The sequence below is a fragment of the Bacillus cereus group sp. N24 genome (assembly GCF_016483345.1).
GTDB classification, from domain to species: domain Bacteria; phylum Bacillota; class Bacilli; order Bacillales; family Bacillaceae_G; genus Bacillus_A; species Bacillus_A toyonensis.
The window spans coordinates 1-57,671 of record NZ_JAEHCA010000001.1 but is presented as its reverse complement, the minus strand read 5'-3'; the positions used below and the strand labels follow the sequence as shown (position 1 = coordinate 57,671).

Here is a 57,671-nt window from a genome sequence, read left to right as displayed (position 1 = left end):
TAATTTGTCGTCTATTTTTTTCTCAGTATGTTTAAAGTCATTGATTTTAATATCTAAGTCTTGTTTTTTCTTTGTTAAATCGTCTGAAACAGTTTGTTTCGCTTGTTTAATTTCGTTAATTTTATTTAGTAAGTCTTGTCTAGCCTTTTGTAATTCAGCTAGCTTATTTTTCACATCTTGTTTAGCTAGTTCTAAGTTAGCGGAAAGACTATCTAAATTGCCTTTAATTTTCTTAAGTTCCTCTAACGTATTCCCAGTATTCGGCTTGTTTTCTTTTAACTCAGCAAGTTTGTCCTCAGCAGTTTGTTTCGCTTTCTTTAACTCAGCTAATTTTTCATCTACTTGTTTTTTAACTTCCTTAAGTTCATTAACCTTTTGATCAATGTTCTCTTTATGTTGCTTAATTTCATTCACTTTTTCATCGACAGTTTGTTTATGTTCTTGAATCTCATTAACCTTGTTATCGATATTTTGCTTATGTTCTTTTACTTCAGCAACTTTATCATCTACTTGTTTCTTATGCTCTTTAATCTCATTGATTTTCTCATCGACGATTTGTTTGTCTTGTTGAAGTTTTGCATCTAACTCTTGTTTATGTTGTTTAATTTCGTTAATTTTTTCATCAGCAACTTGCTTACGTTCATGTAGTTCATTCACCTTAGTATCAACATTTTCCTTAACTTGGTTAAGTTCATTTAATGTTTGATCCACATTTTCTTTGTGCTGCTGTAATTTCGCATCTAACTCTTGTCTATGTTGCTTAATTTCAGCTAATCGATCTCCTGTATTTTGCTGTGGAGTAGTATCATTTACTTCCGCATGGGCCGAGTTTGTGCCTGCAATCATAGCTAAAGCTAGTGTAGACGCAGCGATTGTTTGTTTTGTTTTCATATTTTTGTACCTCTTTTCTTTCATATGCATGAGCTGTTTTGTGTAGAATTGAGCATATAGAAGTAGATTATTTTATTATTATATACCATGTTAGGCGCTCAGAGGAAGGATTTGCATAATAATCTATGATTATGTAATTTTTATAATCTCTTATTTTGGGATAGGGGACAAATCTTTAGCTAGATGAACAATTTCTTCTATAGTAGTGTTCACATCTTTACTATCGTGAATAACAAACAAGTAATCAGCCTCATTTTCTATAGGATCCACCACATCTTCATGTAGCGATTCAGCCTGTTGTCGATTGAGTACTTCTTTGAAATTAGAATAACCACCTCTAAAAATATTGGTACTTCGCGTGCTTCGAGCTACTCTTTCATAAAGTACATCATCTGGAATGTCAAAGTGAACGAGTATGCGTACATATTCATTTTGTGGAAATAATTCGTTTAATAAATATAACCTTCCGTTTTTACTGCGATTAGAGTTACAAATAATAAGGTGTAAACTTGTATGTTCTCTCGCATAATCAACAATGAATTTCGAAAGACCGTGCTTAAATGTATTAGGGCCTTCAGTTGGTTGTAATTTCTCATAATGTGTGTTAATAAATTCTGCTTGGTTATCTTGATCCATAACGAAAGAGGGGGGGAACTCTTTTTCTAATACTTTTGCAAATGTAGTTTTTCCGCTGTGGGTTTTTCCTACTGTAATGATAACTAATCTTTTCATAACGGCCTCCGTTGGTGTTGTTATAAACTGGAATATTCTATGCAAGAAGGAGTATTCCTGCTAGAAAATACACAAATTGCTAGAGAGAAGGTGAGCTAAAAACTTGACAAAAAAACTTATTTATGCTATAATTTACCAATATGAAAATAAAGTGTATAATAGGGTTCTCCTGGCCAGGGGGACCCTATTTTTGTTGTGAAAATGAAGGAGAGTGTATGTACGTGAAACAAGGTGAAGCAAGTGTAACGTCGTTAGTATCAGCTTTCAGCAGGGCATATCATAGTGAATTTGATAGTCCTAAAATCTTTGATGATTATGTAGCTAAAGATTTCATTTCACAAAAAGAACGTAACAATATTGAAACGAATATGGTTCAAGGGATACATTTTTTCAATAAAGATATTGCAGAGCAGTTTCAAGATAATCCGAAAGAAATATTAAAATGGATTACACAAGTTCAGTTATCACCAACACCTTTAGCACGTGCAGCATATTGTGAAAAGGTATTACTACATGAAATTACACTAGGAGCAAAACAATATGTCATACTCGGTGCAGGTTTGGACACGTTTAGCTTTAGGCACCGAGAATTAGAAAATAAAATAGAAATATTTGAAGTGGATCACCCTTCTACGCAAGCGTTTAAGAAAATAAGAGTGAAAGAGGCAGAATTTGAAATTCCAAATAACCTTCATTTTGTTTCCATGGATTTTACGAAAGGATTTTCCTATGAACAGTTACGCAATGAAGGATTTGAAAATAAAAAGACTTTCTTTAGCCTTTTAGGTGTTACGTACTATTTAACGAAAGAGGAACTTTCCAGTTTAATAGAATGTTTATTCGAGTTGGTTCCAGCAGGGAGTTCCATCGTTTTCGATTATCCTGATGAAAACTTATTTATAGAAAAAGGGTTGTCCAATCGAGTTGAAAACATGGTGAAAATGGCTGCGGTAGGCGGAGAACCGATGAAATCATGTTTTTCTTATACCGAAATGGAAGCACTGTTAGAGAAGGCGGGCTTACTCATTTATGAGCATTTATCGCCAGAAGACATAAATAAATTATATTTTGAAGGACGAAACGATTGTTTAGAAGCTTTTGAGACGGTACATTATGTGCATGCAGTGAAGAAGTAGAGAATTGGTGGGCATGGGGAGAGATCTCTATGTCTTTTTTGTATTAAATTTCCTGCCCTCGAATAAAGAACAGTAAAACCCCTAAGTATGTAGAACTTTGATTTTTATTACAATTTTGTAAGGTTAAGTAATAAAAATCGATAGAATAGGATATTAGAATGGGATATTCTAATCGATGGGTAGAATATTCTGAAAAAAAGGGGTGTAGCAAATGAAGAATAGACAAAAAGCATCGATAATATGCAAAAGTATTTTATGTTTAATGATTTGTATATTCATTATGAATGAAGCATGGTTTACAAATGTGGTGAGGGCAGAATCGGGCACGTTGACTGATAGGAGTATAGAGAATTTCAAAAAAAAGATGGATGAACAGGTACCAAAATGGCAGGAGAATTATGAGGTGCCAGGGGTTGCAATAGGTATCGTACACGAGGGGCGTATTGCTTATACACTTAACTACGGTTATGTAGACAAAAAGACAAAAAAAGCGGTGAATGATGATACATTGTTTCAAGCTGGTTCCATATCTAAAAACCTTACAGCGTGGGGAATCTTGCATCTTGTAGATGAAGGACGTTTATTACTAGATGATCCCGTTGGAAAATATCTGACCAAATGGAAATTACCTAATTCAGAGTTTAATAATAATGAAGTCACAATAAGAAGATTGTTAAGTCATACAGCAGGGCTGTCTGCACATAAAGGATACCTCGGGGTTGCACCAGGGAAACATCTTGACTCTATTGAGGAATCTCTGTCTGGAAAAGGATGGCTTAATGAACTAGTGGAGGTTACCAATAAACCAGGTTCAGAAACAATTTACTCTGGTGGCGGATATACAATTTTACAACTTGTAATTGAAGAGGTTACCGGAATACCGTTTGATCGTTATATGGAAGAACAAATTATGAAACCTTTAGGAATAAAATCTAGTTCATTCTTACAACGTCCTGAAAACCATAACCTTTCGAAAGCTTATGGATATTTTGGAGAGGAGCTCCCTAGTTACCAATTTACCGAACAGGCTGCTGCAGGTCTTAAGACAAATGTTACGGATATGATGACATTGATACTTGCAAGCATGGATGCAAATAATAAAGGGAATGGTGTCATCAAAAGTGAACATGTTGAAGAAATGCAAAAGCTAGTATTAGGGGAGAATGGTTTAGGTATATTTGAAAAAAAACTATCTAATCAATGGAAATTACTTTATCATTCTGGTGACAATCGAGGCTGGCATTCTTTTTATGGTTTCATTCCTAATACAAAGGATGGATTGGTAATCCTTACAAATGGTGAAGGTGGTATAGACTTACGACAGGATATTTACCACGCATGGATTGAATATGAAACGGGAAAATTACCTGAAAGTTACTTCTCTCTAGCTGAGCAGAGAAAAAACAACTCTATTACATCAATTGTTATTGGAGCCACACTTGGTTTATATTTGCTGCTATTTGTGATTAGATTGTACAAAGGTAGAAGAACTTTCATTTTTAAGCAAGAGAAGAGATCCTACATCGGATTAGTAGTTAGGACATTTTTACTTATTATTACTGCTATCCTCGTATTTTGTGCTGCCTATTTGTGGAGAGTTTTCAGCTTGAATTCCGGTAATACAATAAATTTTATTCTAATAATGGTATGGATTATAACATTATTAATTAGTGGATTTTTCCCGAAAATTAAAAGTAATAAAAAACAACGTATGAAACGAAAAGATTTAACATCAAAATTTACATGTATGTAATGTTAAAGGCTAGAAAGCTAGATTGGCGCGAATCTCGAATTGTGGAGTGCAATGAAAAGACAAAACCTCTTAAAAAACAATTAATTTTTCACTCCATTAGCCTTTACAATCTCGCCCTATAATATGAATTGGACAAGCACCTAAGAGAAAGCAGAATATGTCAGTTTGTACATTCTATTAGTAGGGGGAGAATTTGTATGAAAAAGACAGTTGCTTCGTTAGCAGTTATGGCAGCATTATTACCGACGTTTTCAGTGCATGCGGAAGGGAAAGAGCAAGTCCGAAAATCAGCTACAACTTTTAACGTTATTAGTGATATTCAAGGGGATTTAGGGGACTTTGATCACGTGTTAAAAGATATGAGCAAAGTGACGCCACTTTCTAGAGCGCTTATTATGAATGGGGATATAACGCCAACTGGACAGCAGTCACAATATGATGATGTGAAGCGTGTGTTAAACAAAAATAAACATCCGGAAAATGTATGGTCAACTGTTGGGAATCATGAGTTTTATGCTGGGAAATGGACAGCTGATGGGAAACTTTCTCAAAATACATGGCCAAATGGTGTAACTGAGGAAACGCTATTTAACCGTTATCTGAAGTTCAGTGGGCAAGAAAAGGTATATCATAAAAAAGAATTAGACGGTTATCCGCTTTTATTTTTAGGAACTGAAAAATATATGAAATACCACGATTCAAAAATGTGGGACGAAGTATATATGAGTGATGAGCAATTAGGTTGGCTTAAACAAAATTTAGAAGAGTATAGTCAAAAAGATAAAAATAAACCAATTTTCATTTTCTCTCATCACGTTTTACCTGATACGGTATCCGGATCGAAACAATCACCATATTTACAAGATTATTTAAACGTGGATAAATTGTACGATATATTAAAAGACTATCCGCAAGTTGTTTTCTTCACGAGTCATACGCATTGGGATTTAAACTTACCTGACTGGGCTGGTAAAAAGAAAATTAAAGGCGGAGATGAAAAAGGTTTCACTGTTGTAAATACGGGCGGGATTGAAACAGGCTGGATGTCAGCAGGACCAAATGGTGGAGAGAAAACTGCTCCTGATGGATATTCATTTAAACAAGGACTGCAAGTGAAAGCATACGGTAACGATGTTGTCGTAACGGCTTACGATTATAAACGTGATAAGGATATTAAGAAATTATTAGTTAGTGATTCAAAAGTTGCGCAAATGGCACCAAATGTAACAGCTGATGATAGTAAAAACGTAATTGTCGGTGCAACTGAATACATGGAGTACTCTATAGAAGGAACGAATGAGTGGTATACGTATAATAAAGCAAATCCTCAGAAATTTGATGGAGATAAAACTGTATACGTACGTCATAAAGGTGAAATGAATTTAGAGCCGGGATTAACGCATTTACTTCGTTTTTCGGTAAATAAGTGATTGGAGGGAGTCCACATTTGAATGTGTGGGCTCTTTTTTTGTTGATGAGAAATGGGTGCTTGTCTGTCGTTTTTTGTCGATAGATCGATATATTAAGAAAATCGTTGATATATTGCAAGTTACGATCGATATATTTGAAAAACCGTTGATATATTGTAAGTAATGAACGATATATTTAAAAAATCGTTGATATAAATTTCATGTACCGTAATTAAGTTAAAATCATTAATACGGTTTTACTTATCAAAATGAAATTCTAATACATTTTTAACCCAGAAAGGTGACTTCATCATTTTTACATGTAATAATAGTATCGTTACATATATTGTGAAAGAAGTACAAAAGGAGCGTTACAATGAATTTAGCTAAATTCCCGAGAAAAAAATATACAGAATCATATACACCAATTGAAAAGTTAAACAATTTTTCTGAAGTACTTGGTGGGCCGACTATTTATTTTAAACGAGATGATTTACTTGGTTTAACAGCTGGCGGTAATAAGACGAGAAAGTTAGAATTTCTAGTTGCGGATGCACAGGAAAAGGGTGCAGATACGTTAATTACAGCAGGTGGTATTCAGTCTAATCATTGCCGCCTGACACTGGCAGCTGCGGTAAAAGAGAAAATGAAATGTATCCTTGTATTAGAGGAAGGGCTTGAGCCAGAAGAGAAGCCAGACTTTAACGGAAACTATTTCTTATATCACTTATTAGGTGCTGAAAACGTAATTGTTGTACCAAACGGAGCAGATCTTATGGAAGAGATGCAGAAGGTGGCAAAAGAAGTAGGTGAAAAAGGTAGTACACCATATGTAATACCAGTTGGTGGATCAAACCCTACTGGCGCAATGGGATACGTTGCTTGTGCGCAAGAAATTATGGCGCAATCATTCGAGCAAGGAATTGATTTCAGTACAGTTGTTTGTGTAAGTGGTAGCGCGGGTATGCATGCTGGTTTAATTACTGGTTTTTCTGGAACGCAAAGCCAGATTCCTGTAATCGGAATTAACGTAAGTAGAGGAAAAGCTGAGCAAGAAGAGAAAGTTGCAAAACTTGTAGATGAAACTTCAGCTCACGTTGGTATCCCAAACTTTATTTCACGCGAAGCCGTTACATGCTTTGATGAATATGTAGGACCAGGATACGCTTTACCAACACCAGAAATGGTTGAAGCAGTACAGTTACTTGCGAAAACTGAAGGTATTTTACTTGATCCAGTGTATACAGGTAAAGCAGTAGCGGGACTAATTGACTTAATTAGAAAAGGTACATTTAATAAAGAAGATAACATTTTATTCGTACATTCAGGTGGCTCGCCAGCTTTATATGCGAACACATCTCTATTTGCGTAAGTGTAAAAAGCATTGGGTATCCAATGCTTTTTTTGTTATATAGCGGAATTGTTAGAAGGTGAGAAGTGGATTACATGGGTTCAAATGTAAAGTGATTCGGATATCGTTATAATCGATTGTTTAAAAAAATTATGAGATGGGCCTTAGTATGTATAAAGTTCGTTCTGTTTGCTACTGTTTTGTTTGATGTTCAGTATTTTATTACTAGATTAGCAAGGGATAAATTCAATAAATTTTAAAAAGTTATAGGTGTTAGTTTGATTAAAGTATTGCTACAAATATTGACCTTATAAATAGAAGAAACCCAAACATTTTAATCAAAATGTTTGGGTTTTAATTTTAGATTCTTTACATTTTTATAAAAAAGATTGATCGTTTTATGTGGCCTACTTAAATATTTTGTCATTTTCAAAAACAAGTTCATTTATATATTCATTCAAAAGCTTATTTACATGTATATAAAGGATTTAGTCAATAAAAAAGATTTTAAAATGTTATGTTGAGCAAAGGGAATTGTTAAAAAGAGAATATCTATTCGAAGAGTTTGGCAAAATACTGCAAGGATAAAGTATTCTTGTGCAGATATGCAAGCGATTTAAACGAATCAATGAAATTTATAATGAGGGAGCAAACAAATATATGAGTGAAACATTACATAAAAGAAAACCACCATATTTAATGCTTGTAATTCTTTTTATTGGGGCCTTTGTTTCATTTCTAAATAACTCGCTTTTAAATGTAGCTTTGCCATCAATAATGAAAGATTTAGATATTAAAGATTATTCAACAATCCAGTGGCTTTCTACAGGATATATGCTTGTTAGTGGTATATTAATTCCGGCATCAGCATTTTTAATAACCCGTTTCTCAAATAGGAGCTTATTTATTACATCCATGGTGATTTTTATTTTTGGTACTGCCCTAGCGGCTTTAGCGCCGAACTTTGGTTTGTTACTGACTGGCCGAATGGTTCAAGCAGCAGGTTCTTCAGTCATGGGGCCTTTGTTAATGAATATTATGCTAGTAAGCTTCCCAAGGGAAAAACGGGGAACAGCAATGGGGATTTTTGGATTAGTTATGATTACAGCTCCAGCAATAGGACCGACACTATCAGGTTATATTGTAGAGTATTATGACTGGCGTTTGCTTTTTGAAATGATTTTACCGTTAGCAATCATTAGCTTACTATTAGGGGTTTGGAAATCTGAAAATGTCATGAAACAAAACAAAAATGCAAAACTTGATTATCTCTCATTACTATTATCTTCTATCGGTTTTGGCGGTTTGTTATATGGATTCAGTTCTGCAAGCTCAGATGGTTGGACGGATACAGTTGTCGTAACAACTTTAATCATAGGCGCTATTGCCCTAATTGCTTTCATTATCCGTCAATTAAAAATGAATGAACCGTTATTGGATTTACGTGTTTACAAGTACCCAATGTTTGCACTTGCATCTGTAATTGCAATTGTCAACGCGGTGGCCATGTTTTCAGGTATGATTTTAACACCAGCTTATGTACAAAACGTCCGTGGTATTTCGCCGCTGAACTCTGGGCTGATGATGCTTCCGGGTGCGGTAATAATGGGGGTTATGTCACCAATTACAGGTAAACTATTTGATAAATATGGCCCTCGGATTCTTGGCATAGTAGGACTTTCCATTACAGCTGTTTCAACTTATATGTTGGCAAACCTGCAAATTGACTCTAGTCACACACATATTATTCTTATTTACACACTGCGGATGTTTGGGATGGCAATGGTGATGATGCCACTTATGACAAATGGTCTTAATCAATTGCCGACTCGCTTAAATCCGCACGGTACGGCTGTTAATAATACAGCTCAACAAGTGTCCGGTTCGATTGGTACTGCTATTCTTGTTACGATTATGAATTCTGTAACAACAACAAAAGCTGAAAGTCTAATGTCTGATGTCGATCCAACAACCTTCACAGAAGCTACGAAGGCAATAGTAACTCAGAAGGCTTTATTGTCAGGAATTCAATATTCATTCTATGTAGCGCTTGGCATGAATGTTGTTGCACTGCTATTAGTTTTTTTCGTTAAACGTGTAGATACAAGTGCGGAAGCTGTCGAGAGGTTAAATCGTTAGAGCAAAACAAAACTCTTGCTAATGATTCCTACAAGTTTTTTTGCTTATTAGTTCGAATATAAAGAAATATAAATTTCCGCTGCTAAGGCGCCGGTATTTAAAGCTGGAAAAGAACCAGTGAAATAATTACATATAGTAAAAAAGATCTGATATTCATATCAGATCTTTTCAGATTGAAGACAAACACATTGTTCAATTAAATAATGTGTTTGCTTTTTATCTATTTCTCTATCCTTCTCAAGCTTTTTATGCGGTGTTTTTTTATTTTCACTCAATATTTTCTACATGTAAACACTTAGTTTCACAGTAATAGCCTTTGCCGCCAACATAAACTTTTTCTATTTCATTCTTGCTATTGGTTGCTAATTTAACTAATATTTCGGAAGGCGAGTGTAAAGAATAACCTTGTTCAAATACATAGACTTCTTTTTGCAAGTAGTGCTGTTCATAAAGGTAGCAAGCTAATGCACCGTTTGAAGTTCCAGTCGCTGCTTCTTCATTGATATCGTATAGTGGAGCAAAGTTTCTGCATATAATTCGATTGTCATTAAAAGTATATAGATGCATCCCGACAACATTATAATACTTGCTGATTTCTTTAATTTTTTCAAAATTAGGTTGCATTGTATGTAATTGTGTTTCGCTTTTTATAGGAATTAAAATATCTTTTAAGCCCGTGGAGACAATTTGAATTGGGTATTTATTGTCTATATCTTTAATGTCAAAGCAGTCGATAAACTCATTTGGAGATATAACATCATAGAATATCGGTTCGTTTTGTTCCATGAATATGATGTCCTCTTTTATGGTAATAGTAAGAACACCGCTGTTCGTTTCAATCGTATAGCGATTCTTGAAAAGTTTATTTAAATGCATCAGTATCGTGAAAGAGCCAATTGTGGCATGCCCACATAAATCAACTTCTTCTTTTGGTGTAAAATACTCAATTTTATAATCAGCAATTTCAGATTCTGATATAAATGCGGTTTCCGCATAGCCCAGTTGTTTGGCTATTGCCATTTTTTGAGTAGTGGTCAATGTATTCTCCATAAATACCACTCCTGCTTTATTTCCGCCTTTATGATCCTTGCTAAATGCACTTGCAACATAAACGGATATTTTCATAAGACACCTTCTTTCCTCACTTATAGTAAATTGTAGCATGGAAAGCACTACGTATAAATATTGTTGGATAAATTTACCGTAAAGCAAGAGACAAACTATTTTTTAGCATCTGAACTCTCTGGAAATAGTTTCACTAGTCAAACATTACTTATCGTATTTGTTTGACTGGACATTAAAAACTATGGGCTTTCCAAATACTACAATCTTAAGCTCATCAACTTCTTTGTTTTGGGTATTCGCTTTTCTTAGCTTGACGGATATGTAGTGCAACTGTAGCTGTAAAATAAAGTGTGATCAAAATATGTGGGGAGTTTTTAGATTATCTTTTAACACCAACATTATAATGCTCCAATTATAATAATTCGCTTCATTGTAAGTTAGTATTTTTTTCTGCAAGTTATAAATCTAATGTCAACAAACAACTTAGATTACCAACCTTATAAGCAATATCATAATCATGAATAGTTAGGGAAAAGATAAAATAAGGTAATCAATTACATATCTTTATCCCAGGCGATTACTTGCTATCTTCTCTTTATTGAATGGGATATTTTATCCCGCTATTTGCCGGGCAGTAAGACCCCCACCTCAAAATTCAGCGGAAGCAAAGAAGTTAGGTGGGGGTCGGGCTGCCCGTAAAAGCCCGATTGGTGAGGGCTGATTAAAGTTTCACTTTATTTCATGCTTTTTGAAAGGGTGTTTTTAATGGATAAAAAAGTATCTGCCATTCCTCAGCCGAAAACATATGGACCGCTGGGGAATCTCCCATTAATCGACAAAGATAAACCGACCTTATCTTTTATCAAGATAGCGGAAGAGTATGGTCCTATTTTTCAAATTCAAACTTTAAGTGATACCATCATTGTCGTTTCTGGACATGAACTGGTAGCAGAAGTCTGTGACGAAACACGGTTCGATAAAAGTATAGATGGTGCTTTAGCAAAAGTTCGCGCCTTTGCTGGGGACGGGTTATTTACAAGTGAGACTGACGAGCCTAACTGGAAAAAAGCTCATAATATTTTGATGCCTACATTCAGCCAACGGGCAATGAAAGATTATCATGGCATGATGGTTGATATTGCTGTACAACTCGTTCAAAAATGGGCAAGACTGAATCCGAATGAAAACGTAGATGTTCCGGAGGATATGACCCGCCTTACATTGGATACAATTGGTCTATGTGGTTTTAATTACCGATTTAATAGCTTTTATCGTGAGACCTCTCATCCTTTTATCACTAGCATGAGCCGTGCTCTAGATGAAGCGATGCACCAATTACAGCGACTGGATATAGAAGACAAACTCATGTGGAGAACGAAACGTCAATTTCAGCATGATATCCAATCCATGTTTTCTTTAGTAGATAATATTATTGCTGAACGTAAAAGTAATGGAAATCAAGAAGAAAATGATTTACTTGCCCGTATGTTAAATGTGCAGGATCCGGAAACTGGTGAAAAATTAGATGATGAAAATATTCGTTTTCAAATTATCACTTTTTTAATAGCTGGGCATGAGACAACAAGTGGATTGTTATCTTTTGCAATCTATTTTTTATTAAAGAATCCGGATAAGTTGAAAAAAGCCTATGAAGAAGTAGATCGGGTATTGACAGATCCTACTCCAACATATCAACAAGTTATGAAACTTAAGTACATACGGATGATTTTAAATGAATCGCTACGTCTATGGCCTACTGCTCCAGCATTCAGTCTCTATGCAAAAGAAGATACAGTAATTGGTGGGAAATATCCAATTAAGAAAGGAGAAGATCGTATTTCTGTTCTTATTCCACAGCTACATAGGGATAAAGACGCATGGGGAGACAATGTGGAAGAATTCCAACCTGAACGATTTGAAGAGCCGGATAAGGTTCCTCATCATGCTTATAAGCCATTTGGAAATGGTCAACGAGCATGTATCGGTATGCAGTTTGCACTTCATGAAGCCACTCTCGTAATGGGAATGCTTCTTCAACATTTTGAATTAATCGATTATCAAAACTATCAGCTGGACGTAAAACAAACATTAACGCTAAAGCCCGGTGATTTTAAGATTAGGATCCTTGCCCGAAATCAAACGATCAGCCATCCTACTGTCCTTGCACCTATAGAAGAGAAGCAGAAAGACCATGAAATCAAGCAGCAAGTTCAGAAGACTCCTTCTATTATTGGAGCTGATAATCTTTCGCTGCTTGTTCTGTATGGCTCGGATACAGGGGTAGCAGAAGGTATTGCAAGAGAACTAGCAGATACAGCTAGTTTAGAAGGTGTTCAAACGGAAGTGGTAGCTCTTAACGAGCGAATTGGAAGTCTGCCAAAAGAAGGAGCAGTTCTTATTGTGACTTCTTCTTATAATGGAAAGCCGCCAAGTAATGCAGGGCAGTTTGTGCAGTGGTTGGAGGAATTAAAACCGGATGAGCTAAAAGGTGTTCAATACGCAGTTTTTGGTTGTGGAGATCACAATTGGGCTAGTACTTATCAGCGGATTCCAAGATACATTGATGAGCAAATGGCTCAAAAAGGAGCAACAAGATTTTCTAAACGCGGAGAAGCAGATGCAAGTGGTGATTTTGAGGAACAACTCGAGCAATGGAAACAAAGCATGTGGTCTGATGCGATGAGGGCATTTGGACTAGAACTTAACAAAAATATGGAAAAAGAGCGCAGTACTTTGAGTCTGCAATTTGTTAGTCGTCTTGGAGGATCTCCTCTTGCCCGAACATATGAAGCAGTTTATGCATCTATACTAGAAAATCGTGAACTCCAATCATCCAGCAGTGATAGAAGTACGCGGCATATCGAGGTATTCTTGCCAGAAGGGGCTACGTATCAAGAAGGAGACCACCTTGGAGTGCTGCCAATTAATAGCGAGAAAAATGTTAACCGAATTTTAAAACGCTTTGGATTAAATGGGAAGGATCAAGTCATACTGAGCGCAAGTGGGCGCAGTGTAAATCACATACCTTTAGACAGTCCTGTTAGTTTGTTTGACCTTATTAGTTATAGTGTCGAAGTGCAAGAAGCAGCCACTCGAGCACAAATACGAGAAATGGTGACATTCACAGCATGCCCTCCTCATAAAAAGGAATTGGAATCATTATTGGAAGAAGGAGTTTATCATGAAAGAATATTAAAGAAACGTATTTCAATGTTGGATCTTCTTGAAAAGTATGAGGCTTGTGAAATCCGATTTGAACGATTTTTAGAACTTCTTCCTGCACTCAAACCGCGTTACTATTCTATTTCAAGCTCGCCACTCGTTGCACAGGATCGTCTGAGCATTACGGTTGGTGTTGTTAGTGCACCTGCATGGAGTGGGGAAGGGACATATGAAGGAGTCGCTTCTAATTATTTAGCTCAGCGTCATAATAAAGATGAAATTATTTGTTTCATTCGAACGCCACAATCAAACTTTCAATTGCCTGAAAATCCAGAAACACCAATTATCATGGTGGGGCCAGGTACTGGAATTGCACCATTCCGTGGATTCTTACAAGCGCGTCGTGTTCAAAAGCAAAAAGGTATTAACTTAGGACAAGCGCATCTATATTTTGGTTGTCGTCATCCTGAAAAAGATTATCTTTATCGTACAGAACTAGAAAATGATGAAAGAGATGGATTAATCTCTTTACACACAGCTTTTTCTCGTCTAGAGGGACATCCAAAAACATATGTACAGCATTTAATAAAACAAGATAGAATCAATTTAATTTCGTTATTAGATAATGGAGCTCATCTTTATATATGTGGTGATGGAAGTAAAATGGCTCCGGATGTAGAAGATACCCTTTGTCAAGCATATGAAGAAATTCATGAAGTTAGTGAACAAGAAGCAAGGAATTGGTTGGATCATTTGCAACATGAAGGACGATACGGGAAAGATGTTTGGACTGGAATATAAATTATCCTTAATTAGATAAGTAATATGTAACGAATGAACTTCTTTCGACTAAGTGTTACTTTACAAAATAAACGTATTGATAAAAATCCCTTATTTTTTATGGAATACGGGATTTTTCTATTTTTTAATAAGCTGGACTGATATTGTAGAAAAAAGAAAACATCTCATATGAAACTAAATTAGAGTGTTACACATAGAGTAGGGCCGTTCTATTAAAAAACTAAGTTTGATTAAATAAATGCGATAAAATCTTGTCAAAAATAATGAAATTTCAGGAAAAATAAGGTACACTAGTCAATGGTTTTGGTTTAAAATCGATTGACGTTAATGTCTATGGGGGAAAAATTGATGAACAACAATACAGTAAATGAATCAGTTGAAGAAGTTCATAAAAAACGAGTAAGATCAAGAAAACGTTCTCCGAATTGGAAATTTATCGCAGCGGGTGTTGGTATAATTGCGCTTCTCGTTGGGGGAGTGAGTTATTATCAGGCAACTCACTTCAATTCGAATGTTACGATTAATGACACCAAAGTTGGTGGTATGAGTGCTGATCAGGCAATACAGAAATTAAAAACATCTGGACTAGCAAATAAAGTCTATGTCGATCAACAACAAATTTTAGATGAAAAAGAGACAAAAACAGAACTTACGGAAAAAGATTTGCCTCAAGTTAAGAAACTATTAAAAAGCCAGTGGACATTTTTCCCTTCCTCAAAGGAAAAAAATTATTCAGTGCTACCGGAAAAGGCGGATCAGTATCGTAGTGAAACGATGAAAAAACTTGTAGAAGAAAAGCTCGTTTCTATGAATAAAGAATTAAAAGCACCTGAAGATGCTATGGCGAAGCTTGAACAAGGAAAAATTGTTATTTCGAAGAGCGTTGATGGAAAACAGTATGACGTTACTAGTCTATTGAAAGATTACGACAAACAGAAATATAAAAGCGAAATTCATCTGAAGTCTACATACATACAGCCTATTAAAGAAGACGATCCAATTATCAAAAAAGAGGAGCAAGCACTACAGAATCTTCTTGGGCAGTCCGTTGAATATAAAGTACAGAATGAAGTGTATCCTTTAAAAGCGAAAGATTTAATTCAAAATGCCTCTATGTCAAAGGATATGAAAGTGACAATCGATGCGAGTGACATTAAGAAAAAGATTACTGAAATTAATAATGCTAAATCAACATTAAATAAAAATTTCAGCTTTAAAACCCATTCCGGTTCGGTTATATCAGTAAAAGGACAAGGCTACGGCTGGGCACTAGATGTTGAAAAAGAAACAAAACAAGTTCAACAAGCTTTTGAAAAGGGTGAAAAATCGCTATCTGCTTCTAATATTCACGGAAATGGTTGGGAGAAGGAAGGTATCGGTTATGAAACAACAGCGAATAACGGTATTGGAGACACGTATGCGGAAGTTTCAATTGCAGATCAACAAATTTGGATTTATAAAGATGGCAAATTAGCAGTCACAACAAATGTAGTAACTGGTAAACATAGCACGAGTGAAGATACATCACCAGGTGTGTGGTACGTTCTGTATAAACGAACACCATACACGTTGAAAGGCAGCGCAGTAGGTAAAGCTGATTATGCAGTTAAAGTAGATTACTGGGTACCATTCACAAATAGCGGTCAAGGATTCCATGATGCTGGCTGGCGAACAAACTGGGCGAATAATGCCTATTTAACAGGGGGATCAGGTGGGTGTGTTAACCTTCTTCCTAATGTTGCAAAAACTGTGTATGATAATTTGAACACGTATGATCCAGTTATCGTGTACTAGAAAATAGCAATCTTGAGTGAAGCGATGTATGTATGAAGAACTTAAATTAAAAAAAGAAGCAGAAAATCGTGAGTGATTTTCTGCTTCTTTTTTATTATGTATACTATGTACTTCTCGTGTGCGGGGGGAACTGTTATCTAGGTACATTTAAACATAACATGTGGTTATCAATTCAGAGAAAGGCATCTGATGGGTATCTTTTCTTTATTTCCAAAAGGACTTGCTCAATATCATCATGAATTTTTATTGATGGCATTTATATATATTTTTACTCATAAGAATAGAACTAGCTTAGTATTTACTGGGGGGATTAAGAATGAATAGGGATGAAACCTCATTACATCCTGATACGGGTGTTACGTCTGTCATGTTTGTTGAACGATCATTAAATGAAATTCGTTTTTGGTCTAGAATCATGAAGGAGCATTCTTTTTTTCTTCGATTGGGGTTTAGATGTGAGGATACCCAACTAATCGAAGAAGCTAATCAATTTTATCGATTGTTTGAACATATCGAACAAATAGCGTATTCATATACAAATGAAACAGATCCTGAGCAAATAAAAAGATTTAATTCAGAAGTACAACAAGCTGCAACTAATATTTGGGGATTTAAAAGAAAAATTCTAGGATTAATTCTCACGTGTAAATTGCCAGGGCAAAATAATTTCCCACTGTTAGTTGACCATACAAGTAGGGAAGCTGATTATTTTAGAAAACGTTTAATTGAATTAAATGAAGGTAAATTAGATGCCCTTCCGGATGCTATTATTAAAGAAAATGTTTTCTTTTTAAGGATTATGGCAGACCATGCTAAATTTATTGGTCATCTTCTTGATCCATCGGAAAGAAAGCTTGTAGATACAGCACGGAATTTTAGCAATGATTTTGATGAATTAATGTATCAAGCAATTGACTTAGAATCTATGAAACCACAATCTCAAACAGTTCCTCTTTTAGATCAATTTTTAGATCAAAATCGTGTGTCAGTCACATCTCTTCGGGATTTTAAGAAAACGGCACGTGATTTAATTGAGCAATGTAAAGTAAAGAGTATCATTCATCCATTATTAGCAGATCATGTATTTCGTGAAGCGGATAGATTTCTTGAAATCATTGATATGTTTGATGCTCATCTTACCAATATTAAATCACAACCTAGATATTAAAAAATAAGGAAAGATACTATTTTTCCTTAAGCTGAGAAGTTAACAATTTATTGTTAGCTTCTTTTTCTTGTGATTTTTAATATTTCCAAGCAATGTAATGAAGTATAATTAGCGTATAAGCTACAAGAACAAGGCAAACAGCTTGTGAAAATAGATAAGTGATTTCCTTCTGCAAAGATGTGTCGCGGTTGTAGAAACAAAAAAGAAATGTCACTATCTGAAAGAACAATGTAGACGATCGGAATTAAAAATGTTGAATAAAATTGACAATGAATATCATTTGCATTTATTATGGAATCGTCCCATGTAATTGGATATGATTTTTGTGAAAAAAAGTCTACTTTTTTATTAATGTAATAGATTTCAATTAAAATGTCACTTTCAAGAACTATCACTAATTTTTTTATGAATTTAAACGTAGGAAAGGGTAAGTAAAAATGAACTGGAAAAAAGGCGGATTATGGATTATTATTTTTTTCATTGTAAAAGGTACGATTTCTACACTTTTACTTGTTACAGGTGCTAAATATTTTAATTTATCATATATGCAACTTTTCGTACTAGTACTGATCTTATTACTGATTTCTCTCATAAGTCGAAAATTGCTTTATAGACATAAACAAAATAAAAAGCAAAAAGAGCTAAATATATAATGAAGCCCCAGAGACCTTTGGATTTCTGGGGTTTTACTTTTGGAAATTCATCCCGCTATTTGCGGGTAGTAAAACTCCCATCATTTACAATCTAGTAATAATTCATATAACCAAGAATACTTGGGCTAACAGATTTTATTAGAGTGCCATTATCTTTTTGTAACCGAATAGATTCATTACCGTTTCAGACTTATGTATGAATTCATAACCTAACAGTAAAAGGGGGATGATTGAAAATATGGCGAGTAATGAGGAATCAATTTGTCGACAGTTTGCCAGAATTATCGGTGGACAAGAAGGATTCGCCGGTGGAAAATGTGTAGCAACAATAAATCGGGAGGAAATACGAGCAACAATCTTAGGAAAACGTTTTAGAGTAACAACTTCCTTCTCATTTGAATCAAGAGATCATAAAACTGGACGGGCATTATGTCTAGGCCGAGTAGCACTCTTGCAAAAGGAAGTTACTGAATTTGTTGCTACAATTATTAAACAAGGTATAATTGTTTCGTCTATACACAATGAATGGTTATGTGATGATCCGAATTTGATTTACGTTAATATCGAAGACGTTGATGATCCACTAATTTTCGCAAAAAAAGTTAGAAGAGCGTTATGCAAGTAACAAATTTCTTTCGTTAAATGTTTGATTTTATTAATTAGAATTTTTTGGAATAGATTTAAGTGAATGATTTTATAAAAAAGAAGGCGTTCCATATTTGGAATGTCTTTTCTTAATAATTTTGCTGCTAATGTCGGCTGTTACATTATTTTAATTGATTATATGCTGCTTATCTTGCAACAATAAGAACTGGGTGAGGTATGTTAACTTGATGGCGATGAGCTTCGATTGTGGAAAACCTCCAGATTTTTATTAGCTGGTTAGTTGAAGAAGAATTTGTTCCACACCATTAAGTTATTATAATACAAAAAATTCTTCTCCTGTAATCCCTTCAAATCGGTCAATCTCCGCGTCTTTTGAATTTCCTGAAAGTTGCTAAACTTAAGCTAAATAACTATACCCTCTCTAGAGAAATAATTAACATATCCTATGCAAGAAAGTTTAGGTAGCTAATAGCATATGTTTTATTGAAAGGGTGTGTTTGAATTATGGAAAGGCCGAATTGGGGAATTGGAGGATTAGTATTCGTTGGCTGCATGTTTCTTGGTGGAGGAGTGGGATCTATGTTAGGAAGTACTCAAACTGGATGGCTAATAGGAATGGGTACTGGATTTCTTGGGATGGCTTTAACGAGACTGATTAGAAAGTAATATAACGGGGATTCTTCTTTCGGTAAATAATGAAATATGTATGTAAGTAATTAATGCCATAGGAACTCTATAAATTATAGTTAGAAGCTTCTCTTTTGTATTTGTCTTTTCTGATTTTTTCCATACATAGATATGATTCTCAAGTCAGAGGATGGCACCTTAGGGTGTTTTTTTATGCCCTCTAAAAATATCTTAACATATAATAGCCGAGTTTTATCTTCAGTCGCCCAGCAAGCATAAAAGGAAAAACACCTTATAAAGTGAAAGTTTAATCAGTGGGGTGTTTATCTCTCACTGATTATTAGCCCTCACCAATCGGGCTGTTACGGGCAGTTGATCCTCCACCTAACTTCTTTGTTTTCACTAAATTTTGAGGTGGGAGCGTTACTGCCCGTTACTGCGGGATAAAATAAAAATTCTGCACCATTTAAACTCTGGTAACAATACAAATGATCAAGAATAATTGAGCTAATAGATTTCGTTAGATTCCCATCATCTTTTTTATAATAGCATAGATTCATTACCGTTTCAGACCTATGTATTCATTCATAACCTAACAGTAAAAGGGGTGATGATGAAAGGTATGGCGATTAATGAGGAATCAATTTGTCAACAGTTTGCAAGAATTATCGGCGGACAAGAAAGATTCGTCGGTGGAAAATGTGTGGCTGCCTGTAGATATCAAATTTTATAAAATGTTATAAGAACATCATAAAAAGAAAGAGGATGAAGCGCTAAAAATTATTGTGGTCATATTAAGCTGGGAGATCTACGGAACTTCTGTAGAATGGAGAAGAAATAGTCAGCAAAAATCACACCGGAGGAATGTATGGAATAGATTTTGACTTTGAAAACAATAGGTAATTCATTTGACAATTAAAATGACCTAATTTAATATATATGTCATAGCATATAATTCATAAAACAAGCAAATTCACCGTGAATAATTGACTGGTATGCTATATCCTTTTATATCTTAATTTATAGAGGTGATCCATGAACTTACATGATTTAATAGGCTATCTTGTTCATCGTACTGATGTGAAAATGACTAATTATTTTACTAAGAAATTAAAGCCTTATGGAGTTACACCAGAGCAGTGGGGAATTATTAGTGTTCTTTGTAGCCAAAGGGGCACTACTCAAAAAGAGTTAGCAGAAGCTATTGATAAAGATCAAACTACTGTCGTAAGAATGATACAGTCAATGGAGAGAAAAGGGATTGTAAAGAAGGCTTTGAATGACCAAGATAGGCGTTCACATAACCTTTTTTTAACTGAAAAAGGTGACGAGTTAAAGAAAACCATCTTGCCTGTAGTGAAAGACGCTCACCATTTCGTTACGAGTAATTTGAGCGAGGAAGAGATTAAAGTATTACAATCATTATTAAACAAATTGTATGATACACGCTATTAATACTTGTTCCTTATTAATACTATGCTATTCATAAGGAACAAACTTTGTTTTATGTATTATATATGCTATAGCATATAATTTTGTTTGTTTAGAGGAAGGAGAAGGTAGCTTTATTTTCTATGATATCTGATCCAGGATCACTTTTTTACCTAGTACCAGTCAAATTTCTGTATCATATATGCTATAGCATATAATTTTTACCCCTTTAAATATTGAAGCAATTTCCCTATGATCAATCTCAGGAAATAGGGTATAGGTAGTGACTACTACCTGAACAATACTGAGTTTTTATCAAATAATATGAAAGGTGTGATTACTATTTTAATTTTCATCAATATTGTAAACGTTTTGTTGTTTGTGTTCTTTTTAATGACAGGTACGAAAATTATATCTGGGAAAATGGCAGAGGAGTTCAAACGATTTGGTTTACCTTCGTTTTTTAATTTCTTAACTGGAGCTTTTGAGATTGTAGGAGCAATTGGAATGTTGATAGGAATTTGGATTCCAATAGTAGCTTTATTAGCAGGATTGTTGTTAGGTGGTACGATGCTTGCAGCTGCATTAACTCTTATTGTATTAGCGAGAGATCCTTTTAAGAAAGCAATACCTGCGCTTGTTTTGTTTGTCCTTAGTATAGGAATAAGTTGTTATCATATTTTTTAAACATAACCTGAAGCCGTTAAACTGTATGCGTTCAAGTTGCTAACATTTTGTAGTTTTTTTACAAATAGGGGGATTCTCAAATTAATGCTTGAATAATAATAGCAATACGAATTTAGACATTACTATCATTCGAATCATAATCAGTAAAAGAATGGGAAGGATTTTTATACAAAGGAATTCCTGATGAATTTTATATTAAAAATAGGAGTGAGTGAAAATGGCGTATTTATTACAAGTTGATTTTCCGTTTGAAGGTCCTTTTGGTGAAGAAATGGAAAAAGCATTTTGGGATTTAGCAAATAGTATTAACGAAGAAGAAGGATTCCACTGGAAAATATGGACTGAGAATGAAGAAACAAAAGAAGCTGGAGGCATTTATGTATTTGAGGAAAAACAAGATGCTGAAAAATACGCTGAAATGCACAAGAACAGACTTGAAGCAGTTGGTGTTAAAGATATTAGAGTAAGAATTTTTAACATCAATGAAAAGTTAACGGAACTGAATCGTGGGTATATTAAATAATTTCGACAGTCGGAGCAAGCGTAAAAAGGAGGGGATAATCCCCTTCTTTTTTTGAATTCTTAAATTGATGGTGAGGGGACTTGCACAAAAAAATCCCTATATAAATAGGGATTTGTGTATCGGTATATTGTTCCTTGGAAAAGGATGTATGAAGTGTAATATATGAGAGTTCTTACATTTGTGAAAGTGACGTAAAAGTACTTTAAAGAAATTTTATTGAAATAATTTCTTCTCCTTTAATTCTTTCAGTCTGCTTTTCCTTAACGTCTCATGCCCATCAAGCTAAGAAAACAGATGAACCCAAAAACAAAAAAATCCTTCGCAAAATTTGTGAGAGAAAAGGAGAGATAAAGGTATTTTAACCTTATCTCTCTTTTTCTATATTAATTTATTTTCAGGTAAGGAGTTGATTAGTTATTACTAGTTATAAGAACGTGAAGAAGTGTTGATGCCGTTTGGAACTGTTGTAAAGGTTGAGGGGGGAATCCAAGGAAATATCAGAGATGTGCATGATGATTTGGCGCAGGGTTATTAATCCATCTTCTATGAAATCGTGGGATTATATAAGCATTTATTATCCTGGAGATTTTAAAATAAAACCTACCTAATTATAGAAGTGATTTGAACGTAAGGAAATTGTAAGAAATGCATAAGAAAAAAGAAATATTTATTATGTAGGATACAAATATAGAGAAGCACAAAAGAGGGAGGATAAATAGGATTTATTTATACGAAAACCAAACTAGTAATAAGCACATTCTAAATAAAAAAATCATTTATGGTACTAACATACATGTGAAAAAGAGAGGTTTTACCGTTTGTTACGACAGTATGGTGTTTGTAAAAATAAACAATATGAAGATGATTTCTGTGTAATTAGTAAGAAATAATATACAACCGCCGATACTCTTTATTATACCTAACACCAACCGCAATGATAAAAACAGGCTCCACTCAAAATATACTTAGTTCATTACAAATAAGTACTCAACGAGATCGTACTTCCGTCGAACAAGTAATGCGAGATACATTGCAACTTGGATACCCCGGGGTACTCGCTAAAACTTCCCAGGGTAGAAAAACGTAGGGGTATGCAGCTGGTGTATAGGATATAAGAACTAAGAACCGATGAAAACAGATTTTTACTTTCGCATTGGAAGTGTAACGACTTAAACAAATTTTTTTCTTATTTGCTTGGTGGCAATTACTGAAAGAACAGCAACTAAAACAAATATTCACTACAGTTTCTACAGGAAAGGGAGGAATCAATGGATATGGTCTAGGAATCTATGAAATAAAACTTCCTAACGTTGTCTCGATAGGGGGACATACAGGTGTTATTCCAGGATTTAATACTTTTGCTGGAGGGACACATGGAGGGAGGCATATGTTGACGGCAATTTGAACAGTATGGGTAGAGCCGAAAATCCTGGTCTTTTTAAAAGTATTTTACTTGTTGAATTTAGACAGTAGGGATAAAGGCGGAATAGTAGTTTATGTGATGTTTGTAATTGTACAAATAAAAGATGAAATCGATCATTTATCTAAGGAGGTATTTTTCTTATGGAAAATAAATTATCTGGGGTGTTAGCCGCTACCTTGGCTCTAACGATGAGCCTACCAACAGGAGCGCTAGCGTCTTCTAGCAGTAAGGCTCCAGTTGTATCTAGTCAAGAAGTTGCTAGCCAAGATTTGGAGAAGATTGCTGCAGAGAACGCTGAACTACTCACGAAGTCCTATGAGACTACTAGCGTGCAGTATGCGCTGATTGATAATGGTAAACTTATTTTGTCGGGGCAGACAGGCAAGAACGACATAGAAGGGAAAGAGCCACTAACCAAAGATACTCTATACGGAATTGGTTCAACCAGTAAAGTATATACAGCTGCGGCTGTTATGAAACTGGTAGACGAAGGAAAAGTTGATTTGGATGCTCCTGTTGCCCGCTATATTCCTGAGTTCAAAATGAAAGATAAACGATACAAGCGCATTACACCGCGTATGCTGTTGAATCACTCCTCGGGTTTGCAAGGTTCCTCGTACAATAATGTATTTTTATTTAAAGATAATGATGCTTATGCCCATGATATCTTGTTGCAGCAATTGTCCAACCAAAACTTGAAGGCAGACCCTGGTGCGTTCTCAGTATACTGTAATGATGGTTTTACGCTAGCTGAGATCTTGGTAGAGAGAGTCAGTGGTATGAGTTTTACTGAATTTCTACATCAAAAGTTTACAGAGCCATTGAAACTGAATCATACGATAACATCGCAAGACAAATGGGAAGACGAAAAGCGGGCTGGACAGTATTCTCCAAAATACCAGGGACAGCTTCCAAGTGAAATGGTAAATGCGATTGGTACGGGAGGAATCTCTTCTACTGCAGAAGATGTGGTGCGATTCTCACAAATATTTATGGGACAGGGAAAAGAAATTCTCTCTAATAAAGCAGTCAAGGCGATGGAACAAGAAGAATATAAAAGAGGCATGTGGCCGGAAGATAGCGAAAACATGTTCAACTATGGTCTTGGCTGGGATAGTGTGAAACTATACCCATTCAGTGAATATGGGATAAAAGCGTTGACTAAGGGTGGGGATACGGTACTGCAACATGCTACATTGGTCGTGCTTCCAGAACAGAAGATGGCAGCAGCTGTATTATCCTCCGGCGGCAGCAGCACGACAAATCAACTGTTGGCAAACAAATTACTGCTAGCTAGGCTTAAAGAGAAAGGGACAATTAAGGATATAAAAGCAGATAAATCCTTCGGCAAGCCAGTCAAGGCTAAAGTACCTCAAGACGTGGTAAAAAAAGCGGGTTTTTATGGAAATAGCCGCAGTCATTTCAAAATAGAAATTACGAAGAAGGGAGAACTGTTTTTACCAACTAAACCGGAAGAAAAATATGTATATACGGCGGATGGAAGCTTTATAAATGAGAAGGGTACCTCCAAGCTTAACTTCGTTACTGAGAAGAATGGAAAAGTTTATTTGAGAGAGAGCACATATGAATTATCGCCGGGATTGGGGCAAAATGTGTTGACTCAATATTTAGCCCAAAAATTAGAAAACAATGTGTTACCGAAGAAAACAGCTGCTGCATGGGCGAAGCGTGAGGGTAGCAAGTTCTACCTCGTTAACGAAAAATTTAATTCAATGAACTATCTAGGACTACTAATGCCTCTAAACACACAAATTACGCTCAAGGATGGGTATTGGGACGGCAAAAAAATTACAGGTCCAAATTCGGCGACGCATCAAATTCAGATTCCCGTGATAAATGGGCGGGATACGACGGAAGCTCATTTCTATACAGAGAATGGTAATGAATATATGGAGATGGCCAGCTTTTTATACGTCAGTGAATCTAACGTAAAATCCCTTGATACAGGTCAATTATCGAAAGTTACACTGCAAGAAAATGGGCATGCCAAATGGTTTACGATTCCGCAAACGGCAGCAGGGAAAACGATGACTGTGGAGTTGCCATCAGGAAGTTCATTCGCGGTGTATGATGAGAATGGAGTATGCGTCAATTTTACCGTCGTTAGTGACAATAACAAAGTGAAACTACCAGAGAACGGAACGGTTGTATTTGCTGGCGCACCGAACTCTGAATTTACAGTTGCATTGAACTAGCTACAACTCGGGATAGACTTCAATAAAACAGTGCGACATGGAACAGATATTTTATTTGTATCTTAAGTATTACCTTAAATGATATTACACTTAAATTCTTAGCTTAATAGCAATGGGATAGCACCACATGCCTATCAACCTAAGAAAATAAATCAACCCCATGTCCATCAAGCTAGTAAAAATAAATACCCTAAAAATAGTAAAATTGACATCCCCAGAGTAAAAATGTAAAAAATTATTGTTTAGGGGCAGCATAAAACCTTAGTTTGATAGCGATATGGCGCTACTCATAAAAAAAGAAATAGGAGAGAATATCCTATTTCTTTTTATTAGTATAATAAAATGTAATGAATAGATCCAAAGTAATGATAATAATTAGAAGTAACAAGTGTATAAGTGCATCAGTTTTTCCGTTTAGTAAAGACTTTACAAAGAAATCCCATTCTGTTTCATAGGGAGGCTCTACCCAATTTCGTTGCAGTCCTAACACCATTCCATTTATGAAATAGACAATGCTTAATAGGATTCTTCCAAGAAATAAGGCAGTTGCTTTTATAGTCCACTTCTTTATCTTTATCTTTATTATATAAAGGGTTGGAAATAGTATAAGCACCCAAAAAATAAGAATGTAAACAGCATTGATCATTCTCTATACTCCTAACAAAACGATTTTTTCTTAATCTTGGTGAATTTTCAGGGTGAAAGTTAATGGTGTTCAAACCGTTTCTGCACTTGGGAAAAAAGGAGACAGAATTCCGGCTCCTTTTCCTTTTCTATCTCTCCGTCTCAAAAAACTCAATCCACTCCCCATCAGGGCCAGCGAAGAATATGTAACGTGTTCCATCTGGTAATGTTTCGATTTCTTCTCCTAGTAAAAATGTTACGCCGTGTTTTTGAATTCTTTCAATTTCATCTTCTAATGAATCCACTTTAAAGCAAATATGATGTACTTTTCCTTCTGCTGGAAGAGAAGAGTTATAACCTTCGATGAGTTCCAGTATCGTTTCCTTCGATTCTTCCACACCTAAAAAGGCGAGTTTTAAATCTGGATTCGGGTGCCCCATACGTTTAATGAGCTGTAAGCCGACTACTTTTTCATAAAAAGTAATAGATGTTTCTAAGTTTGCAACCATAAGTCCAACGTGTTCTATTCTTCTAACTGGCATGTAGACTCCTTCTTTCTGAAAATTTTATATGTAAAATGATATTGAAAATTAAGAAAATAAGCAAGATAAAAACCTTACAAATTTTAGCGTGTTATATGGTATAGTGAGAAAGTATGTTTGGGGAGAAGGAAGGAGATTATACGATGAATACACCTACTCAAACTCCTTCATTATCGGAAACGATGAAAGAGTGGCATTATGCATTAGCATATGAAATTAAACATTGGAAAACGATAGGTGGTAGTAAAATTTCTATCATGAACGGTCGTTTTTTATATACAGATTATGAAAATACAGTGTATGTATTTCAGCTTATTTCGGAAGTAAGCTTACCTGAAGGTTCACCAATTCGAATTGAGTTCGATGGTGAGGAAGCGACAGGGGAAGTATTATCTGTACATGGATTAGAAATAGAACTGAAATTAAATGATTATATACAAGGTGAAATAAGAGAAGCGGTTTTATATAGTGAACCGTGGCAATTGTTAGAGCAACTGCAAGAGAGATTGAAAGAAGCGCGAAAAGATAAACTGAAACGTAATCGTATAAAGCGTCTTGTCGATGGGACGAGTAGTCCCAAGCATATTGAGAAGATGAAAAATACGAAAAATGAATTGGCGTATCGTTCATTTTACAATCCGACAACGTACGTATGGGGACCGCCTGGAACAGGGAAGTCGTACAATTTATCACGTATTATTTCGGCTCATTACCAAAAAGGAAAATCGGTACTTGTGTTAGCTCATAGTAATGCGGCAGTGGACGTATTAATGAGTGAAGTAACGAAGCAAATTGAAAAGAAAAAGAAATGGACGCCTGGCGAAATTGTTCGTTACGGTTATAGTCAACATGAACATATACGAAATCATGAAACGTTACTTGCGTCGAAGTTAGTTGAAACGACGAACGGATCATGGGGGGAGGAAAGACTCTACTTAGAAGAAACACGCCAAGACCTTTGTGAAAAGATTTTATCGTATAAAGCAACATCTGCTGATAAGAAGCGTATACAAGAGATTGAAAGTGATCTTCGAAAGCAAAAAGCGAAAATTAAAGAAGTAGAAAAAGAATATATTGAAAATGCGAAAGTAATTGGTGCGACTTTATCAAAATGTGCAATTGATTCACTTATTTATGAGCGTACATTTGATTTAGTTGTCGTAGATGAAGTGAGTATGGCGTTCGTTCCGCAAATCGCATTAGCTGCTTCACTTGGAAAACGTATCGTCGTTTGTGGGGACTTTTTACAGTTACCTCCGATTGCGATGGCGAACCATGAACTCGTTCGCAAATGGCTCGGCGAAGATATGTTTTATCATGCCGGCATTGTTGATTCTGTAAATAAATCAGAAGCACATCCCAACCTTTTTATGTTGCAGGAACAAAGACGTATGCATGCGGACATATCGAAGTTTACGAATTCATTTATTTATAAAAATAGAGTATACGATCATCCGTCTGTTTCAGAGCGTAAAGAACTTGCACAGTTACAGCCGTTCGCAAATGAGGCGAGTGTTTTATTTGATACGAGTTTAATGGGAGCATTTTCGTTAAAAGATGCTGCTTCGGGTTCTCGTTTTAATATTATGTCTGGTTTAGTAGCGATGCAAATGATGTTAATCGGACTGCTAGATGGTGTGCAATCAATTGGCATTGTTACACCTTACAGGGCGCAGTCACGCTTTTTATCAACGTGTATCAGGGAAATGTTGCAGAGAACGAAATATCAAAATATACCAGTATTAGCGGCGACAGTTCATAAGTTTCAAGGTTCTGAAAGAGATATGATGATCTTTGATACAGTTGATAGTTATCCGCAAGAACGACCTGGTGTGTTATTCTTTGACCATAAAAACCATCGCCTCGTCAATGTAGCGGTAACGAGAGCGAGAGGGAAGTTCATTCAATTATCGGATTGCCATTATATGCGTAAAAATCTTTCGAGAAAACAAGCGTTATCACAATTAACAGCTCATATAGAACGTCACGGGGATGTGTATGATCGCACGACATCCAGACAATTATGGGAGCGGAAAATATCGAAACGATTACGCTGGTTTATGGAAATGAATCTGGAGGAAACGAAAGGGCTATTAAAAGATATTTTAGCCGCAAAACGAAAAATCATTATTTCACTTCCAAGTACGAAGCAAGTAGATAAACGAGTATGGCAAGCGTTAATGCGTACAAATGCACAAATAACGGTTTATAGTGATGGACCAGTTCCATTAAAAAACGTAAAGTTACAAAGACAAAATAAAGCATTCCCATTTGTATTAATCGATGATGAAATCTTTTGGGCAGGGGCACCACTCACATCTCAAATGATGTTTGAAGGTAGTACGGAATTTCCGTACATATGTGCAAGACTACAAGCACCTGAGACAATTGGTGTATTAAAAGGATTTTTAGATATTCGGTAAATTCGGATAGGAATTCCTTGACTTTTGCTTGGAATGAACATAGAATGAAAATAATTTAATACAATTTTATGAAAATTCTTATCACGAGAGGTTGAGGGACTGGCCCTATGACACCTCGGCAGCGGATTCTTTACGAATACTGTGCCAATTCCAGCAAGGTAACTTGAAAGATAAGAAAGAAGCTCATTTTGACTGTATATACAGAAGCCTCTTTCTATCTTTTAGAAAGAGGCTTTTTTACGTGAAAATAAAAGGAGGAAGAAAAATGGGAGCGACAGGAGTAACGTCACAAAGAAAAACAATTGAAGAGAGCATAGAAAGAAATAAGGAAAAGTACATAAAAACAAGTCATGATATTCATGCGAATCCAGAGATTGGTAATCAAGAATTTTATGCATCAAGAACGTTAAGTTTATTACTAGGTAGTGCTGGTTTTCAGCTGCAGCATAATATAGCTGGGCATGAAACAGGTTTTATCGCACGAAAAAGTTCAGGAAAACAAGGACCAGTTATCGCATTTTTAGCGGAATATGATGCTTTACCAGGACTCGGTCATGCGTGTGGTCACAATTTAATTGGCACAATTAGCGTTGCAGCAGCAATTGCATTATCAGAAACGCTTGAAGAAATCGGCGGAGAAGTTGTCGTGTTTGGAACACCAGCAGAAGAGGGCGGGCCTAATGGTAGCGCAAAGTCGAGTTATGTAAAAGCTGGGTTATTTAAAAACATTGATGCGGCGCTTATGATTCATCCGAGCGGAAAGACAGCGACGACGAGCCCTTCACTAGCAGTCGATCCACTTGATTTTCATTTTTACGGAAAAACAGCTCATGCCGCAGCTTCACCTGAAGAAGGGATTAACGCATTAGATGCGGTGATTCAGCTTTACAACAGTATTAATGCACTTCGCCAACAACTTCCCTCAGACGTGAAAATTCATGGCGTCATTACAGAAGGCGGAAAAGCACCTAACATTATTCCTGACTACGCCGCAGCAAGGTTCTTCATCCGTGCAGCTACGCGAAAAAGATGTGCGGAAGTAACAGAAAAAGTAAGAAATATAGCACAAGGAGCAGCGTTAGCAACAGGTGCAAAAGTAAAAATTCATCAATTCCAAAATGAAATTGATGAACTACTCGTAACAAAAACATATAACGACATCGTAGCGGAAGAACTAGAACTACTAGGTGAAGAAGTAAATCGTAAAGAAAGAATCGGCATCGGCTCAACCGACGCCGGAAACGTCAGCCAAGTCGTACCGACCATTCACCCGTACATTAAAATAGGTCCAGATGACTTAATTGCGCATACGAATGAATTTAGAGAAGCAGCCCGTTCAGAATTAGGAGACAAAGCGTTAATTACATCGGCAAAAGCATTAGCAAATACGGCGTATCGATTAATTACGGAAGAAGGGTTGTTAGAGAAGGTGAAGGAAGAGTTTAGAGAGGCGCAGAGGAATCAGGGATAAGGGGATTAAGGTGCTCTTTTCGAATAGCAATCTAATTAATAAGTAGAGATATCAAAAAAGAACATTGAAATATCAATGTTCTTTTTTGTTTACTAATCATTGATTTTGTTGGTTTTTCTCATAAAGGAAAAACTTTTACTGTTAGCAGGAGATAATACGTATCCCTTTATCAGAACGACAATTTCTCCTCAAACTCACTCTTTAAAACAATTAAAGGAGATGATAATCCGAATTGCATTAACGAGTCTAAAAATGTAGCGAGAGAATCCATCGAATCGCTCATGACCTTCATCATATAATTAAATTCCCCGCTAATTCGATATAAATCTGTTACTTCAGGAGCGGCATTACAATATTGGATAAAATCAGAGCATTGGCTCGTTTTAAACATGATGAATGCTTGAATGTTTTTATTAATTTTGGAAGGCTCAAATTTTGTTCGGTAAGCTGCGATAACTCCTTGATCTTCAAGTTTATTCATACGTTCCTTTACAGCAGGCTGTGTCATGGATATAATCCGTCCTATTTCTGAAACAGAAATTCTTGCATTTTCATACAACAAGTTCATAATTTTATGGTCAATTTCATCCAATTTTACTGCGTTTTGCATTGTGTAGCCTCCTTATTTTGTTTTTTAAGTGAATCACAAATTATAACTATAATATCATAAGTGAATGAACTAAATTACCTATAAATCTATATTTAAAATGATTGGTGTTTGCATGAAAATATAAGTATAGGTTTTTATCAAACGGAAATTTAGGAAGGATGGAAAAAATGAAGAATCTTGATGGGAAAGTAGCGTTAGTAACAGGAGCGAGTCGCGGCATTGGCCGTGCCATTGCAATGAGATTGGCGAAAAATGGTACATTAGTTGCGATTCACTACGGCCGAAATAAAACAGCTGCAGATGAAACGATTAGTGAGATTGAATCTAATGGAGGAAAAGCGTTCTTAATTGAAGCTGAGCTCAATTCAATGGATGGTGTCAAAAAGCTAGTAGAACAATTAAAAAATGAATTACAAATAAGAGTTGGTACATCAGAGATTGATATTTTAGTAAACAATGCAGGGATAGGTACACAAGGAACGATTGAAAATACGACAGAAGAATTTTTTGATGAAATTATGGCCGTAAATATTAAGGCGCCATTCTTTTTAATTCAGCAAACATTACCGTTACTACGAGCAGAGGGGCGCGTTATTAACATTTCATCAGCTGAAGTAAGACTTGGTTTTACAGGATCCATTGCATACGGTTTAAGTAAAGGTGCACTCAATACGATGACACTTCCTCTAGCTAAACATCTTGGAGAAAGAGGTATAACAGTGAATACAATTATGCCTGGATATACGAAGACTGATATGAATGTGAAATTGCTAGATAATCCGGAAATACGAAATTTTGCTACGAATTCATCTGTGTTTGGACGAATAGGGCAAGTTGAAGATATTGCAGATGCAGTAGCATTCCTTGCTTCTTCTGATAGCCGCTGGGTAACGGGGCAGATTATAGATGTTTCTGGAGGGTTTTGTTTATAGGGGCACTACTCCATACCCATCAAGCTAATCAAGTAAATTACTAGATAGGAAACGATCCTTGTTTCAGTCTGAACAAGTTATCAAAGGAACAGTAGAGTCTATTTGTGGCGCTTAGTGCGCTCTTTTTTCGCATTATTTTTGTACCAATCATTACAATAATGAATAAGGAGTGTTTTTATGCCATCGCTTATTTATTAGCTTTAGCAATCTTTTGTATGACTACATCAGAATTTATGGTTGCAGGTATGATGAATGAACTTGCTATTGCATTCCAGGTTTCTGTATCATCTATTGGTATTTAATTTCAGCTTATGCAGGAGCAATGGTAATAGGAGGCCCCATTTTAACTGCAATCCTCTTACGGATGCGCAGCAAACAAGCATTATTGTTTTTAATGTTCGTATTTTTAATTGGTCAATCGCTCGGAGCTATTGCTTGGAACTATAATATTATGATGATTTCACGTATTATAACTGGTATTGCTTCAGCTTTTGAAGTTGCGATTTCCTTTTCTGCAACATTGGTTCACTCTGATTCAAGGGAAAAGCTGCATCAATTGTACTTGCAGGTTTAATGTTCGCAACTGTATTAGGTTTACCTATAACAACCGTTATTTCGCAATATTTTGGCTGGCGTATTAGTTTTGGGGCAGTTTCGGTTCTTGTGCTAGTATCAGGGATTATGATTCAACGGTTGTTACCATCATCTTCAAATAAAGAGCAATTAAATTGGAAAGACGAACTTCTGCGATTTAAGAATATTCATCTTTGGGCAGCGTACGTAACAAGTATGTTCATTATTGGTGGTACGTTTGCAGCATTTAGTTATTTCACTCCGATTTTTACAAATGTCACAGGCTTTTCAAGTGCAAGTACGCCATCCTTTCCTATGATTCTACAGAAAAAATAGCGTATTTTTTCATTTTAAGGAAATTTAGTTTTACTAGCTTGGTAGTATCACACATCCATCAACTTAAAGGACTATTTTTGAACTTGATTTTTATGAAATATGCACCCGGAAATTTATAGTAATAATTCTAATGTTACCTCTCTAGTTAGTAGGATATTTTTTCTTAATATATGCATACTAAACATACTATAAAAAGTACATAGAAAGTGAGAGAATCATGGCTAAATTTTTGAGGCGTTTAAAATATAGAGATAATCCTAAGTCATTTCCAATACGAGACAATACTCATTTTCAGGAAAAAAATATTGAAGACGCCCTCTTAGACGCTGATTTAACCAAAAACATAGCTAATATTCAGAATATATTTCGTCAAGCGCCTGATTTAGTAATTCGGCGGTTTCAAATAACAGTAGATGGATTAGAAGCAGCTTTAGTATATTTGTCTGGATTAACAGATAAAGAATTGATTCAAAATCATGTTCTAAGTCCTTTGATGAATAGTGATTTTAATACCAATACAGAACTTCCAATTCCATTAGGACAAATTAAGATTATTAATACATTGAGTCAGATTGAAAATGCTATTTTTGGGGGAGATAGTGTTTTATTAATTCACAGTCGAACAACAGCACATCAACTGGATACAAAAGGATGGCCACAAAGGAGTGTTGAAGACGCTCATAACGAAATAGCTCTAAAAGGTGCACATCAAGCATTCATTGAAACAGGAAGTCAAAATATCGCAATGATTCGAAGGTATATTCCTTATCGTGAATTAACGATAAAAGAAATGGTAATTGGTGTACGAAGCAAAACCAGAATTTCTATTTTATATTTGAAAGATGTAGCTTCTGAAGATGTGCTGAAGGAATTAGAAACACGAATTCAAAATATTACAGTCGACGCTGTTGCTAGTAATGGCGAACTTATAGAATTCATTGAAGATAACCCTTACTCACCGTTTCCGCAATTTATATTAACTGAAAGACCTGATTTGGCAGTATCTCACATTCTACAGGGCAGATTTGTAACTGTAATGGATCATTCGCCTAATGTGTTAATTACTCCAACAAATTTTATTTCCTTTTTTCAAGGAGTGGATGATTACGGTACAAGGTGGTTAGTTGCTTCGTCTATTCGGGTGCTTCGTTTTATCGCCTTTATGATTGCTTTATTTTTACCTGCGAGTTATGTTGCGTTTATTTCCTTTAATTTTGAAGTTATTCCTGTAGAGCTGTATTTATCTATTGCAGAATCAAGAACGCGCGTACCCTTTTCTCCAGTTATGGAAGCATTACTTATGGAAATAACATTGGAAACGATGAGAGAAGGGGCTTTACGGATACCTACTCCGATCGGTCAGACAGTTGGAATTGTAGGTGGTATTGTTATTGGACAAGCGGCTGTTCAAGCGGGAATTGTAAGCAATATTATGATTATTGTTGTTGCTGTTACCGCCATCTCTTCTTTTGTTATCCCTAATTATGATATGGGAGCGGCAGTAAGATTTTTACGTTTTCCGATGATGCTAGCAGCTGCCTTATTTGGAATTGTTGGACTTGTTATCGGATGGATGACATTAATTGGACATCTAATCAGCCTTGAATCGCTAGGTACCCCTTATGGAATGCCATTAGCACCGTTTCGCTTTGCAGATATGAAAGATGCTTTTGTACGCTTTCCTTTATGGGCAATAAGAAGACGTCCTAAGGGAAAAAGAGCCATTCAATCTATTCGACAAGGAAAGAATCATAATAAAAGGTGAAATTATGAAAAAGTATGCTTATAATGAAATCTCTCTTATGCAGTATATTGTTTTAATCAATGGAATGCAGGTGGCCACTGGCGTTTTATCGCTTCCACGTGTGCTTGCAGAAAAGGCTGGAACAGATGGATGGATAGCTATATTGATTGGTTGGATTTTCTCCACAATATCAGGTGTGTTTATAGTGAAAACTGCTGCAAGATATCCTGAGGATACGATTTATGATATTCTTATACGATTGTTTGGAAAAATAGTAGGGAAAGCATTCGTTGTTATTTACATGATGTACTTCGCTTTTTATTCTTGTGTAGTTCTTGTGAACGCTATGCTTTATCTTAAGGGATGGCTTCTTCCAAAAACGCCTGACTATCTCGTTATCTTTTTGTTTTCGATTCCTACCTTTCTTGTCGCACGTAACGGCCCTCGTATTATAGGGCGGTACTCCGAACTTACTTTTTATACGATGCTTTGGATTCCGTTATTTTTTTTGATACCTCTTAAAGAGAACGGAAGTTGGATGCCATTCTTTCCGCTCTTAAAAGATGGGTGGAAACCTATATTTACAGCTGTACCGACCACTATTTTTGCTTATTTAGGATTTGATATTGCGTTCTTTTTATATCCCTTTTTACAAAAAAAACAGTATGCAGTCCATGGAATGGTTATTGCAAATACTTTAACGATGTTATTTTATTTATTTGCTACTTTTGTTTGCTTTGCCTATTTTAGCCCTGATAGCATTACGCAATTTAACCAACCAGTACTAAATTTACTGAAAGTAATTGAGTTTCGTTTTTTAGAACGTTTTGACATGATTTTATTGGCTCTTTACTTACCCGTTGTTTCCACAGCATGGATTCCCACCATATATTGCGCTGTATTTTGTTCAAGCCAATTACTTGGAAAACAAGACCATAGCTCTCATGTAGTTATTCTCTTATTGCTCATTATCGGATTCATATTTTGGACTCATCCTAGTTGGAATGAAGCCGAAATTTGGCAACAGGTATTATCGAATGCTGGATTAGGATTAACCTATATATTACCTATCATTTTATGGCTGTACTGCTGTCTATATGAGAAGTTTCGCCAGGGGAGGATACATTGAAAAGAAAAGTACTGTGTTGTATTTTGTTATCGGTATTCATGATGACTGGATGCTTTGATCAAACAAATGTTGAAGACGTTTCTCTTACTCTTGTTCTTGGTATTGATTTAGATCGTAATGATAATTTATTAGTGTATATATCAAGCCCTGTTTTTAATAAAGAAGCAAAAGTAAAAGAAGAAACTACTGTTGTAAAATCTGCTACGGTTCGAAAATCTAGAGACCAATTTGATGCTACTGTTATGGCACTTACCTCGGGAAGCAAAACACAGGTTATTTTAGTTGGAAAACGGTTACTGAAACAAAAAAATTGGATGAAATATCTCGATCCATTTTACCGAGATCCCAAAAATACAGTTACCACAAGGGTTGTTGCTGTAGATGGACCTGTTTCAGACGTCATCTATTACAATCCAAAAGATAAGCCGCGTCTTCCTCTATATTTAACAAAACTAGTTGATACCGCCTCTTTAAGAAATATAACAGTAAAAACAAATCTTCAAGAACTACATGAACAAATAGCAGACAAAGGGTTAACAGCAAATATGACTGAGATGAAAAAAACGAAAAAAATATTTGTGACAGGTACAGCTTTGCTAGATGAAAAAGGACGGTATAAATTAACACTAAAATACGATGAAAATAAATTATTACGCATTCTGCAACAAAGAACTACAGGCGATTTTCCATTTACAATTGCAATTAAACTAAAGTCTAATAGCCAGGATAAAGATTGGATAAGTTTTACTGCATATAATATTAAAGTAAAGACAAAGGTAAGATATGATAATAAGTTTATATTTAATACAGATATAAAGATGAGGGTCGGCATTACAGAACGGCTTTTTTCGTTCAATACAAGAAAGGATGCAGCAAAATTACAAAAAGCGATCGAAACTAAGCTGGAAGCTGATTTCAAACAATTAATAAAGAAAATACAAACTGCCAATATTGATCCTATTGGGCTTGGGAGATATGCAAGAACTTACACATATCCAGAATGGAAAAAAGTCCAAAATAAATGGAATAACGAATTAGCAAAAGGCGATGTAAACGTCAAGGTTAACATTAAAATTTCCGGAATGGGTACGATTAAGTAACATGAATTCAACTGTGATTTGTACTAAGATTGCAAGTACTGTCTACTTTAGAAGGAGAAATGTCTTTAATAGGAGTACCGTCACATCGCTATGAACCTTAAATTTTATAGTACCCCCAGAACGAAATTTTGTGTTAACTTGTAACAAAAACGCTCATTTTTTCGTCTTGGGGTAATTCTGAATTCTTAAGGTGATGGCGATGGGGTATTGACCCTACCTATCAACTTAAAAATTTTATAACACCTCAAGCTAAAAATTTCGTGTATTTTTGACAGAAGGCAGCTTATTTTTCGTTTTGGGGTATTTGCATTTCTTAGCTTGATGGTGATGTGACGGTACCCCAATCGTAATTTATATGAAAAGAACTCCTCAACAGATGAAAGAGTTCTTTTTTATTTTCACATTCATTTTTCATCTTTCATTGATTAATAGACATTCCAACAAATACCTCTAAAAAGAACATAAATTCGTAAATGATCAGAACAAACTTTCAAAAGATCCTTACGCAATCTATTACCATGCGTACTACTCAATAGGAAAAAATGCCTGCCATTCCCTGAGAAATGTCGAATCTGCAAAATTCATTCAACATTTCCAGGATGATGACAATAGATTATTTTTATAATTCTATTTTCTGGTCACCACGTTTCTCTAGGTTTTTAGCAGTTTTACTTTGGGCAACATCTTTTTGGTCTTTAAAGGTTCCCATGAGAAAATCATAGGCTGGATTCGTAACACCATACCAGTAATTTTCATTTTTGAAGTGATGCCATAAATGAACTTTTTTCATCCATCGCCCCCATGGTGATATTGGTTGAAGGGGGCGATGCGCGATATAATGCTTCCACTCATAAAATAATAAAAAGAGCATAATACCTGCAATAAATGCGTTTGTCATGACAAAGCTGGATGAAAGAAAATAAAAAATCGCTCCTGAAATTGCAATGTTTGGCACACTATACCATAAGGGTAAAAATAATAAATGTAATTCATTCGGATTTGTATGATGGTCATAATGTAGGCGCTTAAGCGTTTTTAATAAAAATGCATTCTTTGGTGGCTTTAGATGAAAAATAAACCTGTGAGTAGCGTACTCAGCTAAGGAATACATAATCATTCCAAAAATAAAAGCACCCCAAATTCCGATAGAGGTTAAATGTAAAATCATAAATCCAAAGCTAGTGAGGAAAAGACAGCTCATAATCAAAATATCAGGATAGGAAAAATATTCTTTAAAATATTTTAGTTTCATTTTTCACGCCTCCAGCTTTCTTTATTTTTTTCTATCTTTCCAAAGAGCCAAGCTTTTCTCCAATGTTGTCTTACACAATCTTTCTGCTTCAATCGCATCTCCCTTTAATGCAGCTTTTAATAAATCGTGATAATAGTTGAAGGATAATTCACGATGATCTTTTACAGAAAAATACCTTTTTGCCATAGCTACATAAATGGAATCAAAGCTATTTAAAATGAGTAGAAAGATTGGATTGGCAGCAAGCCCAGCACACCTTTTTTGCAAATCCCAATCAAATGCTGCATAGCTTTCTGCACTATCTTCAAGTTGCTCAAGATTAGCAAGGAGAGCAACCACTTTAGGTTGATTAAACGTAACAGCATTACGAATATAAGTCGGAGTCAACGAACTTCTAAATTCTAATAAATACATAATAAATTCATCTGTAATGGTATGATGATTCTCAACAATATTAATAAGTGTCGTTAGATTACCATTGCTCCAATAATCATTAATAATCGATGGCATTCCTTTTCTCCCTGTTATCCATCCACTTCTTCCTAAACGTTGAAGCGCCTCACGAATAGTTGGGCGACCAACACCAAATTCTTTCGCAAGCTCTCTTTCCGGCGGTAAAGTGCTTCCTATAGAATAAACACCGGCCAATATGGATTTAATTAATTCGTTCACAATTTTATCTGAGGTGCGTTCCTTTTCTTTCAAGTCATCGTCTCCTTTATTTTATGGTAATACATGTTCAAGACATTGGTAATACCAAAATTATATAATGAATTTGAATTTTCTGTCAATGATAAAGAAGTGAATTTTTATAATTAGGATTGTCGAACTTTCTATATATTTCTATGAAAAGAATAGTTTATTTTCATTGCTTTCGCGCTCAATTTCTTTAATTTTAAGAAAATTCATTTATCAATCCGCTATTTTAGAACAAGGAAAAAACCATCACTATAGAACCAGGAGAAGATCCATTTTATTTATGATTAATGACAATGACAAGATAGAGAATTATGAACTGGAAGGAATATAAAGGGGATGAAAATGATTGTTCCTGCAAAAGGAAAGGACAATGCCTATCAAGTTGTAATTATTGAGGATGTTTTAAATAAAGCTGAATTAGAAAAGATTATACTTTCCATGCTAAATCAAAAAATAGGGTTCTTAAGATAAGTATCTTAAGAACCCTATTTTTTGAAAAGAACTTCTAAATTGGACTGAGGAAATTTAGGATTCCTAAAATAACTAAGATCTAATTAACCATAGAAATATAAAATTCCCATTTTGGGCGTACTTCAGAATATTAGCTTGATAGCGATGGGGGAGCACCCCATCACCATCAAGCTAATACTTTCATATCCCTCTAAATTAAAATTTTCTTTCTCTAAAGATAGCTATTCTGAGAAGCTGCTCATTTTTTCGTTTTGGGGGCATTTCTTTTTCTTAAGTTGATGGGCATGTATGGTGACTTCTATTAGACGATAGTGAATTAACAATTTCGGGGTTCAGTTCAACTTTATTCAAAATAAGATTTTTTTGCAGTAAAATCAATGTTAGTGGAACTTTTTTAATCAAACTTTTTTCTAAATTAACATAAATACTTGCAATATTTAAATTAGTACTATATAGTTCTAGTTATGACAAAGGTAAAATTAATGAATAAAAAACGTGTGATTGAAGTAGCTGCAACATTATTTTTAGAAAAAGGGTTTGCTTATACAAGTATGGATGAATTAGTACGTGTAAGCAAAGTTTCAAAGTCTAATGTGTATTATCACTTTTCTAATAAGGAAGTATTATTAGAAGGGGTCGTTGATTATTGGATTGAAATGTATCAATCTGCAATTGATGACGTACTTTCTCAGAACCAATTTTTAGTTGAAGATCGTATCCAACTGTTTTTAAAGCAATTATCACAAGGAGTTCAGTCGAGAGAGTATAAGGGGAGCTGTCCATTTATTACTCTTTATATTCAAAGTCCTACACAGGCCACGCAAATAAAAGAAAAAATAGGTCTTTTTTTTACAGAATTACAAAAGAAAGTTTCTCTATTACTTAAACAAGGGGTAGAGAATGGAGAATTCAGAAATACGATTAATATTGATGAGGTTGCATCACTTTTTATTACAAATCTTGAAGGAGCGTTATTTATTTCAGAAACATTGAAGGATGCAACTGTAATTACGAAAACAGCAGATCATTTTTTAAAATTGCTTCGATAAAAGAAGCTTTTTTTTTACATCAAATTAGTACTAAATAGTACTAAAAGGGGGGGTTATATGAGAACAGTATTTTTAATTGGTGGAACAGGCTTTATTGGAAAGCAATTAGTGAAAGAATTAGCCAAAGAGGATGTTAAAATTCTTCTTTTAGTGAGGTCGAAAAGTAAAGCAACACGCATTTTTCAAGAAAGAGGCATCTTAAAAAAGGCAGTTATGCACTTTATTGAAGGTGATTTGACGAAAATAGATTTAGGTCTAAGTGCTGAAGATAAGGAGAGGGTATTGAAAACGGATGTGATTATTCACGCAGGAGGCCCCATGGACATTCAAGTGACAAGTAAAGAGGCAGCTTCCGTATTTTTAAATGGCGCCAAACATATTAGTGAATTAGCTAAAAGTATTCATCAATTGAAGGGCTTGCAACAATTTATTCATGTTGTAGGTTATATGAGTCCCTTTGATGATAAAAATTGCAAGATTGCAATTGATGTGTTTAAAGAAGGAAACAATTATTTGAAAATAAAAAATCCATATGAGAGAACAAAATTTTTAGCAGATCTTTATATCCGTCATCAGGCATTAGCAGTAGGTTATCCGCTTTCTGTAATTAATCCGCCAACTGTAGTCGGTAGTAGTAAAACAGGGAGTACAGAACAGATAGCAGGATTAGGTTTGCTTGTGATGAGTATGCGAAGAGGGCTCATGCCAGTGATTCCTGGAGGTAAGGGATATAGGTTACCACTTATTTCAAACGATGAGCTTGCGAAGTTTATTGTGCAGGTTTTTAGATTGGAACAACCGACTATTCAAACATATACACTTGTTGAAGACAAACAGCACGATCAGAACATTGCTGAATTATTAAGTATTATGTCGGAAAGTATGAATATGAGGGCACCAAAAATCTCTGTCCCAATGCCACTTATGAAAGCAATTATGAATAGTGGAGTAAGTAAAATAACAAAAATTCCTTCTGATGGACTGAATTTTATTACAAAACGAAAATTTTCAAATGTTTCAGCGAAAAAAATTATGGGAGGAGATTGGTTTAAGAAGACGAGTGTAATGAAATTTTTCCCTGCCGTAGTAGCTGATCTGGATTATCGAATGATGTATCAAAATGGCCAGCATAATCATTTATTTAAACGAACATTATGCGATAACACTACCCTTTACCAATTACAAGGAGAGGGTAAACCGTTTATTTTATTACATGGTTTATTGAGTGATGGAGAGGATTTATTTCCTTTAGCACAAGAGCTTCATGAAAAAACTGGTCAACCTGTATGGATTTTGGACCTTCCAGGTTTGGGACGTTCTCCTTTTAAACAAGAGAAAAATCTTCTAGATATCTATTTGAATGTAGTGAAAAAGTTATTGGAGAAAGCTACTAATGGTGCACATCTAATTGGCCATTCATTCGGTGCGTTTATTCTTCTGGAAGCATTAGTACAAGAGTACATAGATAAGAAGTATTCAATCACTTTACTTCAGCCACCTGTTGCTAAAAAAAATGCTAAATTGCTAAATGTTCCTCAATTTATGAACAAATGGACATTAAAATTGGCAACTACTAATTTGATAGGGCGTTATTTATTAAGTAATGGTTTGTTTGAAAGTATGGAGAGCATCCCTGAACAGTATATTGAAAAAATAAGTAAAAGTTTTACTTCTCCTAGAATTTTAAATACTACGGTTCAGCTTAACAGTTTATTACTGAAAAACGATCAAGGTGATTTCAATGAAGTAACAAAGTATAATCTTCACATTATTTGGGGGGATTATGACAGAGGCTATTCTGCTCCATCGCATCTTGGTAAGGTTGATTTTGTTCCATATGGCCATCATTTTCCTCTTAGCCATCCGAGTGAAACGGCAACATTAGTAATAAAAAATAGTAATACTAGCAGATGAGAGTGTGGGATAAATAAAAAGTGTGTAGTAAGATCGTTGTGTCTTTGAAATAAAATCGTACTGTTTCGAATCCCACCCCATCACCATCAAGTTAAAATTTTATAATGCTCCAAAACGAAAAATTTGAGTCTTTTATAGTAATGAAGTTCATTTTATCGTTTTGGGGCAACCTGATTTGTTAGGTTGATGGACATGGGGTGGTACACCTTATAGATATTTTTACGTTTTTAATTTTTGTATTGACCTTAAAGTTACTTCAAGGTTTATGCTAAAGACAATTACATAAAAAGCTTTTTTATGTCTATATAATTAATCATAAGGTGAGGAAAGTCATATGGGTATATACAATAGGAAAAATTTAGCTTTAGTTTTAGCATTATTTAATGTATTTATCGTATTTTTAGGAATTGGTCTTGTAGTTCCTGTAATGCCATCTTATATGAGGGCATTACATTTAGGCACTGACACTATGGGATATTTAATTGCTATGTTTGCATTTTTTCAACTATTAACATCTCCTATTGCTGGAATATGGGTAGATACATTTGGCCGAAAAAAAATGATTATAGCAGGGTTAATTCTATTTTCCTTTTCTGAATTTTTATTTGGAGTTGGAAATCAAATATGGGTATTATTTCTTTCTAGAGCACTAGGAGGTGTTAGTGCTGCATGTATGATGCCGGCAGTCACTGCTTTTATAGCTGATACAACTTCATTAGAAAACAGGGCAAAAGCATTAGGATATCTATCGGCAGCAATCAGTACAGGATTCATCATTGGTCCTGGTATTGGTGGTTTTATATCTGATTTTGGCATACGTGCACCGTTCTTTTTTGCAGCAGTAATTTCTGGTATCGCTGCGTGTTTTTCAGTATTCATTTTGAAAGAACCTGTATCTAAAGAACAACGAATTAAAATGCAAGATAACAAAATACAAGTTAGTTTTTTAAAAGAAATTAAACAATCTTTTCACCCTTTATATTTTATCCCACTATTACTTGTTTTTGTTTTAGGATGTGGTTTATCAGCTTATGAACATATGTTTAGCTTTGTTGTTGATAAAAAGTTTGGTTTTACACCTAAAGATATATCAATAATTATTTCAGTAAGCGCCATATTAGGAGTAATAGCACAAATCATGTTCTTTGAAAAATTAGTAAAAAAATTTGGTGAAAAAGGAATCATTAAATATAGCTTATTCATAGCTGCTATAATTATAGTTGTATCTACATTTGTCGGTAATTATTGGATGGTCGCGATTTTAACGTTTATCATCTTTTTGGCATTTGATTTACTTCGACCAGCAATTACAACATTACTTTCTAAAATAGCTGGAGAAAATCAAGGATTTATCGGAGGGATGAATTCTACTTATACAAGTCTCGGGAATATAATAGGGCCAGCAACGGGAGGCATTTTACTTAATGTAAATGTTAATCTACCATATATTTTTGCAGGATTAATTCTTACTATTGGATTTGGCATAACTGTATACTGGTCCAAATATATAACAAAAAACAACAGAGATACATTTCCAATGCAATCCTAATCTTATTGACAGGTTTCTATTTAAACCCAAACCAGAAAGCTTACGTTTTTATTTAATAAATCCCTTAAGTTGATGGGCATGGGGTACCGCCAACGAGACACGAATTTTGCACGCTAAGCAAAAAAATAAGCTGTCCACATGGCCAGCTTATTTACATAATTCTCGTTCTCGGAAGTTCTACACTTTATGTTCGGGATGGAAATCTAATGAATTAGTTCAGATTACGAAGGTCAGGCGTAGTGTTTTAATATAGAGTTGGAGTCGGAGGAGAACAATGGAAGGAAACAATATCGTTTATAGCAACCGAATAATGATTCCATCTTCCGCCGAAAAACCTATAGCCATAAACTCTTTCGTGCCCAATAGTCGTCAAAAAAAACCAGAAGTTGTCTCCGTTTCTAAGCGACAGATATGTGAATCGAAATAAACAATTTTGAAGACCCCAGGGACTCTGGGCATAGAGTGGCATTTGTCGTATATATACCATGATTTGAAGTTCACTCCTTATTTGAAATTAGACTTATAACTAATTTTATGCTCAGGGTCAAAGTTTAGATTGGATGTATGCCTAGTAGCCTATTTAAATTCAATTTTGAATGTATATAGTATACATGTTAGGTTTACATAACGTCTCATTATCGGTAGCAAGTTTTTCATAGAATCCTTGTTTTTACTAAATTTTTTGTCTCTATGTCTATCTATCTCTTATACAAGATTTTATACATCATTGATATAGCGGGGATTCTAGGGATCTTCGCTATTCTTTTTTGCATAAAATCTTGTATAGAAAAGTAGTTAGACTAGTGTGTTTTACTTCGGTTCATTTTAAAATATAATTGAAAATTCATCTTTAAATTAAAAAAGAAGGTGTTACCTTTATATATTAATAACTTCGAAATATTGTATAACAGATAACTTTTATGCATTATTGATTAGCATTGCTTATTGTGCTAACGAATCAGGATAGTGTGGCCACCGACCAACTAAATAGTTGTTTATCCTCAATTATTAGAAGGAAAGTTCTATCATTTCGTGAATTTATTAGACATAGACGAGTGCTATAATTTTCTATATCTACATATAAGAGGTGACTACGCATGAATCAAAGACCGTCAGAAGAAGAATACGCTGGGAACTCCGGCGAATATATCCGTTTGGTACCAGACGGTAACATTATCGATATACTGCTCGCCCAGGAAAAGCAAATGACCGAGCTCTTGGCATCGTTGACCAAAAGCCAGGCCGCGTATCGGTATGCGGAAGGAAAATGGACGTTGAAAGAAGTTGTGGGCCACATCGCAGACGCGGAACGCGTCATGACCTACCGCCTGCTCCGGTTCGCAAGAGGGGACCAGACGCCTCTGACCGGTTTCGATCAGGAATTGTTCATGCCTCCTTTCGGAAGCTGGACAACCGCGCAATTGGCCGAAGACTACCGGGCCGTACGGCAATCAACGATCACATTGCTGCGCGGGCTACCGGCGGAGGCGTGGAACCGCAAGGGCACAGCAAACAACTTAAGCATTACGGCGCGCGCCCTCGCGTACGGCATCGCAGGACACGAACTTCATCACATGGGGGTCATCCGAAACCGGTACTTGAGTTAATCATCAGCTGAGACCTCTGGAATGGAACAAACACCTCTCATACAACCTTAGATACCGTTCTTATTGGGGTCCCGCCCCACAACCATCAACTTAAGGATTTAGACTATTTTTGAAATTAAAAGCACGTTACTATTCTCTTATGTTAATGAGAAAGGGTGACGTGCTTTTTATGAATATGCACCAAAAACAAGAGTTATATCGATTTTTTTCATTTGGGGGTATTTGTTTTTCTTAGCTTGATAGTGATGGGGCACTACTCTATAATGGTCAAATTAAAATTAAAAACAGTTATAAAGACTCCATTCCTCCGAAATATTGTAACTATTAAGTTGTAAAAAGAACCGTAGTTTTTCACTTTTGAAAAAGCTATGGTCTTTTTAATTGTAGCAAAGATATGATGCGAGGGAGGTTTTTATAAATCAAAAAAACTTGATTAATTAGTTGCATAAAGAACTAAACAGTGTATATACTATAAACATCAAAAAAAGTTGATGAAGGGAGAGTGAACTAAAGTGGCACAAGATTTTCAGCTCTATGAGAAAAAATTTAAAGCGTTGGCAGATCAAAAACGTTTAGAAATCATGTATGAGCTTTGTCAGCGAGGCCAGACGTGTGTATGTGATTTAACTGAAGTTTTTGAAATGACACAATCTAAGTTGTCCTATCATTTAAAGATTTTATTAGATGCAGGTTTAATTGTAAAAGAAACAAAAGGTACGTGGAGTTATTATGATTTAAATGATGCGGAAGTAAATAATTTATTATCAGAAGAATTGTGTTGTATCTTTAGAAAAACAGGCAAAGGTAGCTGCTGTTAAAATTTTAATTTATTAATCAAAAAAAATTGATTAATGATATATAAAGAGGAGGAATAAGGTATGAGATATGTTCACGTTGGTATAAACGTTACGAATTTAGAGAAGTCTATTGAATTTTATGAAAAAGTATTTGGTGTTTCACCAGTTAAAGTGAAAACGGATTATGCAAAATTTTTATTAGAGACGCCAGGGCTTAATTTTACGCTGAACGTACGAGATGAGGTGAAGGGAAATCAGGTAAATCACTTTGGTTTCCAAGTGGATACAGCTGAAGAAATCACATTACATAAAGAAAGATTAGAAAAAGAAAGTTTCTTTGCGCGTGATGAGATGGATACGACATGTTGCTATGCGGTTCAAGATAAGTTTTGGCTAACAGACCCTGATGGGAATGAGTGGGAATTCTTTTATACGAAAGCAGATAGTGATGTTCACAAAATAGAAGAGTCATCTTGTTGTACGACTTCAAATGAGATAGCTAAAAATTCTTGTTGTTAATAGGAGATGGAAAATAAAATGAAACGTTTATCTTTTCTAGACCGCTATTTAACACTATGGATTTTTCTAGCGATGGCTGTTGGGATTGGTTTAGGGTTTGTGTTTCCTAGTATAGTAGACGGACTGAATACATTACAAGTTGGAACGATGTCTATTCCACTTGCTGTTGGTTTAATTGTAATGATGTATCCACCATTAGCGAAAGTTCGCTATGAGGAAATGGGCCGAGTATTTAAAGATGTTAAAGTGTTAGTTCTATCTTTAGTACAAAACTGGATTATTGGTCCGGTACTTATGTTTGTTTTAGCAATTATTTTTCTTCCTGATAAACCAGAATACATGGTTGGTCTCATTATGATTGGGTTAGCACGTTGTATTGCAATGGTCATTGTTTGGAACGATCTTGCCGATGGAGATAAAGAGTATGCGGCAGGTTTAGTTGCTTTTAATTCGGTATTTCAAATGTTATTCTTCTCAGTTTATGCATACGTGTTTGTAACCGTAATTCCAGAATGGTTAGGAATTGAAGGTGCTATTGTCGATACTACAATGATTGAAGTAGCAAAATCGGTATTTATCTATTTGGGAATTCCTTTTATAGCAGGTATGTTGACACGTTTTGTACTAGTAAAGTTAAAAGGAAGACAGTGGTATGAAAAGGTGTTTATACCTAAAATCAGCCCACTTACATTAATTGCACTGCTATTTACGATTATTATTATGTTCTCTTTAAAAGGGGAAATGATTGTTAGTGTGCCATTAGATGTAGTAAGAATAGCAATTCCGTTATTCATTTATTTTATCGTGATGTTCTTTGTTTCTTTCTTTATGGGAAGAAAAATTGGTGCAAACTATCCGGTGACTACAACGTTAGCATTTACAGCAGGTAGTAATAACTTTGAGTTAGCAATTGCTGTTGCAGTTGGTGTGTTTGGTATTCATTCAGGTGCGGCATTTGCAGCCGTTATCGGACCGTTAGTTGAAGTACCTGTAATGATTGCACTTGTAAATGTTGCTTTTTGGTTTAAGCGTAGATATTTTAATGATCAACCAGTATAAATTTAAAACAAAGGTGGAAAACAACATGGAGAACAAAAAGACAATCTATTTTTTATGCACAGGAAATTCATGCCGAAGCCAAATGGCAGAAGCTTGGGGAAAACAGTACTTGGGAGATAAGTGGAATGTATATTCTGCAGGAATCGAAGCACATGGTGTAAATCCAAATGCCATTAAAGCAATGGAAGAAGTAAATATCGACATAACAAATCAAACATCAGATATGATTGATTCAAACATTTTAAACAGTGCTGATTTAGTGGTGACCCTTTGTAGTCATGCGGATTCTGTGTGCCCGACTACACCTCCAAATGTGAATCGTGTTCATTGGGGCTTTGATGATCCGGCAGGAAAAGAGTGGTCTGAATTTCAACGTATTCGTAATGAAATCATGGAACGTATCAAGCACTTTGCTGAAACGGGAGAATAAAGGCTCTTATAACATATCATGTATACAGGTAGAGATAGAAAAAATGAAAATTTTGTAGGTTATTAGATAACGTATAGAGCTCCTAACATATTAGTTATCAAGAATATGTTAGGAGCTTTTATTTAGTAATAAATATCATTGTGTCTATTAAGAAATCGGCATCGGTGTTGGAGTAACGTTTATACCATCTTTCTTGTATTGTTTATCAATGTATTCACGGATTTCCAAAGTAGATGCTCCATTTTGTTTCATTAAAACGGCTTGGAAAGCAATATCTACACAGGCAGCTTGACTCATTGCATGTGATTCCCATGTAACTTCGCCGTTCTCTTTAATTTCGTGGATAAAACAATCTTTATTGCTTTTATGGTCAGAGTTTTCATCACACCCACAGTAACAAGGAATCAATTTTAAGAGTTCAGTGTCTTTTCCTACCATCCCATAAATTTGAGAGACTTGTCCATTTTTTGTTGACGATAAAAAGGAAGGAAGAGTTTCTATATTAGCTGTTGTTTCTAGAGTATCGCCTTTAAAATGTTCACCTTTATTTTTTGTTTCTTGTAACTGATTTTGTGTTTTGTTGTTCTTAGCAGGTGATGAATCATTAACGGAACTACAGCCGATTAATAGGCTTGCTAATAAAATTACAGGTATGATCTTTGACATCATACTGTCTCCTCTCAGTAGAAAAATTTCCATATATAATACTTTAATTTACATAATGTTTTTTATTCATTCGTTTTTGATTTCGTTAACACCATAAACAAAGTAATGAGACAAAAAGCAATTAAGGCTAAGAATGGGATTGTGATAAAACCTAGCCAATTAATATAATCAACATTACAAGGGACACCTTGAACGCACGGGTTAATCTCTGAAAACCCAGGGACTTTTTGTATTGTATAGTGATAAAGCGAAATACTTCCACCAATAATAGAAATCGGTAATACATATTTTTTTATGTTCTTTTCATTATAGAACGTGGCAATCCCCAAAACAATACAGAGCGGATACATCATAATTCGTTGGAACCAACACAATTCACATGGTATGAATCCAAGAATCTCACTGAAAAATAGACTACCTAGTGTCGCAATCATTGAAACAATCCATGCCATATATAAGGTGTAATTACGCCATTCAAAGTTCTTTTTTGTTGTATTCATCATTTCTTTTCCTTCAATGCTTTTTCAATTAAATTTTTGATTTGTTCATAATCATAAGGATCAGATAGCGTTGTTCCATTTACAACAATGCTCGGTGTTTGCTCTACACTGTAGTCTTGTGTCAGTTTCTCATCTCTGTTTACTTCTTCTTGTTCTGTTTGTTTTTTCAAATCTTCTTCGAGCTGCGTAGTATTAATACTTGGTGTATATGTTTTTGCGATTTCTAATAGTTTTTCAGGAGTAATCCATGGATCATCGTGATTTTCTGGCTGTGCATTAAATAATTCCTTATGGAAACTCCAATATGCTTGTGGGTCTTGTTTATAAACAGATTCAGCAGCTAAAGCAGACAATTTTGATTCTGTTCCGTGGAATAAAACATTCACATATGAAAACTTGACTTTCCCAGTATCGATATAGTCTTTTTGTAATTGAGGAAAGATACGTTCACCCCATGCTTTACAAGCAGGACACTTAAAGTCACCAAACTCAATAATAGAGACTGGTGCATCTTCTTTTCCTAAAGTAGGTTGCTTACCGATAGGAGGTAAATCTTTTATCGCTTTATTCGTAGCAACTTTTTCTTCTTTATTGAATACGACGAAAGCTGTAACTGCAGCGAAAATGATTAATGTGGTAATTAACAATAATTTTATGTGAGAGCCTTGTTTTTTCTTCATATAAACACCTCGAATTTTTAGAGTTTAATAGGAACATAATAAGAAGGTTTTTAGTTATCGAATTCGTTTAATATCACGGATGATATCCTCATATGGTGTGTTTTGAAGACCTGAATATTTCTTTACAACTTTTCCATCTTTGTCTACGAGATAGAAGCTCGTACCATGTATAACTTGTGAGTTATTTTCTGGTTTGGTTACAAGGGTTTGGAAGTTCTTTTTTGCAAACCTTTCAATATCTGGCCTTGTATAGCCTGTTAGGAAATGAGTTCTCTTTGTATCCATTTCATAGACCTTCATAAATTCTGTTATTTTTTCAGGTGTGTCTACTTCAGGATCTACACTGAATGATACAAACTCTACATCTTTAATTCCCTCTGCATTCAACATTTTTTGAAGTTTTGCCATATTGGCTGTCATAGGTGGGCAAACAGTTTGGCAACTTGTAAAGATAAAATCAGCTACCCAAACCTTTTCTTTTAAATCAGATGACCCAAACTTTTTACCATGTTGATCTGTAAATGTAAACTTTTCTACATCCCAATCGAGTGAATCTCTTAATTTACTATCACTACATGCTCCTAAAATTGTAATTATGGAAATAAGCATAAGTAATCTAATTACACGCATTTTTTTCATATGTATACCCTTTCAAAATATATTTAAGATATGGAGCTACTAGGTAGCCCCGTATCTTATTATTTGTTTCGTAATAAACGCATACTGTTCAGTATGACAATCAGCGCAGCCCCTGTATCACTTAGTACAGCCATCCAAAGAGTAAGCCAACCTGGGAAGATAAAGGCAAGAGCAATGAATTTAATAATCAATGAGAACCATATATTTTGTTTAATGATGTGCAATGCTTTTCGGCTTAGTTTCATTGTATAAGGAAGTTTTTCAAGATTGTCTGCCATCAATACAATATCTGCCGTTTCCATTGCTGTATCAGTTCCTGCACCTCCCATGGCAATACCAAGGTTTGCGGTAGCAAGGGCAGGAGCATCATTAATACCGTCCCCAATCATAGCTACTGTTTTCCCTTCAGATTGAAGCTGTTTTACAGAATGAACCTTATCTTCTGGAAGTAAGTTAGCAAAATAACGATCTACTTTTGCTTTCTGTGCAATGTGTTCAGCTGTTCCTTCATTGTCTCCTGTTAACATAACGGTTTCCTGAATACCTGATCGTTTTAATTCTTGAATTGTTCCATAAGTAGTAGAGCGAATGGAATCTGCTACAGAAATCATTCCTAAAATAACTTTGTTTGTTCCAACAAGTATCACGGTTTGACCAATTCTTTGCATTTCCCGAATCGGCTCGTTCCACATTTGAAGCGAAACTCCAAAATCTTCATATAATGCTTTATTTCCAGCGTAGTAGGTTTCGCCATCTATCGTGACTTGCGCACCTTTTCCTACAATAGCGCGGAAGTCCGTTCCACTTTGGATAGAAGTTTGATGCTCCTTAGCATATGCTGTAATGGCTTTTGCAATGGGATGATTAGAATATTCTTCAATTGTTGCGGCAATTGATAATAATTCATCTTCCGTACAATCTAAGCTTCGCACATGCATTACTTTTGGTTTTCCTTCAGTCAATGTACCTGTTTTATCGAACGCGATAGCATTTAATGAACCAGCAATTTCTAGAGCAGTACCACCTTTAATGAGTACACCATTTCTTGCTGCATTTCCAATTGCAGATACGATAGCAACAGGAGTTGAGATAACTAAAGCACAAGGACATGCGACAACAAGAAGTTCCAATCCTTTATAAATCCATTCCATCCATTCGCCCATACCAAGAAGAGGAGGGATAAGCATGACACCAATTGCTAATACAAAAACAATAGGTGTATAGATTTTTGCGAAGCGATCCACAAATGCCTCTGTAGGTGCTTTTTTTTCTTGTGCTTCTTCTACGAGATGAATAATTCGAGATAACGTAGTGTCTTCAACGAGTTTAGTTACTGTAATCTCAAGAGAGCCATCTTCATTGATCGTTCCTGCATATACAGAATCGCCAATTTGTTTATCAATTGGAATAGATTCGCCAGTTATCGGTGCTTGGTTTACAGTAGAAGTTCCTCCTATAACTGTGCCGTCCAGTGGAATTTTTTCACCAGGCTTTACAACAATCGTTGTATTCACTGCAATATCATCTACAGATTTTTTTATAAGTTCAGTTCCAACTTTTACCCAAGCTTCTGATGGTGCTAAATCAATTAATCCACGAATGGACTCCCGTGTACGTTCAATTGATTTGTTTTGTAGCGTTGCGCCTAATGCAAATAACCAAACAACGGTTGCTCCTTCTAGCCATTGACCGATTAATGCAGCACCAATAGCAGCTGATATCATGAGAACATTCATATCAAGTGATTTACTTCTGATTGCATAAAAGGCACTTTTGGCAGGTTTATAACCACCAATACCAATGCTTGCCGCATAGAGAAGTGTAATAAGAAGAGGCGATATGTTTGTAAAACTTCCTCCAAATCCTAAAGCTAAAAATAACCCTGAAAGAATCAAAGTTGTATTTTTTGATTTCGAAACAGGTGCCGATCCTCTACGAGTTCCTGCTAAGGAGGCTTCAAATCCTGCATTAGATACTTCTTTAATAATGTCATCTGCATTTCGATTATGACGAATTTGCATTTTTCCTGTAGCGAAATTAACTCGTACTTCCTCAACCCCAGAAACATTTTGTAGATGTTTTTCGATTGTTAAGGCACAAGCTCCGCAGTCCATACCATCGACCACATATGTTTGTACACCATCTCCTGTTACTTTCTGATTATCACGGGGTGATGGGGATTCGCATGAGCTATCACTACAACATGAAGTTTCTGATGTTACTTCTTCTATTTGTATGGCGGTTGCAGAAGAGCAACATGAAGATACCTTTTCTGGTTTAGGTCCACAACAGGATGCAGAAGAGTTATTCTCTGTTTTCACAGTATCAGTGTTACTACTGCAACAGGAATCTTCCTTAGCAATTGTAACAACTGGGATTTCTTTTTTAGAGGAACAACATGATGTTGTTTCCTTTGCTTTTTCTATTTTCACAGTATCTTGGTCACCACTACAACAGGAAACCTCCTTAGTGGCAACGGGAACAATTGGAATCTCCTTTTTAGAAGAGCAACATGATGACTTTTTGTGTTGTATTCCGTCTGTAGTAGGAGTTGATGAAGATTCATTTTGAGGAGAAGTTTGACAGCAACTCGTTTGTTTATCGTTCTTATCTGTCATGACAACTGTCTCCCTTTTGAGATAAGCATGCATCGTTTCTATCACATGATGCTACCTCGGTTTGAACTTCATGAAATACAACGTCAAACATTCTAAGTAATTGTTCGATTTGGACATTTCGTAAAGAATAGTAGACAAACTTTCCTTCTTGTCTTCCAAGAATAATGCCACATCCTTTTAAACAGTTCAGATGTTGGGATATGTTTGACTGATTTCCGTTGATGATTTCTACAATTTCAGATACCGTCTTTTCCCCATCCATCATACATTGAAGAATCTGAAGTCTTGTTTTATCAGCAAAGCCACGGATAAACTTGGCTTTTATATCTAAATCATTTGTATTGCACAATTGTCTTCACTCCTATCGTATTAGTAATCGCTAATATGTTTATTCTTTATTCATATTAGCATCGACTAATATGTGTGTCAAAATAATTTGGAAAAAGTCTGAAAAATAATAAGTACTCTATTTTTATCTATGAAGAGCTAAGGATAAATTGGAAAAAATTAAGTGGTGTAGAAAAAGGGATTGGTATAATTAATGAAAACACATGAACAGATGCTCATATAAAAAATTCGAAAAATAAGTGATGGTGGTGGATGCCATGCTCATCAAGCTAATATTTGGGGACACCCCCATTACAAGAATTTTATCTTTCTACAGTTATTTATGGGAATTTGATTCGCTTTTTGTTTTGGGGAACAATCAATGTAATAAAAGGGATTAGTTTCATAAGTTATCAATTTAAAGGAAATTGATACTCTATGTTTCTAGTGAGTAGCTTTTGCACCAGAACCAACGTACTCATTGATGTGAGTATATTCTTTTATAACTATTGTGTTTCATTTGAAATCCAAATAGTGTATTAAGATAAAAAGAATATTGACAACTGAAGCGATGAGTTTTTCATGGATATGACTGCAAGTATTCATTTGTTTGCGAGTAATCCGCGCGAATTCGCATTAAAGCTCAAGCGAGAAATATATGAACGTACACGGATTGAAAGTACGATTGGTATAGGGCCTAATTTATTATTGAGTAAAGTAGCGATGGATATTGAAGCGAAAAAGAGTAAAGATGGAATAGCGCACTGGACGTATGACGATATACCCGAGAAGTTATGGAGTATTAGACCACTCAGTAAATTTTGGGGTATATCGTACAAAACTGAAATGAAATTGAATCGAAAAGGTATACATACAATTGGAGAATTAGCTCAGTATCCTTTGAAATATTTAAAGCAATCTTTCGGTGTAATAGGGGAAGAATTACATTTACATAGTAACGGGATTGATTTTAGCAGAATAGCAGAGAAATACGTTCCAGCTACAACATCTATAGCAAAAAGCCAAATATTATTACGGGATTATTCGATAGGAGAGTTCGTAGTTATTTTATTAGAGCATATAGAAGAAGTTTGTTATAGGTTGAGAAGAGAAAAGAAATATGCACAAACAATTCATTTTTCAATTGGATATAGCAAGGAATACGGTGGGGGAATAAAAAAGGCGCATACGTTAAATCGGGCAACAAATGTAACGATGGATATTTACAATGTTTGTACATATTTTTTATATGAGCGCTATACAGGAGAACCGATTAGATTGTTAAGTGTCTCATTAACAAACCTTATTAATGAAGGTGAAGAGCAAATTTCGCTTTTCGATAACATTGTACAAAGGGAAAAAGAAATCCGATTAACGAAAGTTATGGATGAAATTCGAACACGGTTTGGTAAGAACAGTATTTTACGTGGGATTTCCTACACAAGCGTCGCAACAGCAAGATATAGAAACACATTATTAGGAGGACATAAATCGTGAAGAATGCTAATATGCCAAAAGGAAGAGGGATGGTAAAGTGGCAACCGTTCGCTAGTATGCCAGAGCAATTCGCAGTTATTAAAGAAATGATACATGCGAAAACGAAAGTCACGCGTCCGATCTTAACAGAGGATGCAAAAGAAGTGCTTGAAAATAAGTTGTTATGTTCCTATTTAGGTGAGGAAGAGATTTTACTTACATATTATAAAGGTGGCTACTTATATAAAAATTACATAACAGTAGTTGATATTAATCCATTAAATGAGACGATTATTTGTACAGATGCTTTTGGGCATAAACGTACTTTTAAATTCGGTGATTTAATTGAAATGGAATAGAATAGCTTTTTTAGCATGGAGGGCCACACTTTAAACACTCTAACGGTTTGTTTAAAGTGTGGAGCTCAAGAAATAAAAAGAAAAAATCCCATTGACAATGATAATGAAAATCATTATCATTTGTTTGAGAGATAATTTATTTGTATAAAGGGAGATATTGCTTTGAAAAAAAATAATATGAGAGCGTTAGTAGTAGCTACAACATTAGCTATTCCTTTTGCTGTTTATTCTAGCCCAGTGCAAGCAGCGGAAAAAATAGCAGAAAATAAAGCAGGAGTTATGGTAACAGATCGTGTATATAATGTTGAAATCAAAATATATAAAGATCAAAAAGATGAGCCATCCATGGTGTCTCAATACATAAAAGATCCCAAAGTTAAGATTGAAAATGGGAAAAAAGTTGTTACTGCAACAGTACAAGATAGCGATTATTTCCAATATCTTAGAATAGAAGATAGAAATCAACCGGGTGTATTTCACGATGTGAAAGTATTGTCAGAAGATAAGAGGAAAAATGGGACGAAAGTAGTTCAGTTTGAAATAGGAGAATTTTCGAAGAGATATAATATGCAAATGCATATTCTCATTCCTGCTATTGGATATGATCATAAATATCAAGTTCAATTTGAAATTTCAGATCCGACAGCAAATAACAAAGAAACTGAGAAACCAGATGATAATTCTAATGCAGGTGATAAGGAAACGGATCATCAAATTGATAGTCAAAATATGATAACGGACAAAAAATTAAGGGAACTTGTTAATAAAAAAGTATTTAATAGAAAAGATTTAAATACACCAATTACGAAAGAAGAGTTATTACAAGTAAAAAACTTATTTTTAAATACGAATGAGATCCTCGACTATAGTGGATTGAAATATATGCCAAATTTAAAGTCTTTAACAGTTGCTAATGCAAAGATAACAGATCCGTCGTTCTTTGCGAACTTAAAACAATTGAACCATTTAGCTTTGCGCGGTAATGAAATTGTAGATGTAACACCGCTTATTAAAATGGATAATTTAGAATCTCTTGATTTAAGTAATAATAAAATTACGAACGTTGCACCACTAACTGAAATGAAGAATGTGAAAAGTTTATATGTAGCAGGCAATCAAATTGAAGATGTAACAGCATTAGCAAAAATGGGACAACTAGATTACTTGAATTTAGCAAATAATAAAATTACGAACGTTGCTCCATTAAGATCGTTAAAAAATGTAACATACTTAACTTTAGCGGGTAATCAAGTTGAAGATATTACACCGTTATATGCATTACCTTTAAAAGATTTAGTATTAACGCGTAATAAGGTTAAAGATTTATCGGGCATTGACCAATTGAATCGATTAGATGAATTATGGATTGGGAAAAATCAAATTGAAGACGTGACACCACTTACTAAAATGACTCATCTTAAAGTATTAGATGTACCTAATAATGAGTTAAAGGATATTACTCCATTATCAAATTTAGTAAACTTGCAAAAGCTTGATTTAGAGGCAAATTATATTTCTGATTTATCACCAATTAGTCAGTTGAAAAAATTAACGTTTTTAAGCCTTGTTGCGAATGAAATTCGTGACGTTAGACCTGTTATCGAATTAAGTAAGCAAGCATACATTAATATTCAAAATCAAAAGGTCTTTTTAGAAGACGTAGAAGTAAATAAAGAAGTGAAAGTACCTATTTATGAAAAAGACGGTGAAATCTCTACAAAAATCCGTTTAAAAAGTGATGGTGGCACTTATAATAATGGTGTAATTACATGGAATACGTTAGGTGAGAAAGTATATGAGTTTGGAGTAAAAGATCCATTTGCTGATACAGGCATCTTTTACACTGGTACAGTAATACAAAATGTTGTGGATAAAGTATCGGGAGAAGTAACAGATCCAAAAGGAGAAGTGACAGATCCAAAAGGAGAAGTAACAGATCCAAAAGGAGAAGTAACAGATCCAAAAGGAGAAGTAACAGATCCAAAAGGAGAAGTAACAGATCCAAAAGG

Annotated in this window: 46 protein-coding genes, 5 pseudogenes and 1 riboswitch (1 of these 52 running past the window's edge); of the genes and pseudogenes, 37 read left to right on the top strand and 14 right to left on the bottom strand. The window is 35.1% G+C overall.

Translation table 11 applies throughout. The features are described 5' to 3' along the window. On the bottom strand, positions 1-891 hold the 5' portion of the coding sequence (locus JDS95_RS00255; RefSeq protein ID WP_199690128.1) for an LPXTG cell wall anchor domain-containing protein. Its footprint begins 222 nt before the window's first position; the window shows 891 of its 1,113 coding nt (coding positions 1-891); it begins with the start codon at positions 889-891; its stop codon lies beyond the left edge, outside the window. A 150-nt stretch (positions 892-1,041) separates the two neighbouring features. After that, complete coding sequence (locus JDS95_RS00250; protein ID WP_144467603.1) at positions 1,042-1,623, bottom strand: AAA family ATPase; 582 nt, start codon at positions 1,621-1,623, stop codon at positions 1,042-1,044. A 215-nt stretch (positions 1,624-1,838) separates the two neighbouring features. On the opposite strand from JDS95_RS00250, the gene JDS95_RS00245 reads away from it, so the two are divergent. From JDS95_RS00245 to JDS95_RS00225, 5 genes are all read left to right on the top strand, one after another. Beyond that, positions 1,839-2,759 (top strand): class I SAM-dependent methyltransferase, encoded by a 921-nt coding sequence (locus tag JDS95_RS00245; protein ID WP_199690127.1) that lies wholly within the window; start codon positions 1,839-1,841, stop codon positions 2,757-2,759. A 211-nt stretch (positions 2,760-2,970) separates the two neighbouring features. Then, positions 2,971-4,512 carry a serine hydrolase domain-containing protein gene (locus tag JDS95_RS00240; RefSeq protein WP_199690126.1) on the top strand — a complete coding sequence of 514 codons (1,542 nt, stop codon included), beginning with the start codon at positions 2,971-2,973 and terminating at the stop codon, positions 4,510-4,512. A 197-nt stretch (positions 4,513-4,709) separates the two neighbouring features. Then, complete coding sequence (locus JDS95_RS00235) at positions 4,710-5,942, top strand: DUF4073 domain-containing protein (protein WP_199690124.1); 1,233 nt, start codon at positions 4,710-4,712, stop codon at positions 5,940-5,942. A 355-nt stretch (positions 5,943-6,297) separates the two neighbouring features. Beyond that, positions 6,298-7,293 carry a D-cysteate sulfo-lyase gene (cuyA, locus tag JDS95_RS00230; RefSeq protein WP_001046629.1) on the top strand — a complete coding sequence of 332 codons (996 nt, stop codon included), beginning with the start codon at positions 6,298-6,300 and terminating at the stop codon, positions 7,291-7,293. A 639-nt stretch (positions 7,294-7,932) separates the two neighbouring features. Continuing rightward, positions 7,933-9,411, top strand: coding sequence for a DHA2 family efflux MFS transporter permease subunit (locus JDS95_RS00225; RefSeq protein ID WP_000005095.1), 1,479 nt, complete (start codon positions 7,933-7,935; stop codon positions 9,409-9,411). Positions 9,412-9,678: 267 nt separating this feature from the next. On the opposite strand, the gene JDS95_RS00220 is transcribed toward JDS95_RS00225, so the two are convergent. Next, positions 9,679-10,536 carry a PhzF family phenazine biosynthesis protein gene (locus JDS95_RS00220; RefSeq protein ID WP_000704336.1) on the bottom strand — a complete coding sequence of 286 codons (858 nt, stop codon included), beginning with the start codon at positions 10,534-10,536 and terminating at the stop codon, positions 9,679-9,681. Positions 10,537-11,241: 705 nt separating this feature from the next. On the opposite strand from JDS95_RS00220, the gene cypD reads away from it, so the two are divergent. The 13 genes and pseudogenes from cypD to JDS95_RS00155 all read left to right on the top strand — a co-directional run bounded on the left by cypD (position 11,242) and on the right by JDS95_RS00155 (position 25,567). Beyond that, a complete protein-coding gene (cypD, locus tag JDS95_RS00215) occupies positions 11,242-14,439 on the top strand; it encodes a bifunctional P-450/NADPH--P450 reductase (protein ID WP_199690122.1) in 3,198 nt (1,065 codons plus the stop codon). Between the two features lie 348 nt (positions 14,440-14,787). Next, positions 14,788-16,233, top strand: a complete 1,446-nt coding sequence (locus JDS95_RS00210; protein ID WP_001064113.1) for a L,D-transpeptidase family protein — start codon at positions 14,788-14,790, stop codon at positions 16,231-16,233. Positions 16,234-16,549: 316 nt separating this feature from the next. After that, positions 16,550-17,401, top strand: a complete 852-nt coding sequence (locus JDS95_RS00205; protein ID WP_001078037.1) for a DUF2935 domain-containing protein — start codon at positions 16,550-16,552, stop codon at positions 17,399-17,401. Positions 17,402-17,509: 108 nt separating this feature from the next. Beyond that, a pseudogene (locus tag JDS95_RS00200) lies at positions 17,510-17,629 on the top strand (RNA-guided endonuclease TnpB family protein); the annotation flags it as partial. A gap of 209 nt (positions 17,630-17,838) precedes the next feature. Beyond that, the gene (locus JDS95_RS00195) at positions 17,839-18,054 is read left to right on the top strand and encodes a hypothetical protein (protein WP_001104095.1); all 216 of its coding nucleotides are present in this window, start codon (positions 17,839-17,841) and stop codon (positions 18,052-18,054) included. A 238-nt stretch (positions 18,055-18,292) separates the two neighbouring features. Further along, on the top strand, positions 18,293-18,679 hold the full coding sequence (locus JDS95_RS00190) for a DUF1259 domain-containing protein (RefSeq protein WP_000157863.1): 387 nt from the start codon (positions 18,293-18,295) through the stop codon (positions 18,677-18,679). Positions 18,680-19,164: 485 nt separating this feature from the next. Then, positions 19,165-19,326, top strand: coding sequence for a hypothetical protein (locus JDS95_RS00185; protein WP_000441014.1), 162 nt, complete (start codon positions 19,165-19,167; stop codon positions 19,324-19,326). Positions 19,327-19,870: 544 nt separating this feature from the next. Continuing rightward, positions 19,871-19,996 (top strand): annotated as a pseudogene (locus tag JDS95_RS00180) (DUF1259 domain-containing protein); the annotation flags it as partial. Positions 19,997-20,322: 326 nt separating this feature from the next. Then, complete coding sequence (locus JDS95_RS00175; protein WP_001048561.1) at positions 20,323-20,742, top strand: MarR family winged helix-turn-helix transcriptional regulator; 420 nt, start codon at positions 20,323-20,325, stop codon at positions 20,740-20,742. Between the two features lie 312 nt (positions 20,743-21,054). Next, positions 21,055-21,405 (top strand): DoxX family protein, encoded by a 351-nt coding sequence (locus tag JDS95_RS00170; protein WP_085450494.1) that lies wholly within the window; start codon positions 21,055-21,057, stop codon positions 21,403-21,405. 217 nt (positions 21,406-21,622) lie between these two features. Further along, positions 21,623-21,928, top strand: coding sequence for a monooxygenase (locus tag JDS95_RS00165; RefSeq protein WP_000323751.1), 306 nt, complete (start codon positions 21,623-21,625; stop codon positions 21,926-21,928). A gap of 886 nt (positions 21,929-22,814) precedes the next feature. Continuing rightward, positions 22,815-23,401 (top strand): annotated as a pseudogene (locus JDS95_RS00160) (hypothetical protein). 90 nt (positions 23,402-23,491) lie between these two features. Further along, positions 23,492-25,567, top strand: a complete 2,076-nt coding sequence (locus tag JDS95_RS00155; protein WP_199690121.1) for a serine hydrolase domain-containing protein — start codon at positions 23,492-23,494, stop codon at positions 25,565-25,567. A 316-nt stretch (positions 25,568-25,883) separates the two neighbouring features. Here the strand turns inward: JDS95_RS00155 and JDS95_RS00150 are convergent, their stop codons facing one another. Then, positions 25,884-26,213, bottom strand: coding sequence for a hypothetical protein (locus tag JDS95_RS00150; RefSeq protein WP_000606337.1), 330 nt, complete (start codon positions 26,211-26,213; stop codon positions 25,884-25,886). Between the two features lie 127 nt (positions 26,214-26,340). Further along, the gene (locus JDS95_RS00145) at positions 26,341-26,733 is read right to left on the bottom strand and encodes a VOC family protein (protein WP_001145291.1); all 393 of its coding nucleotides are present in this window, start codon (positions 26,731-26,733) and stop codon (positions 26,341-26,343) included. Between the two features lie 113 nt (positions 26,734-26,846). Here JDS95_RS00145 and JDS95_RS00140 point away from each other — a divergent pair, with 113 nt between their 5' ends. Both JDS95_RS00140 and JDS95_RS00135 read left to right on the top strand, forming a co-directional pair. Further along, positions 26,847-29,156, top strand: a complete 2,310-nt coding sequence (locus JDS95_RS00140; RefSeq protein WP_199690120.1) for an AAA domain-containing protein — start codon at positions 26,847-26,849, stop codon at positions 29,154-29,156. Between the two features lie 75 nt (positions 29,157-29,231). After that, a riboswitch (SAM riboswitch) is annotated at positions 29,232-29,333 on the top strand. A gap of 88 nt (positions 29,334-29,421) precedes the next feature. Continuing rightward, complete coding sequence (locus tag JDS95_RS00135) at positions 29,422-30,627, top strand: M20 family metallopeptidase (RefSeq protein ID WP_000501381.1); 1,206 nt, start codon at positions 29,422-29,424, stop codon at positions 30,625-30,627. Between the two features lie 169 nt (positions 30,628-30,796). Here JDS95_RS00135 and JDS95_RS00130 read toward each other — a convergent pair whose 3' ends face one another. After that, complete coding sequence (locus tag JDS95_RS00130) at positions 30,797-31,237, bottom strand: Lrp/AsnC family transcriptional regulator (protein ID WP_001178574.1); 441 nt, start codon at positions 31,235-31,237, stop codon at positions 30,797-30,799. Positions 31,238-31,404: 167 nt separating this feature from the next. On the opposite strand from JDS95_RS00130, the gene JDS95_RS00125 reads away from it, so the two are divergent. The 5 genes and pseudogenes from JDS95_RS00125 (at position 31,405) to JDS95_RS00100 (ending at position 37,051) form a co-directional block, all read left to right on the top strand. Next, positions 31,405-32,169, top strand: a complete 765-nt coding sequence (locus tag JDS95_RS00125) for an SDR family oxidoreductase (RefSeq protein ID WP_199690119.1) — start codon at positions 31,405-31,407, stop codon at positions 32,167-32,169. Positions 32,170-32,327: 158 nt separating this feature from the next. Further along, positions 32,328-33,048 (top strand): annotated as a pseudogene (locus JDS95_RS00115) (MFS transporter); the annotation flags it as partial. Positions 33,049-33,295: 247 nt separating this feature from the next. Then, positions 33,296-34,843: a spore germination protein gene (locus tag JDS95_RS00110; protein ID WP_085450367.1), complete on the top strand. Its 1,548-nt coding sequence runs from the start codon at positions 33,296-33,298 to the stop codon at positions 34,841-34,843. Positions 34,844-34,847: 4 nt separating this feature from the next. Further along, entirely contained in the window at positions 34,848-35,951 is a 1,104-nt protein-coding gene (locus tag JDS95_RS00105) for a GerAB/ArcD/ProY family transporter (RefSeq protein ID WP_000759653.1), read from the top strand. Beyond that, positions 35,948-37,051, top strand: a complete 1,104-nt coding sequence (locus JDS95_RS00100; RefSeq protein WP_000824427.1) for a Ger(x)C family spore germination protein — start codon at positions 35,948-35,950, stop codon at positions 37,049-37,051. Before JDS95_RS00105 ends, JDS95_RS00100 begins: the two co-directional genes overlap by 4 nt. Positions 37,052-37,670: 619 nt before the next feature. On the opposite strand, the gene JDS95_RS00095 is transcribed toward JDS95_RS00100, so the two are convergent. Next, positions 37,671-38,303, bottom strand: a complete 633-nt coding sequence (locus tag JDS95_RS00095) for a sterol desaturase family protein (RefSeq protein WP_000770118.1) — start codon at positions 38,301-38,303, stop codon at positions 37,671-37,673. A gap of 21 nt (positions 38,304-38,324) precedes the next feature. Continuing rightward, positions 38,325-39,008, bottom strand: coding sequence for a GntR family transcriptional regulator (locus JDS95_RS00090; protein WP_000659653.1), 684 nt, complete (start codon positions 39,006-39,008; stop codon positions 38,325-38,327). 336 nt (positions 39,009-39,344) lie between these two features. Here JDS95_RS00090 and JDS95_RS31515 point away from each other — a divergent pair, with 336 nt between their 5' ends. The 9 genes from JDS95_RS31515 (at position 39,345) to arsC (ending at position 48,397) form a co-directional block, all read left to right on the top strand. Continuing rightward, positions 39,345-39,473, top strand: coding sequence for a hypothetical protein (locus tag JDS95_RS31515; protein WP_002093597.1), 129 nt, complete (start codon positions 39,345-39,347; stop codon positions 39,471-39,473). Positions 39,474-39,955: 482 nt separating this feature from the next. Continuing rightward, a complete protein-coding gene (locus tag JDS95_RS00085) occupies positions 39,956-40,522 on the top strand; it encodes a TetR/AcrR family transcriptional regulator (RefSeq protein WP_139823511.1) in 567 nt (188 codons plus the stop codon). A 57-nt stretch (positions 40,523-40,579) separates the two neighbouring features. Then, the gene (locus JDS95_RS00080; RefSeq protein ID WP_085450364.1) at positions 40,580-42,436 is read left to right on the top strand and encodes an alpha/beta fold hydrolase; all 1,857 of its coding nucleotides are present in this window, start codon (positions 40,580-40,582) and stop codon (positions 42,434-42,436) included. 334 nt (positions 42,437-42,770) lie between these two features. Next, positions 42,771-43,985 carry an MFS transporter gene (locus JDS95_RS00075; RefSeq protein ID WP_085450363.1) on the top strand — a complete coding sequence of 405 codons (1,215 nt, stop codon included), beginning with the start codon at positions 42,771-42,773 and terminating at the stop codon, positions 43,983-43,985. 1,097 nt (positions 43,986-45,082) lie between these two features. Continuing rightward, positions 45,083-45,592 (top strand): DinB family protein, encoded by a 510-nt coding sequence (locus JDS95_RS00070; protein WP_085450362.1) that lies wholly within the window; start codon positions 45,083-45,085, stop codon positions 45,590-45,592. 512 nt (positions 45,593-46,104) lie between these two features. Beyond that, positions 46,105-46,410, top strand: a complete 306-nt coding sequence (gene arsR, locus JDS95_RS00065; protein ID WP_000046018.1) for an arsenical resistance operon transcriptional regulator ArsR — start codon at positions 46,105-46,107, stop codon at positions 46,408-46,410. Positions 46,411-46,470: 60 nt separating this feature from the next. Further along, positions 46,471-46,908, top strand: coding sequence for an ArsI/CadI family heavy metal resistance metalloenzyme (locus JDS95_RS00060; protein WP_001271018.1), 438 nt, complete (start codon positions 46,471-46,473; stop codon positions 46,906-46,908). A gap of 18 nt (positions 46,909-46,926) precedes the next feature. Then, on the top strand, positions 46,927-47,967 hold the full coding sequence (gene arsB / locus JDS95_RS00055) for an ACR3 family arsenite efflux transporter (protein WP_199690118.1): 1,041 nt from the start codon (positions 46,927-46,929) through the stop codon (positions 47,965-47,967). A 25-nt stretch (positions 47,968-47,992) separates the two neighbouring features. Further along, positions 47,993-48,397 (top strand): arsenate reductase (thioredoxin), encoded by a 405-nt coding sequence (gene arsC, locus JDS95_RS00050; RefSeq protein ID WP_085450360.1) that lies wholly within the window; start codon positions 47,993-47,995, stop codon positions 48,395-48,397. 147 nt (positions 48,398-48,544) lie between these two features. On the opposite strand, the gene JDS95_RS00045 is transcribed toward arsC, so the two are convergent. The 6 genes from JDS95_RS00045 to JDS95_RS00020 all read right to left on the bottom strand — a co-directional run bounded on the left by JDS95_RS00045 (position 48,545) and on the right by JDS95_RS00020 (position 53,849). Further along, positions 48,545-49,063 carry a PCYCGC motif-containing (lipo)protein gene (locus JDS95_RS00045; RefSeq protein ID WP_085450359.1) on the bottom strand — a complete coding sequence of 173 codons (519 nt, stop codon included), beginning with the start codon at positions 49,061-49,063 and terminating at the stop codon, positions 48,545-48,547. A gap of 62 nt (positions 49,064-49,125) precedes the next feature. Next, on the bottom strand, positions 49,126-49,566 hold the full coding sequence (locus JDS95_RS00040; protein WP_000982253.1) for a disulfide oxidoreductase: 441 nt from the start codon (positions 49,564-49,566) through the stop codon (positions 49,126-49,128). Beyond that, the gene (locus JDS95_RS00035) at positions 49,563-50,243 is read right to left on the bottom strand and encodes a DsbA family protein (protein ID WP_085450358.1); all 681 of its coding nucleotides are present in this window, start codon (positions 50,241-50,243) and stop codon (positions 49,563-49,565) included. Before JDS95_RS00035 ends, JDS95_RS00040 begins: the two co-directional genes overlap by 4 nt. Positions 50,244-50,297: 54 nt before the next feature. Then, on the bottom strand, positions 50,298-50,882 hold the full coding sequence (locus JDS95_RS00030; protein WP_000738791.1) for an SCO family protein: 585 nt from the start codon (positions 50,880-50,882) through the stop codon (positions 50,298-50,300). Positions 50,883-50,941: 59 nt separating this feature from the next. Then, on the bottom strand, positions 50,942-53,500 hold the full coding sequence (locus JDS95_RS00025) for a heavy metal translocating P-type ATPase (protein WP_199690116.1): 2,559 nt from the start codon (positions 53,498-53,500) through the stop codon (positions 50,942-50,944). Continuing rightward, positions 53,490-53,849 (bottom strand): ArsR/SmtB family transcription factor, encoded by a 360-nt coding sequence (locus JDS95_RS00020; RefSeq protein WP_000336205.1) that lies wholly within the window; start codon positions 53,847-53,849, stop codon positions 53,490-53,492. The genes JDS95_RS00025 and JDS95_RS00020 overlap by 11 nt, the downstream gene beginning before the upstream one ends. 548 nt (positions 53,850-54,397) lie before the next feature. Here JDS95_RS00020 and JDS95_RS00015 point away from each other — a divergent pair. The 3 genes and pseudogenes from JDS95_RS00015 to JDS95_RS00005 all read left to right on the top strand — a co-directional run. Then, a pseudogene (locus tag JDS95_RS00015) lies at positions 54,398-55,324 on the top strand (DinB/UmuC family translesion DNA polymerase); the annotation flags it as partial. Further along, the gene (locus JDS95_RS00010) at positions 55,321-55,662 is read left to right on the top strand and encodes a YolD-like family protein (RefSeq protein WP_000786244.1); all 342 of its coding nucleotides are present in this window, start codon (positions 55,321-55,323) and stop codon (positions 55,660-55,662) included. The pseudogene JDS95_RS00015 and the gene JDS95_RS00010, both read left to right, overlap by 4 nt. A gap of 162 nt (positions 55,663-55,824) precedes the next feature. After that, positions 55,825-57,671, top strand: a 1,847-nt coding sequence (locus JDS95_RS00005; RefSeq protein ID WP_242474161.1) for a leucine-rich repeat domain-containing protein, incomplete at its 3' end; no start/stop codon positions are given.

What these genes read in the sequence shown, in the direction of transcription:
- JDS95_RS00245 (WP_199690127.1), top strand. Translation starts at nt 1,839, where the DNA reads ATGTACGTGAAACAAGGTGAAGCAAGTGTAACGTCGTTAGTATCAGCT.
- JDS95_RS00235 (WP_199690124.1), top strand. Translation starts at nt 4,710, where the DNA reads ATGAAAAAGACAGTTGCTTCGTTAGCAGTTATGGCAGCATTATTACCG.
- JDS95_RS00185 (WP_000441014.1), top strand. Translation starts at nt 19,165, where the DNA reads ATGGAAAGGCCGAATTGGGGAATTGGAGGATTAGTATTCGTTGGCTGC.
- JDS95_RS00085 (WP_139823511.1), top strand. Translation starts at nt 39,956, where the DNA reads ATGAATAAAAAACGTGTGATTGAAGTAGCTGCAACATTATTTTTAGAA.
- JDS95_RS00040 (WP_000982253.1), bottom strand. Translation starts at nt 49,566, where the DNA reads ATGATGAATACAACAAAAAAGAACTTTGAATGGCGTAATTACACCTTA.
- arsC (WP_085450360.1), top strand. Translation starts at nt 47,993, where the DNA reads ATGGAGAACAAAAAGACAATCTATTTTTTATGCACAGGAAATTCATGC.
- JDS95_RS00025 (WP_199690116.1), bottom strand. Translation starts at nt 53,500, where the DNA reads ATGACAGATAAGAACGATAAACAAACGAGTTGCTGTCAAACTTCTCCT.
- JDS95_RS00175 (WP_001048561.1), top strand. Translation starts at nt 20,323, where the DNA reads ATGAACTTACATGATTTAATAGGCTATCTTGTTCATCGTACTGATGTG.
- JDS95_RS00220 (WP_000704336.1), bottom strand. Translation starts at nt 10,536, where the DNA reads ATGAAAATATCCGTTTATGTTGCAAGTGCATTTAGCAAGGATCATAAA.
- JDS95_RS00075 (WP_085450363.1), top strand. Translation starts at nt 42,771, where the DNA reads ATGGGTATATACAATAGGAAAAATTTAGCTTTAGTTTTAGCATTATTT.
- JDS95_RS00030 (WP_000738791.1), bottom strand. Translation starts at nt 50,882, where the DNA reads ATGAAAAAAATGCGTGTAATTAGATTACTTATGCTTATTTCCATAATT.
- JDS95_RS00125 (WP_199690119.1), top strand. Translation starts at nt 31,405, where the DNA reads ATGAAGAATCTTGATGGGAAAGTAGCGTTAGTAACAGGAGCGAGTCGC.
- JDS95_RS00205 (WP_001078037.1), top strand. Translation starts at nt 16,550, where the DNA reads ATGAATAGGGATGAAACCTCATTACATCCTGATACGGGTGTTACGTCT.
- JDS95_RS00080 (WP_085450364.1), top strand. Translation starts at nt 40,580, where the DNA reads ATGAGAACAGTATTTTTAATTGGTGGAACAGGCTTTATTGGAAAGCAA.
- JDS95_RS00060 (WP_001271018.1), top strand. Translation starts at nt 46,471, where the DNA reads ATGAGATATGTTCACGTTGGTATAAACGTTACGAATTTAGAGAAGTCT.
- JDS95_RS00190 (WP_000157863.1), top strand. Translation starts at nt 18,293, where the DNA reads ATGGCGAGTAATGAGGAATCAATTTGTCGACAGTTTGCCAGAATTATC.
- JDS95_RS00070 (WP_085450362.1), top strand. Translation starts at nt 45,083, where the DNA reads ATGAATCAAAGACCGTCAGAAGAAGAATACGCTGGGAACTCCGGCGAA.
- JDS95_RS00035 (WP_085450358.1), bottom strand. Translation starts at nt 50,243, where the DNA reads ATGAAGAAAAAACAAGGCTCTCACATAAAATTATTGTTAATTACCACA.
- JDS95_RS00095 (WP_000770118.1), bottom strand. Translation starts at nt 38,303, where the DNA reads ATGAAACTAAAATATTTTAAAGAATATTTTTCCTATCCTGATATTTTG.
- JDS95_RS00130 (WP_001178574.1), bottom strand. Translation starts at nt 31,237, where the DNA reads ATGCAAAACGCAGTAAAATTGGATGAAATTGACCATAAAATTATGAAC.
- JDS95_RS00250 (WP_144467603.1), bottom strand. Translation starts at nt 1,623, where the DNA reads ATGAAAAGATTAGTTATCATTACAGTAGGAAAAACCCACAGCGGAAAA.
- JDS95_RS00105 (WP_000759653.1), top strand. Translation starts at nt 34,848, where the DNA reads ATGAAAAAGTATGCTTATAATGAAATCTCTCTTATGCAGTATATTGTT.
- JDS95_RS00135 (WP_000501381.1), top strand. Translation starts at nt 29,422, where the DNA reads ATGGGAGCGACAGGAGTAACGTCACAAAGAAAAACAATTGAAGAGAGC.
- JDS95_RS00240 (WP_199690126.1), top strand. Translation starts at nt 2,971, where the DNA reads ATGAAGAATAGACAAAAAGCATCGATAATATGCAAAAGTATTTTATGT.
- cypD (WP_199690122.1), top strand. Translation starts at nt 11,242, where the DNA reads ATGGATAAAAAAGTATCTGCCATTCCTCAGCCGAAAACATATGGACCG.
- JDS95_RS00110 (WP_085450367.1), top strand. Translation starts at nt 33,296, where the DNA reads ATGGCTAAATTTTTGAGGCGTTTAAAATATAGAGATAATCCTAAGTCA.
- JDS95_RS00140 (WP_199690120.1), top strand. Translation starts at nt 26,847, where the DNA reads ATGTTTGGGGAGAAGGAAGGAGATTATACGATGAATACACCTACTCAA.
- JDS95_RS00210 (WP_001064113.1), top strand. Translation starts at nt 14,788, where the DNA reads ATGAACAACAATACAGTAAATGAATCAGTTGAAGAAGTTCATAAAAAA.
- JDS95_RS00045 (WP_085450359.1), bottom strand. Translation starts at nt 49,063, where the DNA reads ATGTCAAAGATCATACCTGTAATTTTATTAGCAAGCCTATTAATCGGC.
- cuyA (WP_001046629.1), top strand. Translation starts at nt 6,298, where the DNA reads ATGAATTTAGCTAAATTCCCGAGAAAAAAATATACAGAATCATATACA.
- JDS95_RS31515 (WP_002093597.1), top strand. Translation starts at nt 39,345, where the DNA reads ATGATTGTTCCTGCAAAAGGAAAGGACAATGCCTATCAAGTTGTAATT.
- JDS95_RS00195 (WP_001104095.1), top strand. Translation starts at nt 17,839, where the DNA reads ATGAACTGGAAAAAAGGCGGATTATGGATTATTATTTTTTTCATTGTA.
- JDS95_RS00155 (WP_199690121.1), top strand. Translation starts at nt 23,492, where the DNA reads ATGGAAAATAAATTATCTGGGGTGTTAGCCGCTACCTTGGCTCTAACG.
- JDS95_RS00225 (WP_000005095.1), top strand. Translation starts at nt 7,933, where the DNA reads ATGAGTGAAACATTACATAAAAGAAAACCACCATATTTAATGCTTGTA.
- arsB (WP_199690118.1), top strand. Translation starts at nt 46,927, where the DNA reads ATGAAACGTTTATCTTTTCTAGACCGCTATTTAACACTATGGATTTTT.
- JDS95_RS00165 (WP_000323751.1), top strand. Translation starts at nt 21,623, where the DNA reads ATGGCGTATTTATTACAAGTTGATTTTCCGTTTGAAGGTCCTTTTGGT.
- JDS95_RS00145 (WP_001145291.1), bottom strand. Translation starts at nt 26,733, where the DNA reads ATGCCAGTTAGAAGAATAGAACACGTTGGACTTATGGTTGCAAACTTA.
- JDS95_RS00150 (WP_000606337.1), bottom strand. Translation starts at nt 26,213, where the DNA reads ATGATCAATGCTGTTTACATTCTTATTTTTTGGGTGCTTATACTATTT.